Source organism: Sinorhizobium fredii USDA 257, assembly GCF_000265205.3.
GTDB lineage: Bacteria > Pseudomonadota > Alphaproteobacteria > Rhizobiales > Rhizobiaceae > Sinorhizobium > Sinorhizobium fredii_B.
Map to the genome: position 1 here is coordinate 2,110,116 of NC_018000.1, position 56,228 is coordinate 2,166,343.

Annotated in this window: 51 protein-coding genes and 8 pseudogenes (1 of these 59 only partly in view); 28 read left to right on the forward strand and 31 right to left on the reverse strand. The window is 61.1% G+C overall.

Translation table 11 applies throughout. The annotated features are described in order from the left end of the window. From USDA257_RS09735 to USDA257_RS09745, 3 genes are all read right to left on the reverse strand, one after another. On the reverse strand, positions 1-212 hold the 5' portion of the coding sequence (locus USDA257_RS09735) for an ATP-binding cassette domain-containing protein (protein WP_014762762.1). 559 nt of this gene lie to the left of the window's left edge; only the first 212 of its 771 coding nucleotides appear in the window; it begins with the start codon at positions 210-212; its stop codon lies off the left edge, out of view. A 17-nt stretch (positions 213-229) separates the two neighbouring features. After that, a complete protein-coding gene (locus USDA257_RS09740; protein ID WP_014762763.1) occupies positions 230-1,186 on the reverse strand; it encodes an ABC transporter permease in 957 nt (318 codons plus the stop codon). 102 nt (positions 1,187-1,288) lie between these two features. Beyond that, entirely contained in the window at positions 1,289-2,320 is a 1,032-nt protein-coding gene (locus tag USDA257_RS09745) for a sugar ABC transporter substrate-binding protein (protein ID WP_014762764.1), read from the reverse strand. Positions 2,321-2,519: 199 nt separating this feature from the next. Here USDA257_RS09745 and USDA257_RS09750 point away from each other — a divergent pair, with 199 nt between their 5' ends. Next, a complete protein-coding gene (locus tag USDA257_RS09750; protein ID WP_014762765.1) occupies positions 2,520-3,557 on the forward strand; it encodes a LacI family DNA-binding transcriptional regulator in 1,038 nt (345 codons plus the stop codon). Between the two features lie 458 nt (positions 3,558-4,015). On the opposite strand, the gene USDA257_RS09755 is transcribed toward USDA257_RS09750, so the two are convergent. From USDA257_RS09755 to USDA257_RS09765, 3 genes are all read right to left on the reverse strand, one after another. Next, positions 4,016-5,200 carry a thiolase family protein gene (locus USDA257_RS09755; protein WP_014762766.1) on the reverse strand — a complete coding sequence of 395 codons (1,185 nt, stop codon included), beginning with the start codon at positions 5,198-5,200 and terminating at the stop codon, positions 4,016-4,018. Positions 5,201-5,330: 130 nt separating this feature from the next. Beyond that, positions 5,331-6,425 carry an alkene reductase gene (locus USDA257_RS09760; protein WP_014762767.1) on the reverse strand — a complete coding sequence of 365 codons (1,095 nt, stop codon included), beginning with the start codon at positions 6,423-6,425 and terminating at the stop codon, positions 5,331-5,333. A gap of 91 nt (positions 6,426-6,516) precedes the next feature. Continuing rightward, entirely contained in the window at positions 6,517-7,305 is a 789-nt protein-coding gene (locus USDA257_RS09765) for an SDR family NAD(P)-dependent oxidoreductase (protein WP_014762768.1), read from the reverse strand. Between the two features lie 111 nt (positions 7,306-7,416). Between USDA257_RS09765 and USDA257_RS09770 the strand changes: the two genes are divergently transcribed. Then, positions 7,417-7,995: a TetR/AcrR family transcriptional regulator gene (locus USDA257_RS09770; protein ID WP_014762769.1), complete on the forward strand. Its 579-nt coding sequence runs from the start codon at positions 7,417-7,419 to the stop codon at positions 7,993-7,995. Between the two features lie 117 nt (positions 7,996-8,112). On the opposite strand, the gene USDA257_RS09775 is transcribed toward USDA257_RS09770, so the two are convergent. The 5 genes and pseudogenes from USDA257_RS09775 to USDA257_RS09795 form a co-directional block, all read right to left on the reverse strand. Next, positions 8,113-9,117, reverse strand: a complete 1,005-nt coding sequence (locus tag USDA257_RS09775) for an NADP-dependent oxidoreductase (protein WP_014762770.1) — start codon at positions 9,115-9,117, stop codon at positions 8,113-8,115. After that, positions 9,095-10,013: pseudogene (locus USDA257_RS09780) on the reverse strand (alpha/beta fold hydrolase). Before USDA257_RS09780 ends, USDA257_RS09775 begins: the two are co-directional and overlap by 23 nt. A gap of 267 nt (positions 10,014-10,280) precedes the next feature. Then, complete coding sequence (locus USDA257_RS09785; protein WP_223843412.1) at positions 10,281-11,762, reverse strand: adenylate/guanylate cyclase domain-containing protein; 1,482 nt, start codon at positions 11,760-11,762, stop codon at positions 10,281-10,283. Then, positions 11,755-13,059 (reverse strand): beta-ketoacyl-ACP synthase II, encoded by a 1,305-nt coding sequence (fabF, locus tag USDA257_RS09790; protein WP_014762772.1) that lies wholly within the window; start codon positions 13,057-13,059, stop codon positions 11,755-11,757. Before fabF ends, USDA257_RS09785 begins: the two co-directional genes overlap by 8 nt. Positions 13,060-13,284: 225 nt before the next feature. Next, positions 13,285-13,869, reverse strand: coding sequence for a TetR/AcrR family transcriptional regulator (locus tag USDA257_RS09795; protein ID WP_041414051.1), 585 nt, complete (start codon positions 13,867-13,869; stop codon positions 13,285-13,287). 99 nt (positions 13,870-13,968) lie between these two features. On the opposite strand from USDA257_RS09795, the gene USDA257_RS09800 reads away from it, so the two are divergent. The 4 genes from USDA257_RS09800 (at position 13,969) to USDA257_RS09815 (ending at position 19,727) form a co-directional block, all read left to right on the forward strand. Further along, positions 13,969-15,084: an efflux RND transporter periplasmic adaptor subunit gene (locus USDA257_RS09800; RefSeq protein ID WP_041414052.1), complete on the forward strand. Its 1,116-nt coding sequence runs from the start codon at positions 13,969-13,971 to the stop codon at positions 15,082-15,084. Next, complete coding sequence (locus USDA257_RS09805; protein WP_041414053.1) at positions 15,081-18,185, forward strand: efflux RND transporter permease subunit; 3,105 nt, start codon at positions 15,081-15,083, stop codon at positions 18,183-18,185. Before USDA257_RS09800 ends, USDA257_RS09805 begins: the two co-directional genes overlap by 4 nt. Positions 18,186-18,329: 144 nt before the next feature. Then, positions 18,330-18,983, forward strand: a complete 654-nt coding sequence (locus USDA257_RS09810; RefSeq protein WP_014762775.1) for a TetR/AcrR family transcriptional regulator — start codon at positions 18,330-18,332, stop codon at positions 18,981-18,983. Positions 18,984-19,079: 96 nt separating this feature from the next. Next, positions 19,080-19,727, forward strand: coding sequence for a glutathione S-transferase family protein (locus USDA257_RS09815; protein WP_014762776.1), 648 nt, complete (start codon positions 19,080-19,082; stop codon positions 19,725-19,727). A 354-nt stretch (positions 19,728-20,081) separates the two neighbouring features. Here the strand turns inward: USDA257_RS09815 and USDA257_RS33780 are convergent. Continuing rightward, a pseudogene (locus USDA257_RS33780) lies at positions 20,082-20,587 on the reverse strand (nucleoside kinase). A gap of 198 nt (positions 20,588-20,785) precedes the next feature. Next, positions 20,786-21,565, reverse strand: a complete 780-nt coding sequence (locus USDA257_RS09820) for a class I SAM-dependent methyltransferase (RefSeq protein ID WP_014762780.1) — start codon at positions 21,563-21,565, stop codon at positions 20,786-20,788. An 85-nt stretch (positions 21,566-21,650) separates the two neighbouring features. On the opposite strand from USDA257_RS09820, the gene USDA257_RS09825 reads away from it, so the two are divergent. Then, positions 21,651-22,106: an Rrf2 family transcriptional regulator gene (locus tag USDA257_RS09825; protein ID WP_014762781.1), complete on the forward strand. Its 456-nt coding sequence runs from the start codon at positions 21,651-21,653 to the stop codon at positions 22,104-22,106. Between the two features lie 95 nt (positions 22,107-22,201). Here USDA257_RS09825 and USDA257_RS37670 read toward each other — a convergent pair. The 4 genes and pseudogenes from USDA257_RS37670 to USDA257_RS09840 form a co-directional block, all read right to left on the reverse strand. Further along, positions 22,202-22,415: pseudogene (locus USDA257_RS37670) on the reverse strand (aldo/keto reductase); the annotation flags it as partial. 25 nt (positions 22,416-22,440) lie between these two features. Continuing rightward, a complete protein-coding gene (locus USDA257_RS09830; protein WP_014762782.1) occupies positions 22,441-23,436 on the reverse strand; it encodes an MBL fold metallo-hydrolase in 996 nt (331 codons plus the stop codon). 42 nt (positions 23,437-23,478) lie between these two features. Continuing rightward, positions 23,479-23,691, reverse strand: a complete 213-nt coding sequence (locus USDA257_RS09835; protein ID WP_014762783.1) for a tautomerase family protein — start codon at positions 23,689-23,691, stop codon at positions 23,479-23,481. Positions 23,692-23,720: 29 nt separating this feature from the next. Continuing rightward, positions 23,721-24,458: an SDR family oxidoreductase gene (locus tag USDA257_RS09840; protein WP_014762784.1), complete on the reverse strand. Its 738-nt coding sequence runs from the start codon at positions 24,456-24,458 to the stop codon at positions 23,721-23,723. 96 nt (positions 24,459-24,554) lie between these two features. Between USDA257_RS09840 and USDA257_RS09845 the strand changes: the two genes are divergently transcribed. Together USDA257_RS09845 and USDA257_RS33790 are read left to right on the forward strand one after the other, a co-directional pair. Continuing rightward, a complete protein-coding gene (locus USDA257_RS09845) occupies positions 24,555-25,448 on the forward strand; it encodes a LysR family transcriptional regulator (RefSeq protein WP_041414054.1) in 894 nt (297 codons plus the stop codon). 341 nt (positions 25,449-25,789) lie between these two features. Beyond that, positions 25,790-26,109: pseudogene (locus USDA257_RS33790) on the forward strand (transposase); the annotation flags it as partial. A 618-nt stretch (positions 26,110-26,727) separates the two neighbouring features. On the opposite strand, the gene USDA257_RS09850 reads toward USDA257_RS33790, so the two are convergent. The 6 genes and pseudogenes from USDA257_RS09850 to USDA257_RS38395 form a co-directional block, all read right to left on the reverse strand. Continuing rightward, positions 26,728-27,585 (reverse strand): DUF3313 domain-containing protein, encoded by an 858-nt coding sequence (locus USDA257_RS09850; RefSeq protein WP_014762788.1) that lies wholly within the window; start codon positions 27,583-27,585, stop codon positions 26,728-26,730. 119 nt (positions 27,586-27,704) lie between these two features. Further along, the gene (locus USDA257_RS09855) at positions 27,705-29,042 is read right to left on the reverse strand and encodes a sensor histidine kinase (protein WP_014762789.1); all 1,338 of its coding nucleotides are present in this window, start codon (positions 29,040-29,042) and stop codon (positions 27,705-27,707) included. Beyond that, positions 29,042-29,713, reverse strand: a complete 672-nt coding sequence (locus USDA257_RS09860; protein ID WP_014762790.1) for a response regulator transcription factor — start codon at positions 29,711-29,713, stop codon at positions 29,042-29,044. Before USDA257_RS09860 ends, USDA257_RS09855 begins: the two co-directional genes overlap by 1 nt. A 336-nt stretch (positions 29,714-30,049) precedes the next feature. Next, positions 30,050-30,481 carry a helix-turn-helix transcriptional regulator gene (locus tag USDA257_RS37440; protein ID WP_196777091.1) on the reverse strand — a complete coding sequence of 144 codons (432 nt, stop codon included), beginning with the start codon at positions 30,479-30,481 and terminating at the stop codon, positions 30,050-30,052. A gap of 3 nt (positions 30,482-30,484) precedes the next feature. Beyond that, positions 30,485-30,676: pseudogene (locus USDA257_RS38735) on the reverse strand (cupin domain-containing protein); the annotation flags it as partial. Next, entirely contained in the window at positions 30,673-30,888 is a 216-nt protein-coding gene (locus tag USDA257_RS38395) for a cupin domain-containing protein (protein WP_014762792.1), read from the reverse strand. The gene USDA257_RS38395 and the pseudogene USDA257_RS38735, both read right to left, overlap by 4 nt. A gap of 189 nt (positions 30,889-31,077) precedes the next feature. Here USDA257_RS38395 and USDA257_RS09870 point away from each other — a divergent pair, with 189 nt between their 5' ends. After that, positions 31,078-32,025: a quinone oxidoreductase family protein gene (locus USDA257_RS09870; protein ID WP_014762793.1), complete on the forward strand. Its 948-nt coding sequence runs from the start codon at positions 31,078-31,080 to the stop codon at positions 32,023-32,025. A 217-nt stretch (positions 32,026-32,242) separates the two neighbouring features. Here USDA257_RS09870 and USDA257_RS38510 read toward each other — a convergent pair. From USDA257_RS38510 to choX, 3 genes and pseudogenes are all read right to left on the reverse strand, one after another. Next, a pseudogene (locus USDA257_RS38510) lies at positions 32,243-32,633 on the reverse strand (hypothetical protein). Positions 32,634-32,929: 296 nt separating this feature from the next. Continuing rightward, a complete protein-coding gene (locus USDA257_RS09880) occupies positions 32,930-33,748 on the reverse strand; it encodes an alpha/beta fold hydrolase (RefSeq protein WP_014762795.1) in 819 nt (272 codons plus the stop codon). Then, entirely contained in the window at positions 33,748-34,683 is a 936-nt protein-coding gene (gene choX / locus USDA257_RS09885) for a choline ABC transporter substrate-binding protein (RefSeq protein WP_014762796.1), read from the reverse strand. The genes USDA257_RS09880 and choX overlap by 1 nt, the downstream gene beginning before the upstream one ends. A 102-nt stretch (positions 34,684-34,785) precedes the next feature. Here choX and betI point away from each other — a divergent pair, with 102 nt between their 5' ends. After that, positions 34,786-35,394 carry a choline-binding transcriptional repressor BetI gene (gene betI / locus USDA257_RS09890; RefSeq protein ID WP_014762797.1) on the forward strand — a complete coding sequence of 203 codons (609 nt, stop codon included), beginning with the start codon at positions 34,786-34,788 and terminating at the stop codon, positions 35,392-35,394. 275 nt (positions 35,395-35,669) lie between these two features. Here the strand turns inward: betI and USDA257_RS09895 are convergent, their stop codons facing one another. Further along, positions 35,670-36,374: an aspartate/glutamate racemase family protein gene (locus tag USDA257_RS09895; RefSeq protein ID WP_014762798.1), complete on the reverse strand. Its 705-nt coding sequence runs from the start codon at positions 36,372-36,374 to the stop codon at positions 35,670-35,672. A 406-nt stretch (positions 36,375-36,780) separates the two neighbouring features. Between USDA257_RS09895 and USDA257_RS09900 the strand changes: the two genes are divergently transcribed. From USDA257_RS09900 to USDA257_RS09925, 6 genes and pseudogenes are all read left to right on the forward strand, one after another. Further along, positions 36,781-38,103 carry an NAD(P)/FAD-dependent oxidoreductase gene (locus tag USDA257_RS09900; protein ID WP_014762799.1) on the forward strand — a complete coding sequence of 441 codons (1,323 nt, stop codon included), beginning with the start codon at positions 36,781-36,783 and terminating at the stop codon, positions 38,101-38,103. A 39-nt stretch (positions 38,104-38,142) separates the two neighbouring features. Continuing rightward, positions 38,143-39,270 (forward strand): NAD(P)/FAD-dependent oxidoreductase, encoded by a 1,128-nt coding sequence (locus tag USDA257_RS09905; RefSeq protein ID WP_014762800.1) that lies wholly within the window; start codon positions 38,143-38,145, stop codon positions 39,268-39,270. Next, positions 39,251-39,553, forward strand: a complete 303-nt coding sequence (locus tag USDA257_RS09910; RefSeq protein ID WP_041414055.1) for a (2Fe-2S)-binding protein — start codon at positions 39,251-39,253, stop codon at positions 39,551-39,553. The genes USDA257_RS09905 and USDA257_RS09910 overlap by 20 nt, the downstream gene beginning before the upstream one ends. Next, on the forward strand, positions 39,550-41,070 hold the full coding sequence (locus USDA257_RS09915) for an NAD(P)/FAD-dependent oxidoreductase (RefSeq protein WP_041414056.1): 1,521 nt from the start codon (positions 39,550-39,552) through the stop codon (positions 41,068-41,070). The genes USDA257_RS09910 and USDA257_RS09915 overlap by 4 nt, the downstream gene beginning before the upstream one ends. Continuing rightward, positions 41,067-42,494 carry an aldehyde dehydrogenase family protein gene (locus tag USDA257_RS09920; protein WP_014762802.1) on the forward strand — a complete coding sequence of 476 codons (1,428 nt, stop codon included), beginning with the start codon at positions 41,067-41,069 and terminating at the stop codon, positions 42,492-42,494. The genes USDA257_RS09915 and USDA257_RS09920 overlap by 4 nt, the downstream gene beginning before the upstream one ends. 204 nt (positions 42,495-42,698) lie before the next feature. Next, positions 42,699-44,163 (forward strand): annotated as a pseudogene (locus USDA257_RS09925) (IS1182 family transposase). Positions 44,164-44,352: 189 nt separating this feature from the next. Here USDA257_RS09925 and USDA257_RS09930 read toward each other — a convergent pair. Continuing rightward, positions 44,353-44,832 carry an Lrp/AsnC family transcriptional regulator gene (locus tag USDA257_RS09930; protein ID WP_048657470.1) on the reverse strand — a complete coding sequence of 160 codons (480 nt, stop codon included), beginning with the start codon at positions 44,830-44,832 and terminating at the stop codon, positions 44,353-44,355. A gap of 85 nt (positions 44,833-44,917) precedes the next feature. Between USDA257_RS09930 and USDA257_RS09935 the strand changes: the two genes are divergently transcribed. The 4 genes from USDA257_RS09935 to USDA257_RS09950 all read left to right on the forward strand — a co-directional run bounded on the left by USDA257_RS09935 (position 44,918) and on the right by USDA257_RS09950 (position 47,731). Further along, positions 44,918-45,862 (forward strand): DMT family transporter, encoded by a 945-nt coding sequence (locus USDA257_RS09935; RefSeq protein WP_014762806.1) that lies wholly within the window; start codon positions 44,918-44,920, stop codon positions 45,860-45,862. 202 nt (positions 45,863-46,064) lie between these two features. Further along, entirely contained in the window at positions 46,065-46,292 is a 228-nt protein-coding gene (locus USDA257_RS09940; RefSeq protein ID WP_086018045.1) for a CopG family transcriptional regulator, read from the forward strand. Continuing rightward, positions 46,289-46,732 (forward strand): TA system VapC family ribonuclease toxin, encoded by a 444-nt coding sequence (locus USDA257_RS09945; protein WP_014762808.1) that lies wholly within the window; start codon positions 46,289-46,291, stop codon positions 46,730-46,732. Before USDA257_RS09940 ends, USDA257_RS09945 begins: the two co-directional genes overlap by 4 nt. Positions 46,733-47,194: 462 nt before the next feature. Then, positions 47,195-47,731 (forward strand): PepSY domain-containing protein, encoded by a 537-nt coding sequence (locus USDA257_RS09950; RefSeq protein WP_014762809.1) that lies wholly within the window; start codon positions 47,195-47,197, stop codon positions 47,729-47,731. Positions 47,732-47,968: 237 nt separating this feature from the next. Here the strand turns inward: USDA257_RS09950 and USDA257_RS09955 are convergent, their stop codons facing one another. The 3 genes from USDA257_RS09955 to USDA257_RS09965 form a co-directional block, all read right to left on the reverse strand. Further along, positions 47,969-48,466: a methyltransferase family protein gene (locus USDA257_RS09955; protein WP_144051918.1), complete on the reverse strand. Its 498-nt coding sequence runs from the start codon at positions 48,464-48,466 to the stop codon at positions 47,969-47,971. Positions 48,467-48,720: 254 nt separating this feature from the next. Then, positions 48,721-49,506: a COG4705 family protein gene (locus tag USDA257_RS09960; RefSeq protein WP_014762811.1), complete on the reverse strand. Its 786-nt coding sequence runs from the start codon at positions 49,504-49,506 to the stop codon at positions 48,721-48,723. Between the two features lie 11 nt (positions 49,507-49,517). Continuing rightward, positions 49,518-49,787 (reverse strand): hypothetical protein, encoded by a 270-nt coding sequence (locus tag USDA257_RS09965; RefSeq protein WP_086018047.1) that lies wholly within the window; start codon positions 49,785-49,787, stop codon positions 49,518-49,520. A gap of 248 nt (positions 49,788-50,035) precedes the next feature. Here USDA257_RS09965 and USDA257_RS09970 point away from each other — a divergent pair, with 248 nt between their 5' ends. The 7 genes and pseudogenes from USDA257_RS09970 to USDA257_RS36585 all read left to right on the forward strand — a co-directional run bounded on the left by USDA257_RS09970 (position 50,036) and on the right by USDA257_RS36585 (position 55,816). Then, the gene (locus tag USDA257_RS09970; protein ID WP_014762814.1) at positions 50,036-50,713 is read left to right on the forward strand and encodes a winged helix-turn-helix domain-containing protein; all 678 of its coding nucleotides are present in this window, start codon (positions 50,036-50,038) and stop codon (positions 50,711-50,713) included. After that, a pseudogene (locus tag USDA257_RS38740) lies at positions 50,700-52,067 on the forward strand (ATP-binding protein). Before USDA257_RS09970 ends, USDA257_RS38740 begins: the two are co-directional and overlap by 14 nt. 2 nt (positions 52,068-52,069) lie before the next feature. Then, complete coding sequence (locus USDA257_RS09980; protein ID WP_014762815.1) at positions 52,070-52,633, forward strand: dual specificity protein phosphatase family protein; 564 nt, start codon at positions 52,070-52,072, stop codon at positions 52,631-52,633. Positions 52,634-53,175: 542 nt separating this feature from the next. Continuing rightward, positions 53,176-54,159: a TerC family protein gene (locus USDA257_RS09985; protein ID WP_014762816.1), complete on the forward strand. Its 984-nt coding sequence runs from the start codon at positions 53,176-53,178 to the stop codon at positions 54,157-54,159. 44 nt (positions 54,160-54,203) lie between these two features. Then, positions 54,204-54,506 carry a hypothetical protein gene (locus tag USDA257_RS09990; protein ID WP_014762817.1) on the forward strand — a complete coding sequence of 101 codons (303 nt, stop codon included), beginning with the start codon at positions 54,204-54,206 and terminating at the stop codon, positions 54,504-54,506. Positions 54,507-54,842: 336 nt separating this feature from the next. After that, positions 54,843-55,490, forward strand: a complete 648-nt coding sequence (locus tag USDA257_RS09995) for a carbonic anhydrase (protein WP_014762818.1) — start codon at positions 54,843-54,845, stop codon at positions 55,488-55,490. Between the two features lie 47 nt (positions 55,491-55,537). Next, entirely contained in the window at positions 55,538-55,816 is a 279-nt protein-coding gene (locus USDA257_RS36585) for a hypothetical protein (protein WP_014762819.1), read from the forward strand. Positions 55,817-56,228 lie beyond the last annotated feature (412 nt).

Genomic DNA, 56,228 nt, shown 5'->3' on the forward strand with positions numbered 1-56,228 from the left:
TTCTCCACCTTATTGCCATCGAAAAAGACCTCGCCCGAGGTCGGGGCGTAAATGCCGCAAAGGACGCGGATCAGCGTCGTCTTGCCCGCACCGTTGTCGCCGACCAGGCCAATCATCTCGCCGGCGTGGAAGTCCACCGAGACGTTCTTGAGGGCGTGGAAAGCTCCGAAGTGGAGATCAAGGTTCTTCACCTGAATGAGGGGGTTCGCCATTTTGATGTCCTCCCGCGTCAAACGCTGTGTCCGAGGAAACGGGCCAGTTTCTGATTGAAGATGACCGCCACGATGAGCACGACACCAACGAAGGTGATGTACCAGGACGAGGGCGCGCCAAGAGCGATTAGTTCGTAGCGGAAGCTAACGACGATCAGAGCTCCAAGTACGGCTCCAATGATCGAGCCGCGTCCGCCAGTCAGCAGGCAGCCGCCGATGACCGCGGCAGATATGGCCTCGAGCTCCATATTTTCGCCGAGCGTGACATGGGTTTGCGGCTGGTTGCATAGGGTCAGGATGCCGGCGAATCCGGCGAGCAGCGAGCAAAGGACGAAGGCCCAGATCTTCACTCGGTCGGTACGGACGCCGCGCGATTCCGCGCTTTCACGGCTTCCCCCGGTGGCCAGAAGGCGATTTCCGAAGGGTGTGGCCCAGAGGACGATACCGAGAACGGCCGCGACCACGACAAGCCAGAATATGGCCGCTTCGACACCGAACAGTTCGCCGCCGAAGAGACGGGTCACCGGATGGGTGCGTGCATCGGCTGAGAAATTGTGGACCGAGCCACCCGTCCAGACATAGATGATCCCGCGGACCGCAAAGAGGCCGCCGAGCGTCACGATCATCGACGGCAAGTGCCCCTTCACCACGGCAAACGCCTGAAGAAGGCCGACGAAGGCAGCCATGACCAGCGCTATGACGAGCGAGCCGGGCACGCCGAAACTCGGTTCCAGCGTGATGAAGGCAACGCCAGCCAGCCCGTAGACGGAGCCGACGGACAGGTCGATTTCCTTCGTCATGATGACAAGGGCCTGGCCCAAGGCGACGAAGGACAAGATGGCTGTGAACTGCGTGACATTGGTGATGGTCTGGGCGGTCCACCAGCCGGAAAAGTCGATGAGGGAAAACACGACAAGCATGACGACGACGCCGATGATCGCGCCGAAGCCCTGGCTTCGCACAAGCTGTTTCATGACACTCTGCTCGCTGGTTTCAATGCGCGATCTCAGGCGCACAAAGAAGTAAGGGCAGCCGGCGCTTCTCGTCGCAGCCGGCCGCCCCTCCGGGAGGAACCCTTACCAGGTGTTCTGCTCGTCGTAGGCCTTGTCGCCAAAGACGCCGCGGACCAGTTCGGCCCACTTGTCTGCATTGTCCTTGTTGATGATCACGGGACCGGTCAGGATATTCGACTGCGGCGCGTAGCCGAACTCCTTGTTCCAGTAGAGCCATTCCATCGGCGCGTAACCCTGCAGCCAGAAGCCCTGGCTGTTCGTCGCCAGCACATGCCCGGCGCGCACGCCCTCGATCGAGACCGGACCCTCGTCAACCGTCAGGACGGTCATGCCCTTGTCGTCGACATCCGGCTCGAGCTTCATCTCATTGGCGACACCCCATGCCCAGGGGGAAGACCAGCCAGCAACCGTGAAGATGTAGTTGGTATCCGGGTTGGCCTGCAGGAAGGACTGCAAGGTGTTGCGCGCCGTCGCCGGTTCGGCGCCGATGAAGAGTTCATCGACCTTGGTGCCGGCCTTCTCCATTGCGTCCTTCATGCCGGCGCAACGAGCCTTGAGACCCTGGTGGGCGGAGTCATGGCTTGCGCAGACGACATGGGTCGGTTTCGGAATTTCGCCGGCTTCGGCCTTTTCGAGCGCGTATTCGCCGAGCTTCTTGCCGGTCAGATATTCATCGCCGCCAACATAGGTCAGGTAGGGAATGCGCTCGCCCTCAGGCCGGCCGTCCGGAATATTGAAGGCGACGACCGGAATGCCGGCTTCGATGGCCTTGCGCAGCGGCCCTTCAAAGGCGTCGGAACTGACGATCGGGACGGCGATGCCATCAGGTTGAGTCGAGATAGCCTGCTCGAGAAGGCGAACGTGTTCCTGGACCGAATAGTTGTTGGTGGAGATGTATTCGGTTTTGACGTTCGGATATTTCTTTTCGAACTCCTCCATCGACTTCGTCAGCCAACCCATGTTCGGATCGTTCGACCCGATGTGAGAGACCATGACGAAGCGATATTGCTTTTCGCCGTCCTGCGCATTGGCTATGCCTCCGAGAGCGGTGGCGGCCATCAAGGCAGAAAGCAGGATTGAATTTCGGAATTTCATGGGGTTCCTCCTCCGTTGACGATGTGATTATCTGGATTAGAATCACATCAGACAAGGAAGATGTAGGCCGATTTCTGATGCGAAATACATCAGAAAGACGATGTGACGCAACATAGCGGCAAGCCGTTCAAGAATCTGGCGTTGCATCGAGCAGCAACATAGCGGATGATGTGATTGACATCACGTTGGGGAGGGGAAATTGGCGAAAGCTGTGGTCGATCACCTACAAAATCGGATATGGAAAGGCCCCACGGTCCAGGAGATCGCCCAGCTCGCAGGCGTCGGTCCTGCGACGGTCGACAGGGTCCTCAACAACCGCAGCGGCGTCCGAGAACGAACGAGAGCCCGCGTCCTGGGGGCGCTCGAAAAGCTGAAGAACGAAAGCGCGGACCGCGACATCGCTTTGCATATTCGTCTATTTTGTGACTCTGGCGAAACCTTCAATGCAGCAATGGCGGCCGCTGTAACCGAGGTCAATCGAACCGTTGCCGGCATCGAGATCGAGGGAGATTACGTAACCACGAGCGAAGTCGAGCCCTCATCGTTTGCGCGCCGGATCGAGCAGCAAGGCAGCGCCGCGGATGGCGTCGTGGTTATCGCTCGCGAGCATCCGGCGATCAACCGCGCGATACGAAAGCTGCGGACCATGGAAATTCCCGTCGTCTGCCTAACGACGGATCTGCCGAGTTCCCGTCGCAGCACCTACATAGGCAATGACCAGTATGCCGCCGGCAGTGTGGCCGCTCTGTTGATCGGCAATGCGCTTCCAAAGGAGCGCAGCAATATCCTGATCGTCATGAGCGTGGCATTCCGCTGCCAGCAGGAGCGTGAGATGGGCTTCCGGAGGGTGCTGCGCTCCGATTTTTCATATTTGAAGATCGAGGAACGTGTGATTTCGGACGACAGGCCGGAGAGCACTTGTGAGCAGTTAACCCGCTATTTCGAGGCACATGGTCACCCGGCCGCGATCTACAATGTCGCCGGCGCCAATCGGGGCGTGGCAAAGGCACTGGAGCACGCCGGAAGGGCCCGCGACACGGTCTTCGTCGGCCACGAGCTGACCAACCATTCGCGAAACCTGCTGGAATCCGGCGTCATGGACTATGTCATTTCGCACGACTCCAGCGGCGAGCTGGCGGCAGCCGCCAAATGGATCCGTGACAACGTCGGGGGCGTAACCGTGGAGCCGTCCTATTCGCAAATCCTGGTGCACACCCGATACAATTGCGGTCTGTGAGCAAAAAGACCCCCGGTAATGGCGGAAATCTGGACAGGGGTGGAATCGCCTCACCTGCGTATCGTTTGAGCGAACGTCTCCGAAGAGCTCCAATCGAGCCATTCATGGCATCTGCCTTCGCTGACCGTTTTGGCTCGCAGCATGCCGTCCACGCGGTGCCCTACCACCGTGGTATGGCGGAAACCGGCCATATCCCCTCGTGTGAACGTTGCCATGGCGCTTTAGGGTGTCATTTCGCCCCCTACCGGAATCGCCCCCCTCAACGCAACGATAGTTTGCGCCACAAGCGGGCCATCCACTGATTCATGCCGTGTTTGGCCTTAGCCGTGACGCCCTGAGACCGGAGCGACTTCGCCGATTGAGCTGACCGCGGATATCGCAGGACCCTCCACGCCGGCCGAGATCGCAAGACGGCAACGCGGCTGGTTTCAACCTCAAAAAATAGCTTTGCGAGGCGGCTATAGCGCCTCCAGCGCTAGTGCAATGCCTTGTCCTCCGCCGATGCAAAGTGTCACGATCGCGCGGCGCAATCCCTCACGCTTCATCGCATGCAGGAGCCGCGTGGTCAGGATGGCGCCGGTCGCGCCGATCGGGTGGCCATGCGCAATTGCGCCGCCGTCGACATTGACGATGTCTTCCGGCAGGCCGAGCTCGCGGGCGACCGCGATGGGCACGGCGGCGAAGGCCTCGTTGATCTCGATACGCTCGATATCGGAAAGGCTCCAGCCTGCCCTTGCCAGCGCCTTGCGCACGGCGGGAACAGGGCCGAGCCCGAACATGCCCGGTTCCACTCCGGCGAGACCATAACCCGCAAGCCGACCCATCGGCGCGATGCCCCTTGCCTCGGCAAGGCCGCGCTCGGCGACGATCATCGCCGCTGCCGCGCTGTTCAGCCCCGGCGCGTTGCCGGCCGTGATCGTACCTTCGGGCCGAAAGGCTGGGCGTAAACGGGCAAGCGACTCGACCGTCGTATCGGAGCGCGGCGCTTCGTCGGTGGCAAAGCTTTCCGTTCCCTTGCGGCCCTTTACCTCGACCGCGACGATTTCAACGTCAAAATGACCGGCATCTCGCGCGGCCGCAAAGCTCTGCTGTGAGCGCGCAGCGAAGGCGTCCTGATCGGCACGCGTGATCTGCATCTTTTCGACGAGATCTTCGGTGTGCCATCCCGAATGCTGGCCCGAGAAAGCGTCGTTAAGCCCGTCGCTCAGCATGCTGTCGAGGATCTGGGCTGGTCCCATGCGATAGCCCCAACGCCCGCCGTCCATGAGATAGGGTGCGCGGTCCATGTTCTCCATCCCACCGGCGATGGCCACATTATAGTCGCCCGCTGCGATCTCCTGCGCGGCGCTCAGGATCGCCTGCGCGCCCGAGCCGCAGACCCGATTGACGGTCATCGCCGGCACCTCGACCGGAAGCCCGCCACCAATTGCAGCCTGCCGCGCCGGGTTCATGCGGTTTCCCGCCTGGATGACATTGCCCATAACCACACTGCCGACCACGTCTGCCTCGATACCGGCGCGGCGCAGGGTCTCTCGCACTGCAATGGCTCCAAGTTCGGTTGCCGGAATGCCTTTCAGCGTGCCGTTGAAAGCGCCGATCGCAGTGCGGACGGGGTGGGCTAGGATGATGTCGCGTGTGCTCATGATAATCTCCCTTTCGATAAGCGGGCGACGACCCTCGGGCTTCCTCCATCGAAAGCCCTGGGCAAGGGCGTTCTCAGCTCTGTTTCCCATTCAATCGTTTGGGACCGCGCGATAAGCGCGCCCCGATGGGTCAGGCGCGGATCGAGGCGGCGATGGAGGGATAGTCGGTATATCCTTCGGCGCCGCCGCCATAAATGGTAGCCGGGTTCAACTCCGCCAGAGGGGCAGCGGCTTTCAGCCTCTCCACCAGATCAGGATTGGCAATAAATGGGCGGCCGAAGGCAAACAGGTCTGCCTTGCCCTCCGTCAATTGCGACGTCGCAAGTTCAAGGTTGTAGCCGTTATTTGCGATGTAAGTGTTCTTGAAGCGACGACGGAGTGAACTGAAGTCGAACGGTGCGATATCGCGCGGTCCGCCTGTCGCGCCCTCGACGACGTGAAGATAGACGATTCCCAATTGATCGAGTTGCTCGACGATGTAGTCGAACTGCGCCTGGGGATCGCTGGTCGAAACACCATTGGCCGGCGAGACCGGCGAGATCCGGATCCCTGTTCGCTCAGCGCCGATCTCATCCACCACCGCAGCCGTGACCTCCAGCATCAACCGAGCGCGGTTTTCGATCGATCCTCCATAGGCATCTGTGCGGACGTTGGATCCATCCTTGGCAAACTGGTCGAGCAGGTAGCCGTTGGCTCCATGAACCTCGACGCCGTCGAACCCCGCGGCGATGGCATTCGCGGCCGCTCGCCGGAAGTCAACGACGATGCCGGCAATCTCGTCCAGAGCGAGCGCTCGGGGTTCGGATACGTCAACAAAGGCATTGTTCACGAATGTTTTGGTCTCGGCTCGAATGGCTGAAGGGGCCACCGGCGCCTGTCCATTCGGCTGCAGGTCGACGTGGGAGACCCGGCCTACATGCCAGAGCTGCAGAAAGATGTGACCACCCTTGGCGTGAACAGCATCCGTAACCTTGCGCCAGCCATCAATCTGCGCCTGCGAATAGATGCCGGGCGTATCCTGATAGCCCTGGCCTTGCTGCGAAATCTGTGTGGCCTCGGAGACCAGCAGGCCGGCTGAGGCGCGCTGGCTGTAATACTCCGCCGCAAGATCGCCTGGGACGAACTCCCGACCAGCGCGATTTCGCGTGAGGGGCGCCATGACGACGCGATTGGCGAGAGTCATCGAGCCAAGTGAATAGGGCTCAAAGAGTGTTTTGCTGGTCATGTGTCACCTTTTCATCTGCGTTGCGGCGGAAGCGCCGGAAATGTCTTGCGCGCCATTATCTTGCGTCCGTGGAGGTAGGCTTCGAAGTCTTTCAGAGGGCTGCCAGGTAACGCTCGGCAGCGCGACTTTGTCCGAAGCCCGGAAGCATGGCTTGTCGCGCTGCCTGATAGGCGTCCCACTGGGCAGCATCGTGAAGTGGAGGGATGGTCACGGCTTCGCGACGGTCGAAACCAGCCAGCGCCGCATCCACCAGTTCGCCCACTTCCATCATTGCGGGAATGGAATTGATGTCGACGCCCGAGCGCTCCCAGATTTCGGTGCGTGTCGCAGCAGGGAGCACCGCCTGAACGTAGACGCCCTTGGGGATAAGCTCGAGGCTGAGGCCCTGGGACAGGAACAAGACGAACGCCTTTGTCGCGCCATAGACTGTCATGCCGAACTCCGGCGCAACTCCGACCACCGAGCCGATATTGATGATCGCCCCTTCGCCAGCGCCGGTGAGACGCGGAGCAACGGCGCTGGCAAGCCTGACGAGCGCGGTGGTGTTGAGAGAGACAATCCGCTCGACATCGTCGGTTGCCTGCTCGACAAAGCTTCCGCCAACGCTAGCTCCAGCGTTGTTCACCAAGATCCCGATACGGCGGTCGTCGCGCAGTCGCGCTTCCACCGTCGCGAGTTCGACGGGCTTGGTGAGGTCGGCTTGAAGCACATCGACGGCAACACCGGTCTCGTTGCGCAATCGTGCGGCAATCACTTCCAGCCGCTCCTTGTCGCGCGCGACCAGCACAAGGTTGTGTCCGCGTCGGGCGAAACGGTCGGCATACGTAGCGCCGATGCCAGAGGATGCTCCGGTGATGAGGACCGAGGGATTTTCAGCCATGATCTTGTTCTCTTTCGAAGTACTGTTATATTCATGATGACAATAATGATTGCTATCTTAACATGATGGACATCATGAAAAAGTCAACAGCCCCGATGGAGAATTTTTGAAATGAAAGTGAGCCGAGAACAGATGGCCGAGAACCGCCAAAGGATCCTGGAGGTCGCGAGTCGGCTGTTCCGCGAGAAGGGCTTCGAGGCCGTCAGTGTCGCAGAGGTCATGAAGGCTGCGGGACTGACGCACGGCGGATTTTACGGTCACTTCGATTCCAAAGATGACTTGATCGTGCATGCTCTCGGCCACGCAATCGATACTCGCAAGGGCGCCTCGCTCGATCTTCGCGCCTTCCTGGATGAGTATCTGTCGCCGCGCCACCGGGACAATGCCGCCGGTGGCTGCCCCATTGCCGGGCTTGCGGCGGACACGCTTCGCCAGGCATCAGAGGCCCGTTCGGCAGTAACGGATGGCGTGCGTGCCCAGATAGACTGGATATTCGAGAAGCTGGCTGGGTTGGACGAGACCGATCGGCGCCGCGAGGCCATCGGAAGCTGTGCTGCAATGGTCGGAGCGATGATTCTCGCTCGAACGACCACAGATCCCGCATTTTCGGACGAAATTCTGAAGGAGACCCGAGCATGGATCGATGACGGGCTGAACCGATCCACTGCCGCGATCCCGGAAACAGCATAGGGGCGTTCCTCTGAACCTTCCCCTATGCTCCGTCGATTCCTGCCCCGCCGCCAGCATCGCATCCGTAGGCTGCGATGCCGCGATATGGCATCGCTCGTCGGGTAAGGTTTATGAGATCTATTCCCCCACCGTGATAACAACCTTGCCCTTCGCACGCCCGGTCTCCACATAGGCCAAGGCGTCCCCGGTCTTCTCAAACGGGAAAATCCTGTCGACCACTGGACGGATTACGCCAGATTCGATCAGGGAGGTGATCTCGCTCAAGTGTTCACCCTGCGCTCGCATGAACAGGAACGAGTAACGGATGCCAAGGCTCTTGGCTCTTTTTCGGACCCTTCGGCTCAGCAGGCGCATCACAAGCTTCAGGAACAGATTCAATCTCAGTTCCTTGGCAAACTCCGCGTCTGGTGGACCTGATATCGAAATCAGGTGGCCACCCGGCTTCAAGACACGAAGGGATTTTTCGAGCGTCTTGGTGTCCTGGCTGTTCAGGACGAGATCATAGCCCGAGAGAACCTTCTCGAAATTCTGCGTCTTGTAGTCGATGACCAGGTCCGCGCCGAGGCTTTTGACCAGATCAACATTCTTCGCACTCGTCGTCGTCGCAACCGTCGCACCCAGATGCTTGGCGAGTTGAATCGCAAAAGTTCCCACTCCACCGGAGCCGGCCTGAATGAAGACCTTCTGGCCGGGCTTCACCTTGCCCATCTCGACCAGCGCCTGCCATGCGGTCAGACCGACCAGCGGAATGGAGGCGGCCTCTTCCATGCTGAGGTTTGTAGGCTTCAGCGCCACGTCGGCTTCATTCATCGCAATGAACTCTGCGAATGTCCCGACCCTGTGGTCGCGCGGCCGGGCATAGACCTCGTCGCCCGGCTTGTATCGCCGGACCTTCGAGCCGACTCGGACAACGCTTCCGGCCACGTCGTGACCCAGGACGAAGGGCGGCCGATAGGGCAGAATGAGCTTGAATTCTCCATCTCTGACCTTGGAGTCCAGCAGATTCACGCCGGTCGCATGAACGCGAACCAGAACGTCATTGTCGCGCAGCTCCGGCTCCGGCACGTCGGCCAGGCGCAAGGCGCCTTTCTTTTTGTATTTATCGACAACGAATGCCTTCATCGGTTCTCTCCAATGTGAAGTCTGTGGTGACGTCAGTGCCGAGGAACGACAGAACCTTCCGCACGAAATCGGCGTGGTTCTGGAAAATCCCGCCATGCCCGGCGTCTTCGTAGATCACCAACTGCGAGCCCGAGATACGCCTGGCGAGGTCGTAGGTATTGCTGCTCGGAACCATCTTGTCCTGATCACCATTCGCAATCAGCACCGGGATCCGAATGCTTCCGAGATCTTGAGGCGCCTGCCGTCCCCATGCAGTGATCGCCTTGAGCTGTCTCAGGAAAGCACGGGGGAGTCGGCCCCTTGTCTCTGCCCGTTTTGCGTTCCTTCAGCCGACTCAGGAAGGCTTCCGCGGCGCGGCGACCATTGGCCGTGGAAGTGAAAAACAGATAGGTTTTCGGATCGCGCAGTGTCAGCAGACCTTTGATAATAAGAGGCCAAGACACCGCCCCCACCTTCTCGATGCCTTTGCCGCCCGCCGGTCCGGTGCCGGTAAGGATGAGTTTTCGCACGAGGTCCGGTGCTTTGAGCGCAATATCCTGCGCCACAAAGCCCCCGAGGGAAAAGCCGAGCAGATCGACCTTCTCGAATCCCAGCGCCCGGATCAGGGCAATCGCGTCGCGCGCCATTTCGTCGATGGTCACAGGCGCCGTTCCGCCCGACGCACCAATACCGCGGTAGTTGGTCGCGATCACGCGATGCTTGGTGGCGAGGCCATCAACAATCCGGGGATCGAAATTGTCCAGCACTGCCCCCCAGTGGTTGAGGAGAATGAGCGGCACGCCACCCAGGGGGCCAAGGTCACGATAGGCAAAAACCGTTCCCCCCACCTTGATGGAGAAATTGGGCGCGTCGATATAGCGCGCAGCCGATCCGACGTTGCGCAGAGGACTTGTCATTGGTTGCTCCATCGTCCGGCTCGGACCCGATGTTGAGACAGAGAAGTGGACTTTAGTCGCTTCGGGTTTTTTGATGACAATCATCATGTAAATTGATACATGATAGCCGTCATAAAAAATGTCAAGTGTAATTTTGCTGGATCGAACAAGGCGCGATCACAAGACCAAAGATTGGTACCCGACCAATTCGCGTTATAACGCCCGAATAGCATCAGTCTATCGAGGATCACCACTCCGAGTCAGACAACATCTGCCACCGGCAGGAGATCAGACGGGCATCGCGATCGCGAGCGCCGGACTAGCCGGAACAAAAGCCGCACTGGGGCCACCATTTCCATGAAGGGAGGGTAAGCCGGGCTGTTCCTGGTCGGACCGAGGAACAATCCAGACTTGGACCGGCTCGTCGCGACCACGCACGGTCACCGCACCGCGGCCGACGATGCCGCGAAGCGCGCTTTCGTTTCCCGTGCCGCGCACCGCATCGATGAAGTCGCTGCCGAAGCAGATCTCCGCGTCGAGTTCCCGACAGAGCGCCTGCAGCCGGCTCGCCACGTTGCAGGTGTCGCCGACGACCGCGATCGACAGCTTGCGTTCGCTGCCGACGGCGCCGAGCACGACCGGTCCGTACTGGCAGCCGATTCGAACGTCGACTGGCTCGAGACCAACGACGGCGCGGCGCGCGTTCCATTGCCGGACCGAAGCACCCATCGCCTGCGTGCAGCGCAGCGCCCTCACGGCGTCGTCGTCAGCCGGCCGCGGTACACCGAACGTCGCCATGATGCAGTCACCGATGTAATTGTCGACAGTGCCGCCGTGGTCGAACACCACCTGCTCCATGCGCCGATGGAACTCCCTCAATAACTCAAAGACTTCCTCGGCTGGATGGTTCTCCGAATAGGCGGTGAAGCCAACAATGTCGGCAAACAGGACTGCAACGTGCTGGCGTCGGACCGGCCCGAACGGTTCGTCGGTCGACGCCAGCTCGTCGACGACGTTGGGCGAGAAATGCCGCGCTAGGTTGATCCGCGCGCGCTCGGCCGCGATGTAGTCGTCCGCCAACCGCCGCGAGCGCGCGACGACCGCGGCGACGATGCCGGTGATGACCAGGATGAGCACGACATTCGCACTCTGCTCGACGATGTCGACGAACCTCGGATCGAGATGGAGCCGGAGCCGCTCGGCGACCGGCATGTCGATCGCGCGCGCATTGCCGACAAGCGTTCCCGGCTGCGCGATCACCCAGGCGACCGCCGCACTCCACGAGACGGCCGCGGAAACGCCAACCCAGAGCGCGAGGCGCGGCGACAGCGTGAGCGCGGCGAGGCAAACGGAGATCAGGAGATAAGCGAAGGAGCCCTCGCGCAGTTGCATCGCCAGCGGCATCTCGGCTCCTTCAAACGGATTGGTGCCGACGATAAGGCAAATAAGCAGCACGATGTCGAGTGTCCCGACCACAAAGCTCAGCCAGGATGGATTGAACTCGAGCTTCACCAGCCTGTTGTGGCAGAAGCCGAGCAGGTAAAAGACGACTAGGCCTGAGAGCGTCAAAGCGAGGGCCGCGGTCCACTCGGCGAAGAGGGTGAAAAAGAGACCGACTGCAACCAGCGACGCCGAGCGCGCCCAGTATTGCAGCCTGGCGCCGTCGCGCTCGGCGCGGGCGAGCATGATGCCGAGCCGCTGCCGCCGCATCCGCTCGTCAGCCGGAGGTCCGAAGAGGTTGGGAGCGGGACGAGACATCGCTTCAATCACCGAATCCTCCGGCACTCGCGCCGGCCAGCTTGTCCTTCCAGCGTCGGAGTACCGCGCTCGCGTTGACGCCTCCGAAGCCAAAGCCGTTGGAGATCGCGTAGTCCATCTCCAATGGCCGGGCCTGTGTCGCCACGAAGTCGATTCCGTCGCCGGCCGGATCAGGAGCGCTCAAGTTGAGCGTCGGCGGGGCTATCTGATCCCTAAGCGCCAGGATCGTGAAGATGGCTTCAAGCCCGCCGGCAGCTCCGAGCAGGTGTCCGGTCGCCGACTTCGTTCCGCTGACGGCTACGGCGGAGTCTGTACCGAAGACCCTCTTGATCGCCGCGATTTCCCCCAGGTCGCCGACTGGCGTCGAGGTCGCGTGCGCATTGAGGTGGCGGATCTCGCGCGGCGAAATTCCGGCCTGGGCAATGGCGATCTCCATGGCGCGACGCGCACCGTCGCCGTCCTCGGGACCGGACGTGACATGGTGAGCGTCCCCAGTCGTGCCGTAGCCGACGAGCTCGGCGAGCGGTTTCGCGCCGCGCGCAAGCGCGTGGCTCAATGCCTCGATGACCAGGATGCCGGCGCCTTCGCCCATGACGAAGCCGTCGCGCAACATATCGAAGGGGCGCGAGGCCCGATCAGGCGTTTCATTGAAGCCGGTCGAAAGAGAGCGTGCCGCAGCAAAACCACCGAGGCTGACGACATTCATGCAGGCTTCCGTGCCGCCGCACACCGCGATGTCGGCTTCATTGGCGCGGATAAGACGGGCCGCATCGCCGATCGCCTGAATGCCGGCCGCACACGCCGTCACCGGTGCGCCGATCGGCCCTTTGAAGCAGTAACGGATGGAAATCTGTCCCGCTGCCAGGTTCACCAGGAAAGACGGCACAGTGAAGGGTGAAAGACGCCGGACACCGCGCTGATCGACCGTTCGCACCGCCTCGGTGATGGCGGGGAACCCGCCGATGCCCGAAGCGATGATCGTCGCGGTGCGGGCGCGGCCATCCTCCGAGACCGGCTTCCATCTCGCCTGGGCAAGCGCCTCTTCCGCCGCCGCCAGCGCGAAGAGAATGAAGCGATCCACTTTGCGCTGGTCCTTCGGAGCAAAAACCTTGTCAGGATCGAAGCCAGCCTCCGCATCTTCTTCCAGGGAGGGAACGACGCCGCCGATCTTCGCCGGAAGGTCTCCGACCACATCGTCCGAAAGCCGCCGGATTCCCGAGCGGCCAGACAAGAGCCTAGACCAGGAAGTCGCCACATTGGCCCCGAGCGGGCTAACTGCTCCCATGCCTGTAACAACGATACGACGCATGTGTGCTCCAGATGTTATCTTGATCGATCGGTGCGCGCGATCGCGCCGTGCGGACGCTCAACGTGCGATCGCCATTTATTCACTTCGGCAAGAGTCTCGTCTCAAACCCAATTCAGGCCGAACGGGCAACTTCGGTACTAACGCGTCGGTGGCGAGGTCACCGAAATCCGGCAAGGCAGTGTGCGAGCGGCTACTGCTATGACGCCGCTACGGATGGCGGGGATCTCATGCTTTCCCGGCGGAGGCCATCCGGCGAACTTCGTCGGCAGCCGCGTTGAGAAAACGGTGCGACATCTCTTCATCCTTCAAGATACGGGAGATGGTAACGGCACCCACCATCAGTGACAGCATCGCCATGGCTTTGTCATAGGTTTTTGGACTTTCCGCCGCCGGCATCGATTCGTCGAGAATTTGAAGATGAGCCTGAATGCCGTGCTGGAATGGGAGTCTCACCTCCTCACTTTGACGCGCCGCATCAGAGCCAAGCGCTGCCAGCGGACAACCGTCGCTCTTCTCTTCGCGATGTCCGATCGAAAGGTAGAGCTCAATCAAGGCCTCAAGCGGATCAGGGCTTGCGGCAGCAACAGCCGACCATCTGCGGGTCGCGTGCTCCATCGCTCGCCTCGATGCCTGTGCCGCAAGATCCTCCTTGGATTCGAACTGCTTATAGAATCCACCTTGGGTCAGGCCGGCCCCCTTCATCAGATCCTTCAGCCCGATGCCATCAAAGCCGTGCTCTCGAAACAGCCGGCTCGCTGCATTGATGACCGCTTCTCGATTTGCTTCCGCCTGTGCGCGACTGACTCTCATAATCGACCTCTTAATAGATTTCACTTGACATATATAGCATGGTTAGAGTTAGATCGCAATCTAATTAGAGGCAGCACCCGTCAACAAGGGTCATCTGAAATGAACCGCAAATTTCTTCTCACATCGATCGGCCTTGTGGCTGCAGCCGGGGGCGCGGCGTTTGCGTTCGTTTTCGAAACGCCTGGACGGGACGCGGAGGCCGCAGATCCCCGCGTCGCGGCGCCACTTGTGAAATTGGTGGAAGCCACAAAACCGGAAAGAGCTGAGCGCGCCTTCACCGGTACAATCGCCGCACGGGTGCAGAGCAACCTTGGCTTTCGCGTGCCTGGCAAGATCGTTGAGCGACTGGTCGACGTCGGTCAGCAGGTCAAGGCGGGGCAGGCCCTAATGCGCATCGATGAAACCGATTTGCGTCTCGCGCTGACTGCCAAGCGCAATGCGGCTGCCGCGGCCCGCGCGGTCCTCGTTCAGGCAAGCGCCGACGAGAGGCGCTATGCCGCTCTTGTCAAAGGCGGAGTCGCCGCTACTCCCCAACGTTACGAGCAGGCCAAGGCGGCGTTGGATACGGCCGAGGCGCAGCTTGCCGCCGCGGAAGCGGAAGCCAAAGTTGCAGAAAACGAAGCGACCTACTCGGTCCTGGTGGCCGATGCGGACGGAACGGTGGTCGCGACGCTCGGCGAACCCGGACAGGTCGTCGCGGCGGGACAGACGGTGGTTCAACTGGCGCATGCCGGCCCCCGCGAGGCCTTGGTCGCGCTTCCCGAAACCGTTCGTCCCGCAATCGGGTCGGAAGCCGAAGCAAGTGTCTATGGAAGTGACGGGCGGCGCGGAAAAGCGCGCCTGCGACAGATCTCGGATGCCGCTGATCCTCAGAGCCGCACCTACGAAGCGCGTTACGTGCTCGACGGCGACGCCGCCTCGGCGCCGCTCGGTTCGACGGTAACGATCAGAATCCTCAACGGAGAAAGGCAGTCGGAGGTCGCGGTGCCGGTCGGCGCCGTGTTGAATGACGGCAGCCGCACGGGGATTTGGGTTGTTGACCAAGCTTCTTCCACCGTACGCTTTGTTCCGATTGAGATCAAACGGCTCGGTGAAGAAACCGCGTCTGTCACCGGCATCAAGATTGGAGATCAGGTCGTCGCCCTCGGAGCCCATCTTCTCAAAGATGGCGCGCCCGTCAGGACCGAGCTTCAGGCAGAGGTAGCCAACCAATGAACTTCAACCTTTCCGCACTCGCGGTTCGCGAGCGAGCCGTCACCCTGTTCTTCATCGTTCTGCTGGCTGCCGCAGGCGTCTATGCCTTCGTCAAGCTGGGACGTGCAGAGGATCCCTCCTTCACCATCAAGACGCTGACGGTCACGGCGGTGTGGCCGGGCGCCACGGCGCGCGAAATGCAGGATCTTGTCGCCGAGCCGCTCGAGAAGCGCATCCAGGAACTGACCTGGTATGACCGTGTCGAGACAATGACCCGACCCGGCTACGCCTTTCTGACCGTCACGCTGAAAGACAGCACGCCGGCCACGGCTGTCGAAGAGGAGTTCTATCAGGCTCGAAAGAAGTTGGGGGACGAAGCCCGAAACCTGCCTTCTGGCGTCTTCGGTCCCTTCGTCAACGATGAATATTCGGACGTGAGCTTCGCCCTTTATGCGCTAAAGGCCAAGGGTATGCCCATGCGCGAGCTTGTGCGGCAGGCAGAGGTGATCCGCCAGGATCTTCTGCATGTGCCCGGCGTCAAGAAGATCAACATCCTCGGTGAACGGCCGGAACAGATCTTCGTCGAGTTCTCGTATGCCAAGCTCGCCACTCTCGGCGTATCGGCACAGGACATCGCTGCCGCTTTGCAGAGACAGAACACCGTCACACCGGCAGGCTCGATCGATACGCGCGGCCCGCAGGTCTTCATTCGGTTCGATGGCGCCTACAATAGTGTGCAGGCGATCGCCGACACACCGATCGTCGCTGCCGGCCGCACGTTGAGGCTCTCCGATTTCGCTAAGGTGCGGCGCGGTTACGAAGACCCCGCGACGTACATCATCCGCCATGAAGGCGAGCCCGCCATCATGCTGGGCGCGGTGATGCAGCAGGGCTGGAACGGTCTGGAACTCGGAAAGGCGCTGGAGGACAGGACTGCGGCCATCGCACAGACGCTGCCGCTCGGTATGACGCTCGCCAAGGTCAGCGACCAGGCCGTGAACATCGATGCTGCGGTCGGCGAGTTCATGATGAAATTCGCCATGGCGCTTGGCGTGGTGTTGCTCGTCAGCCTGCTCAGTCTCGGTTGGCGTGTCGGTATCGTCGTGGCGCTGGCCGTTCCGCTGACGCTTGCCGTCGTGTTCCTCATCATGCTGGAAACCGGCCGGTTCTTCGACCGCATCACCCTGGGCGCCCTCATCCTGGCGCTCGGTCTTCTCGTCGACGACGCCATCATCGCCATCGAGGTGATGGTGGTGAAGATGGAAGAGGGCATGGACCGCATCAAGGCGGCCGCCTATGCCTGGAGCCATACGGCAGCGCCCATGCTTTCCGGCACGCTCGTGACCATCATAGGGCTCATGCCGGTTGGCTTTGCCAGGTCGACCGCCGGCGAGTACGCCGGCAACATCTTCTGGGTCGTGGGTTTTGCGCTAATCGTTTCATGGGTCGTCGCAGTGATCTTCACGCCGTATCTCGGCGTCAAGATGCTCCCGGACATCAAGCCGGTCGAGGGGGGCCACCACGCCATCTACGACACGCCGAATTACCGGCGCCTGCGGGGTCTCATTAAGTTTGCCGTGCGCCACAAGTACATGACATGCGCTGTCGTCGGCATCGTCATGGCGCTTTCCGTCGTTGGGATGGGCGGGGTGAAACAGCAATTCTTCCCGACGTCGGATCGTCCCGAGGTGTTGGTCGAAGTCCGCATGCCCGAAGGCACCAGTATCGAGACGACGACCGCCACGGTCAAGAAACTCGAACGCTGGCTGCAGGAACAGCCCGAGGCAAACATCGTCACCAGCTATGTCGGACAGGGCGCTCCCCGCTTCTTTTTCGCGATGGCGCCGGAATTGCCTGATCCCGCCTTCGCCAAGATCGTCGTGCTCACTCCTGACTCGCACGCGCGCGAGGCTTTGAAGCAGCGCCTTCGGGGTGCCGTATCCGACGGACTGGTTCCCGAAGCCTACGTCCGTGTCACCCAGTTGGTGTTCGGTCCGTATACGCCGTTTCCGGTCGAGTTTCGCATCATGGGGCCGGATCCTGCGCAATTGTACCAGCTCTCCGAGAAGGCCCTCGACATCATGAAAGGCGTGCCGGACGTCCGTCAGGCAAACCGCGACTGGGGCAATCGTACGCCTGTGCTTCGTTTCATCCCGGACCAGGATCGGCTGAACCTCATCGGCCTTTCGCCGGCCGAGGCAGCCCAGCAGATGCAGTTGCTGCTGAGCGGCATTCCGGTGACGCAGGTTCGCGAGAACATCCGCAACGTGCCTGTCGTCGCACGCAGTGCTGGCGAGAGTCGCCTCGATCCGGCGAAGCTGGCCGATTTCTCGCTGATGAGCAGGGACGGCCGACAGGTTCCGCTCGATCAGATCGGCCATTCCGAAATCCGCTTTGAGGAACCGATTCTGAAACGTCGCGATCGCACTCCGGTCATCACGATCCGATCGGATATCAATGAGGCGACGCAGCCCCCGGAGGTCTCACAGCAGGTCATGACGGCGCTTCAGCCGCTGATTGCCTCGCTTCCGGTCGGATATCGTATCGAAATGGGCGGAAACATCGAGGAATCGCTCAAGGCCAATGTCGCGCTGGTCAAAATCTTCCCGGCCATGATTGCCGCCATGCTGATCGTCATCATCCTCCAGGTCCGCAGCCTGTCAACGATGACCATGGTCATGTTGACGGCGCCGCTCGGTCTTGCCGGGGCGGTTCCAGTGTTGCTCCTCTTCAATCAGCCCTTCGGCTTCAATGCCATTCTCGGACTGATAGGGCTGGCCGGCATCCTGATGCGCAACACGCTGATCCTGACGGAGCAGATCAAGGAGAACCAGGCAGCCGGTCTCGACGATTATCATGCGGTCATCGAGGCGACTGTGCAGCGGACACGCCCGGTTATCCTCACCGCGCTCGCAGCCGTGCTGGCGTTCATTCCGCTGACCCATTCGGTGTTCTGGGGATCGATGGCCTATACGCTGATCGGCGGAACGGCGGTGGGCACGGTGCTGGTCCTGCTCTTCCTGCCGGCGCTGTACGCCGCGTGGTTCCGGATCAACCCGACTGAGCTCCATGAGGAGCCGACGGAAAAACCGGAAGGGCGCATAGCAATGGCTGCCGAGTAGGGCTCGGTTGTCGGGCGGAGACGGTTCGAGTACTCGCCCGCTGGCCTAGCTGAACACGAGGCCGGGCCAGCCATGCGATCTTAGCGCTTGCGGATGATCGCCGGGCGAGCCCGGCCGATCGTTCCATCCAATCTGGAGGCATCCATGGATTATCCGGGCCGACCGGGGACATTTACCGACATGGTGCGCGCGCGCATCCTGGAGGTGGCGGAGGAGCATTTCCGCCGCATCGGTCATCATAAGACATCGGTGGCCGACATCGCCTCCGAGCTCGGCATGAGTCGAGCCAACATCTACCGCTTCTTCTCTTCCAAAGATGCGATCAGCGAGTCCGTCTGCGGCCGGGTTGTGAACCGGGCCACAGACGTGGCCGTTGCGAGCGCGAGCAGGAACGTGCCTGCCTTGGAGAAGCTCGAGCAGATCCTGAGCGCGGTTCACCACTACAACAAGATGCAGTTGGCCGAGGAAAAGCACATGCATGACCTTGTTGCCACGGCCGTGCGGGAAAACTGGGCGCATGACAAGCGAATGATGACGATCCTTGAGGCTATCATCCGCGAGGGCATGGAGGCGGACGAGTTCGAGGTCAAAGATCCCGCCGAGACAGCGCGTGCGGTCAACACCGCGTTCACGCCGTTCTTCCACCCGATTCTGATCGAGCACTCCGTTCGACGCGGCGAAGACACTGAAGCGGGCCTGCGCGAGCAGTTCCGCTTTGTCCAGAAGGCTCTCGGCAACAGGGCAGAATCCGGAAGTCGGACGACGAGAACTGACCGGGTACGATGCGGACAAAGCTGAGCTGTATTTGATCTGAGCGCGAGAATTACCTCGAGCATGGGTGTCGGAATCTCGTCTAGCCGGGCGTCTTCCCGTCGCAAAACATGGAGAGCAACATTGACCATTACCATTACCGCCTTCGAACGGTCGCCCGATCGCGGCAAGGGTCTGACGCGCGACATGCGCGTTCGCTGGGCGCTCGAAGAAGTGGGCCAGCCTTACGACGTTCGTCTTCTTTCGTTCAAGACGATGAAGGAACCCGCACATCTCGCCCTTCATCCTTTCGGGCAGATCCCGACCTATGAAGAAGGCGATCTCGCTTTGTTTGAGTCGGGGGCTATCGTGTTCCATATCGCCGAGCGTCATGCGGGCCTGCTGCCAGACGACGGGAATGCCCGAGCGCGCGCGATCGCATGGATGTTTGCCGCGCTTAACACGGTGGAGCCTCCGATCTTCGACCGCGACGTCGCCAGGATTCTGGAGCGCGACGAGCCTTGGTACCAGCACCGTCTGCGTGTCCTCGAGGACAACATCCGGAAACGGCTGAGCGGCCTTTCCAACCGCCTTGGCGATACCGACTGGCTCGAGGGCGCTTTCAGCGCCGGTGACTTGCTGATGGTTTCGGTGCTGCTCAGGTTGAAAGGATCGGCTCTACTGGACGAATATCCGAACCTCTCCGCCTATGTCGCCCGCGGCGAAGCGCGGCCCGCATACAAGCGGGCTTTCGGCGCTCAGTTGGCGGTTTTCGCCGCATCGGCCGGCTGACCAAGGTCCGCTCTGGCGGTTCGAAGCGGTTTTTGATCCGTCGCCTAGCGTATGCCGGCTTTGGGTCCGAACTCGTCCCTACCAGCCGCCAATCCGAACGTCTTGAAAGTCCGCATAATCGCCCATCGAGACGATAACGGCGGCCGGCTCGATTGAGCCCGGTTCAGCCGTTCCCGCCACGCCTCTCCAACGGCCGCTTTGCGCCCCCAAGACGGTCGTTGGACCACCCGGGTTGTCTTTCTCAAAGCTGCCGGTCGGCTACGATAGTGACAACGCCCAGTGGCCGGTTCAAGCGGCTTCGGTTTTCCCGCAATAATCGGGGTGTCCCTTTCCGATCACAATTGCTGCAAGGGTTCAAGTGAGGTTAGCGAGGATATCGTCGACAACACGTGCGACGGTATTCGCCGTGTCGATGGTGATGCCGGCAGGGAGATGTTCCCGAGTATGATGGTAGTGGAGTACCAGTGCCCGCTCAGCCGGTTCGAAGCCAGGCTCATTCGGCCGTCCATCTAATCTTCGGTTCAACGTCTCAGCGTCGATGTCGAGCACGAATACCTTGTCGAATAGGTGCAGGAATTTTTGGAAATTGCGCGAGCCGCCACAGAAGAATGTGGCAGGATGGGTGGTGTCGGCAGCAATGGTCCGGACCTTGTCGGCGGGCCAGATCCAGTGCGCGTATCCCCAAGCGATGCGGTCTGCGCCTTTGGGAGGGCCTGCGAGTGCCTGGCCTGTCTCGGGGTCACCGACATAAGCTAAGACCCGATCACCATGGATGACATGGTAGCCCCGCCGCTCCAGTTAGCGACAGACGTTTTTCCAGTGCCGGAACCGCCTTCGATCAGATAGTTCTTGATGCCCATAGGTCTATCATGGCTTCCAATCGGGTGAGAAGACAGCCTACCTCAGAGTGCTCAGGTCACAAGCTGAGCGATCAGGGTCAGCTGTCCGTCCGCTACGTTAGTGCAGCCACGCCCAGAACGCGCCCTCAAATACGTTATTCAGGACGACTTGCCACCATCTTGAAAGCAGTCATCCGTTCAGCCGCCGCCGCGCGATGTTCAGCGGCGCGCGACACCGATCAGTGCGGTAGATGGTATCGGCAGAACCGCTCGATCGGCAGCAATTCTGCGGACCTCGGCGACGACTGCCGCTTTCTCCTGATCGGAAAGGCTAGTCCAATCCGGAGACATGCCAAACAATGTGTCGGGCTCATTGAGTGTCGCGACCTCAAGTTCATATTCATACATGACTTGATCGATCTGCGGATCCCGATAGCCTGCATCGATCAGTTCCCGCGCGAAATCCTTCGGATCGTTTAGCGCCTGGACGGCTTCCGGCATCGCCATGCTCTGAAGGTCAGGAAACAGCGTCTGGCGGATCTGGCCCAGCAGCAGAAACGTCGCCGCGCCACGACTCTGCCAGGTTGCGACCACACCATATCCACCCGGACGCGTCACTCGCGCCATCTCGGCGAGGCCTTTGCGCCAGTCGGGGAACATGATCACGCCGAATATCGAGAAGACTGCGTCGAAACCGGCGTCAGGAAGGTCGAGCTTCTGCCCATCCATGACGCGCGCCTCCACATTGGGCAGTCGGGCAGCCGCGATGCGGGTGACCATGCCGGGCGAGAAGTCGGTCGCGAGCACCTGAGCGCCCGTGCGCGCCGCAGCCAGTGCCAATGCGCCAGTGCCGGCCGCGACATCCAGGACTCGAGCCTCCGGGGTCAGCGGCACGCGTGCCAACGCCGCTTCGGCATAGCGCGCAGTGAAGGGGTGCGCGGTCTTCTCGTAGTGCAGAGCGGCAGTATCCCAATGATCGGGGTTCTCAAATTCACGCATGTCACGCCTCTACGAATCATGTAACATTTAATGTAACGTGAATTGCCGATGCTGCCAATCCACTCCACCGTGCAAGGATGAAACCGTGCGCAACGACAGCCGCCTTTCCCGCATGCTCCATGTGTTGCTCCACATGGCACGCCACGATGGACCTATGACGTCCGAGGTGGTCGCGCGCATGCTTGGGACCAACCCGGTGGTTGTACGCCGTACGATGGCAGGCCTGCGTAAAGCGGGTTATGTGCGATCGGAGAAAGGGCATGGCGGCGGTTGGTCGATCGCCATGGACCTGACGAAAGTGTCGCTGCTCGATGTTCATCGGGCAGTGGGAGGTCCGCGCATCTTCGCCATCGGTAGCGAGCATCCCAACCCCGACTGCGCCGTCGAGAAGATCGTCAACGAGGCGGTCGAAGGCGCCATGCGTGAGGCTGAGGCATTGTTGATCAGCCGTCTCGGGGAGGTCAGCCTGGCGGAACTCGCCAAACGCTTCGACATGCGTTGTACTCGGGCGATTGAGGCGCGGGCGCCGAAGCAAACCTAAGCATACTAGCAGGCGGGATACACTTTACGCGTGTCCGCAATGCGCCTTCATTTCGGAAGTTCGAATGCTGGGTATCGCCGCCTGATAGCGGTCATTCATTCCGCAGGTGAGCCCGTATAGGTCCTTCGCCTAACCCACCTCCTGCTGAATCGCTTCACCGATCCGCGATAGCATTCCTGCGGCAGTGAAAGGTCGGCCGCGGCCAGGCTCTCGCGCAGCTGTACGGGGCTCGAGGTGCCCGGCATCGATAAGATGCTGGGCGAGCGGGGCGAGGAGCCATGCCAGCGCTATCTGCATCGGCGAGACGCCATTCCCTTGTTACAGCAGTTGCTGATTAGGCTCTCTGCTGAAAGTATCGGAGTGCTGGCGAAATGAACTCCGGATTCTCCCATGTTGCATAACGCGCGCGAAGGAGCGACGGAAGCTTGGCGGTCTGGGGACCGGCCTCGGCGGGCATTCCACGCACCGTTTGGAAATAGCCAAGCACGGCCTCAGGAAGCTCGGCGCCGCCGAGATTTCCGTGTCCCGGCACAATGAGGCGCGGCTGCAACCGCATCATATCGTTGAGAGCGGTTTCCCACTTTGCAACGTCAATGTCGCCGGCACCGATCATAGGCGGGAAGAACGGGACGATCGGAAACATCCGCTCTTCGAGAAGGTCTCCCGCGAACAGGATGCGCTCCTGGGGCAGGAAGAGGATCTGATCCCCCGGAGAATGGGCGGTGCCCCAAGTCCGAAACCGGACTTCACGACCACCGAGATCGATCACGGTCTCCGCGGTGTCGTATGTCTCATGCGGTGGCGTCAGTTTAATCCCGTCAAGCAGATGCTTCTGCCCTTCCGGCAGAATGCCCGCTCTGAAGCCGTCCAACAAGGTTTGACCTGAGCGCTGCAAATAGTCCCGTTGCGCGCTGTTGTAGTAGATGCGTGCGTCGTTCCTGAACACTTGGGCACCGAAGCCGTGTTCCGGATGGGCGTGGGTGACCGTCAGGATGATCCGGCGTCCCGGTGCGAGTTCTCGCGCCAAGCGCAGGACGTTCTCGGCGCTCTCGATACCAAGACCGCAATCAATCACCATCACGCTTTCCGTGCCGACGATGATCCCGATATTCGGAACGAGCGGGATGCGCTTGTCGGGCACAAGAAAGACACCTGGCGCCATCTCCGCCGGAAAACGTGTATCCACGGTTGGCAGGGGCCGCGCGGGCGGTTGCAAGATGTCCTGCCCTTGGGCGCTTGCGCGGATCGGAACCATTCCCGCCAGTCCAGCCAAGACCGTCAGCTTCAGCAAATCGCGTCTGTCTGTGTATCCTGTCTTTTCAGTCTCCATCACATGTCTCCCTGTGTTCAGCAGCTCTCTATCGATACGGCGTCAGTCCTTTGCCCGGTACTCGTCCGGCATGACGAAGACTTCGTCCGCACGTCCGTATCCGCCATCGGACACTTCCTCGATCAGGACCATCGTGGTCGGACGCACGACCTCCCCGAAATAGCCGACCATGAGTTCGGTCGTCTTGTGGATCAGGTCTTCCTTCTGCGCCGTCGAAAGCGAGGCCTGGGGCAGTTTGTAGTTCGCGAAAGGCATGGTGTGTTCCTTGGATTTGAGGGTTGCGATTAGACCGCGCCGCCATTGGCGCGGATGGTTTGACCGTTGATCCAGCCGCTTTCCGGCCCAGCCAGGAAAGCGACGGCGTTGGCGATGTCGTCGGGACGGCCGAGGCGGCCGAGCGGGATCATCCGCGTGATGCTGGCGACCAGTTCCTCAGACTTGCCGCGCATGAAGAAATCGGTCTCGACCGGGCCGGGCGCGATTGCGTTCACGGTGATCCCGCGTGGGCCCAACTCCTTGGCAAGCACGTGCGTCACCGCCTCGATCCCCGCTTTCGTCGCGGCATACAATCCGTAACCGGGCTGGTAGAAGCCCACCACGCTTGAGGACACGCTGATGATCCGCCCGCCATCGCGCAGCCGCTTGGCGCCTTCGCGCATGCCGCGGAACGTGCCGGCGAGATTGATGCTGCAGTGGTCTTCGATGTCCGCGTCCGTCGCGTCGGCTACAGGTGAGAGCCGCATCATGCCTGCATTGTTGACCAGTAGATCGACCGGGCCGAACGCGGCTTCAGCCGCATCGAACAGCGCGGGCATGCCGGCCGGATCGCCGACGTCAGCCTGTACCGCAACCGCCTTGCCGTCCGCCTGCTCGATGTCCTGCACGACCTGACGGGCAGCAGCCTCATCGCGCGCATAGTTCACCGCAACAGCACAACCCTCATGGGCAAACCGTCGTGCGATTGCCGCGCCGATGCCCTTGCCGGCGCCGGTCACGATTGCGGTTTTGTCTTTCAGCCTCATTTCTTGACCTCCGTTGCTAGGCAAGGAAGTAGCGAAACTTGGAGGCGGGATAATCCCCCTTTCGCGGGCAATAAAATTCGGCTATCCCGAACAAACATGGATCGCCTCGATGGAATGCGTCTTTTCGTGCGGGTCATCGACCGTCGCAGCTTCACGGCCGCGGCGGCCGATCTTGGCATTCCGCGTTCGACGGCCACCGAAGCGATCAGGCGGCTCGAGCGCCATCTCGGCAGCCGGCTGCTGGAACGCACCACCCGGCATGTGGCGCCCACGCCGGATGGCGAAGCCTATTACCGGCGGTGCCTGTCGATCCTCGCCGATATCGACGAAGCGGAGGGCGCCTTGCGGGGCGGTGAACCCTCGGGGGTGCTCCGCATCGACGCGCACGGCGCACTGACGCGGGCTTTCCTACTGCCGCGTCTGCCGGACTTCCTGGAAGCGTACCCACAGATCAGGTTGCAGATCGGCCAGGGCGACAGGCTGGTCGATCTGGTGCGCGAGGGGGTGGATTGCGTCATCCGGGCGGGCGAACCGGATGACAGCGGCCTGATCATGCGCAGGCTCCCCGATATTCCGGAGCAGACCTGCGCCAGCCCGCAATATCTCGAGCATTACGGGATGCCCGCTTCGGTCGATGATCTCGACCGACACAAGATGATCGGCTTCGTGTCGTCACGCACGGGCCGTGTGATGCCGATGGAGTTCCAGACCGCCGAGGGAATCAGGGAGGTGACACTTCCCTGCCGCGTGACCGCCAACGAGGCGGAGACAGCGCATCATCTCGCACGGATGGGCTACGGGCTGATTCAGGCGCCCCGCTATCGCTTCCGGGAGGATCTGGCGCGAGGCGACCTTGTAGAGGTCCTGCCGGCCCAGCCGCCGCCGCCACTGCCGCTCGCTGCCTATTATCCGCAGAACCGTCAGCTATCGCCACGTGTGCGGGTTTTCCTCGACTGGGTGGCGGCGGTTTTCGATGCGACAGATTTGTAGTTTGATGTACTTGCCTGCGCCCGAGGCTCGGGCGTCCGCCCCCGCTGCCAGTCGTGACGCTTTGCCCCAACCGAACGACGCCGTAGAGTAGGCACTTTCGCGACAGTCGCAACGTCTTGACGCAACCTGCTCCTTATAGGACGAACAACGGTCTTCCACTCTTCTGCGACCGCGGTGAATGCGGAGAAACGACCCTGTGCGGCCGTCTGATATGCAATGGGGCAAAGACTGCTTCGAGCCCAATCCGGTCCTTCGAGGTGTCGCCGTCAGCGGCACAGGCGGGTGATGGCGTGGACGCCCCCCGACGGCATCGCTGTGCCAGAATGGCGGTGTTGCAACCATTCAAGAACGGCCGCCAGTTCGCGGCCTGGCTTGGCCTGGTGCCGAAGAAGCGATCCAGTGGAGGGCGAGCCCGTTTGTTCGGCATCAGCAACCGCGGCGATCGCTATCTGCGCACACTGATGATTCACGGCGCTCGCGCCGCTTTAAGCCGGGCTAGCGGCAAGCAGGACCACGAAGCCTCTGGCTCGGCAAGATGCGGCAACGGCGGCATCCCAACGTCGCGGCCGTTGCGCTTGCCAACAAAAATGCGCGGATCGTGTGGGCCATGCTCTCGGACGACACCGCTTACGAGCCCGCGCTGTCGGTGAAGGCGGCCTGAGCCCAAGCCGCGAATAAGCAAAGGAGGTCTCACCCCGGCAATTGCAGCAAATGCCAGGAGATGGAAAAACGGTCACCCCGTCGCTTCCCGAACCTGATCTGTGGACCGGCATGGCGGTAGCCAATGTCACCGGGGCTTTGAGGTGGAAGCGGGCGAAAACCCATCGAGGCTCGCGGCGAAGACGTTGTCCAGCCGCATCACGAAGCCGGATATACGTCAGCAGTTGTGACCAATGATCCTGATCCAGCCGACTGTTGCAATCGGGCGGGTCCATATACGTCCACAGATGGAGAGCGGAAGCTGAAGAGCGAAGCGCTGAGTGAGGGCAATGCGCGCCAAAGCCGCCGTTCAGCCGATGAGCAGTCAAGTGATGTCGTGTGCCGAACGGAAACGCCCCACCCAGTCTTCCTTTGCCTTGTCGGCGGCTTCGCGACACCGGGCCACGCCGCTGAATTCAAGCCGGTAACGTACGCTTCGAATGGCGCGGGTGAACGGAGCACGGCTGGTGCCGGCCACCGCTACTGGCGGAACGGCTGGGAGGGTCCGCTCGTCGCCGTTCCTGCAGTCAGGCGTTTTGCATTGGCTCCGGAGAGACTCTGCGGCGTGCGCAAGGGCAATTCAATGCGTCGCGATCGACTTTAGCTGCCTATCAGTCCATTCCGGCGGTGCACCGACCTTACTTGCCACAACGCCGGCGAGGCCGGGCGCTCGGCCGAACGCGTCGCATGCCGCATATTTCGGTTTGCCTCCCAGCCAAGACTTCATCCTCTGCCCCGAAGGCAGCGATAAGTCTAATCCCTTTGGCTCCTTGCGGGCGATCAGTACTCGAGAAAAATCGCTCCCGAACTTGGAAGCCAGGCTGTACGCGTCCCCGACCGCGGAAACGCGCGGGCTGTTCTGGATGGAGTTGGCGCCCCGCGCCCACACCATGGCCGCACGTTGCACGCCGCTCCTGTCGAGAGCCTCCGCCTCGACGGCCAATCCCCCAAGGCCAACGGGGAGCCGTGGCACGCTGACAGGAAGCACAGCGCCGCTGCCCAGCGTTACCGCGGTCGAGACACCCGCCATCGCCTTGTTTGTCGGCACCACTTCGGTAACGACTGATCGGATCGTCAGGTCCGCCGGCTGGCCGGCTGAGACCATTTGGTACTTGTCGCTGAGTGCGACACAGAGCGCCCGGTCCAGTGCGTTCGAAACCAATGCCCGATCCGTGTCTGATTTAATGCGCGATGCGGCGCTGAACGCGAAGCTCGTCGGCACGATGCTTACCGTCTTCACCGCGGCCAAACCTTGGCCGTCCACATAAGTGCGAGATTTGGCGAGCTTTCCATTTACCGCGCCAAGATTGCCGTAGGAGGTCAGCGTGCCGCCTTCTTTGAGCGGGACTGAGGCGCAGGCCGTTATTGCTGCCAAAGGAAGAGGGAACACGGCGGCCCTAAGCAGGTGGATTGATTTGGATGTCGGATTGTTGCGCACGTCCCACGAGCCTCCGTTGCGGATGAATTTGCCGGACGTTGCGAAGGAAGGATTGCAGCAGCATTACACATGGCATTGGATAATGCGCAGATCGTGCGTTCCCGGCAAATCAGCCGGGCTTAGACCTTTAGCTTCACCTGCGTTCCGCCCGGTCCGCTGACGAGCGTGATCTGGCCGCGATGGTTTGCGGCAACCTGCTTCGCCAGGCTCAAACCAAGACCCGCGCCAGTGCTTCGCGGCGTGACACGATAGAAGGGTTCGAAAACAAGCTCTTGATGCTCGGGAGGAATACCCGGCCCTTCATCGGTCACCGACACTGCGCCGTCCGCCGAGACCGAAACCGAAATCATCCCCGTATTGCCGCCGTGATCGATCGCATTGCGAACCAAATTGCCGATCGCTCTTGGCAAAGCGGAAGGGCAGCCCCTGCGTTCGAGACTTTCCACCCCGCTTTGAAAGGAAATCTCGTAACCCGCCGCGATCGCTAGCGGTGCGAAGTTGGCAACGACCATGCGTGCGACATCGACGAGATCAAGCGTCTCATGCAGGTCGGTCACCTGATCGTTCCGCTCGAAATCGAGCAGCTGCTCGGCCGTTTCCCCGAGCCGCGCCACGTCGTCCAGCAGTCGCCGGCGATCCTGCCCTTCAGGCATTCCGTCGATCCGGGTCTGCATGATGGCGATCGGTGTTCTGAGCTCATGCGCCGCATCGATCAGGAAGCGCTGGCGTTTCTTAAACTCGTTCTCAAGCCGCTCAAGCGTTCCGTTGAAGGCAATCACCAGCGGAGCCACTTCTTTGGGAATGCCGTCCGCCGAAAGGCGCGCCCCGTGGTGGCGCGGTTCGATTTCCGATGCTTCGCGAGCGACCTCGCTCACCCTTGCAAGAGCGCGCCGCACAATTCGGGGAACGGTAAGGAAGATCGCAGGCAAGGCAAGGGCGATCAAAGGGATATAGATCGGGTAGGTGCCGGCCAGAAGAGCGAGAACGGGCCAGCCTTTGTCAGCGAAGCCACCGAACAGAATTCGGACTTCACCCACCGCAGTCTCGACGCGTTCGATCGTTGCAATCTCATTCGTGCCGGTCGATCCCCGTATGTCCGCGTCGTGGAACAGGTACGCCAGATGCGCAAGCTCGGCATAGGGCGCAGGTACGGTGCCATATGATACCGAGGCGCCGTCTGTCGTGGCCGCGACATACCAAAGCCCCTTGTTCAGCGCTTTAAGCGATTGCAGTTCCGGCGTATCGCGGAGTTGAAACTTTCCTTGCGCATCGCGTTCCACTGCCTTCGCCACCGCGGCGCTGATTTTGTCCTCCACGGCGACGTTCGGAGAGAGGATCATCACTCCGTAGACGCTAAGCCCGATGATCACCGCGGCAACCACAGCGACAATGACGAGACTGAGTTGCCAGCTCAGCTTCCACCAAAGCGACGGGGTCGGCTTGTTCGCCTCGGGCATCATTCTTCCTTCAGAAGATATCCGACACCTCGGATGTTGTGGATGGCGACGCCGGCGGCGGCGTCCAGCAGTCGTTTGCGCAGCCTGGAGATATGCGCATCGAGGGCATTGGATTGGATCTCATCCTCGTAGTTGTAAACCGCCGTCTCAAGCGTCGATCGAAGCACCGTTTTGCCTTTCCGCTTGGCAAGCGCCACAAGGACAAGAAGCTCTCGTCTGGGAAGATCGAGGGGAGCGGCATCGATAGCAACATTGAGATGCAGCGGATCGATCACCATACGACCCGCAACAATCCGCTGTTCAGTCAGGTTGGACGGCCGTCGAAGCACCGCGCGAACGCGCGCCATCAGCTCTTCGACGAGGAAAGGCTTGCCCAGATAATCGTCAGCGCCGATATCCAGGCCCTCGACCCGCTCCAATGGCTCATTGCGCGCCGTCAGCACGATAATGGGGGTGTCGTTCCCGGCCCGCCTCAACGTCGGAATGAACGTCAATCCTTCACCGTCAGGCAAACGTCGGTCCAGAAGGATCGCGTCATAGGCATTCTGGCGCGTCAGCTCGAAGGCGTCTGCGAGATGCATCGTGTGGTCGGTGACGATGCCGAGTTTGCTCAGCGCCACCGATAGCGCGGTCGCCAGCTCCCTCTCATCTTCAATCAACAACAGTCTCATCGACCCTTCGCTCCCTCGCCCGTCCTTTGTCTGCCGCAAAACATTGCGGCAGCATTACGGGAATGGAAGGGCCGACCCGTCATCCTGCTGCAATTCTAAGACGCTGACCCTGAGAACATCCGGTCGCGAAAACAGCGTGATGAACTATCTCAGACCCATACTGCGCAGGTACCTCTTATCCGCCATCGTCCTCGGATCACTGGTGGGAGGACCACTCGTTATCCTGCTGGTCAGATAGAACTGCGGAAACGCCGAGAACCAGCGGTACGCCGATCGCGCAAACAACGATCACGACGACCGATAGCCGACCGCTTTGGGGCAGTCATCGCACGATGTCTAAGCTTCGGCACCCTGCTTTTGACGGCGGGCATATAGACGGGGCGATTGCCCCGTAACACGTTTGAATGCCGTGTTGAAAGCCTGATCAGACGAGTATCCGAGCGACATCGAAATTTGGGTGATCGTATCCTGCTCCCGCACGAGCTTCGCGGCTGCTGACATCATCCGCCAGCGGGTTAGATAGGAAATGGGCGTCTCGCCGACGCGGTCCCGGAAGTGCTGCGCGAAGCTGGTCCGGGACATTCCCGCAATCCGGGCGAGTTCTTCCACCGTCCATGAATGGGCGGGGGCGGAGTGCATCGCCTTTAGGCACGGTCCAAGTTTGGGATCAGCCAGTGCGGCGAGCCAGCCAACCTCACCTTCCGGCAAGCCCTCGATATACAAGCGCAGCGTCTGTGCAAGCATCATGTGGGAGAGGTTCTGCGCCATCTGAAAAGCGCCGGGCCTGCCTCCGCGAAGCTCATCCATCATGAGGTCTATGTAAAGTCGCAGCTTGGCTCTGTCATTCGATGCTTCGACGCGTATGAGAGGGGGTAGTGTCTGCAGCATCACCTCCGCATGCCGGCCCTCTACCTCAAACCGACTCCCGACAAGGAAGACGTCTCCGCCGCCATTGTAGGTCACCCCTCACCGCTGCGGTTCGGATCAAGCGTTTCGCTTGCCAGCTTCGGCTCTGCTCCCAAGTCGCTGGCAATCAGAGCCCGGCACCCTGTCGGGAGGACGAAGCAGTCGCCGGCCTTGAGCCGGATTGGAGCCGCTATCTTCTCTATCGAAAGCCAGCACTCTCCCTTCATCACCGCATAGCATTTGATGCGCCCGGCGAGGTCATCCAGCACGCGCCCAGGATCCGCCCGCGTCAAAGCCGGCAGTAATGTAGCTCCGAGGCTGAAGAAGAGCGAGCAACTCAGAAAGCGGGTCCATCAGTCACTTTGAACGATCACGAACAAATATCGTACACTCAAGGATAGATCGTGCAGACGCAGCTGTCTATCTAACGTCCGATCCGCAGAATTGGAGTTGATGACATGAAGGCTGCAGTTGTGAATTCGTTTGACGCACCTCCGTCCTTCCAGGACTTCCGAGAGCCGGAAGCCGGGGAAGGCGATACCGTGGTGAAGGTGGAGGCGGCGGCTCTAAGCCCTATCGTCAAGGCGCTGGCTTCAGGACGGCATTATGCAAGCGGTGCCACCGCAGGATTTGTTCCTGGGGTCGACGGAGTGGGCATCGATGCCAATGGACACCGAGTTTATTTTCTCTTTCCGAAGGCGCCGTTCGGCTCCATGGCCGAGAAGTCCCTCGCAGCGAGCCGCATGACGGTGCCCGTCCCGGATGCCCTTGCCAGTGATCGTGCAGCGGCGATAGTCACGGCCGCGCTTGCTTCGTGGGTTGCGTTCACGCGAAGGGCAAAGCTTCAGAAGGACGAGAAGGTCCTCATCGTCGGAGCGACGGGGTCTTCCGGGAGCATGGCCATTCAGACCGCTAGGCACTTCGGCGCGAGCAAGATCGTCGCGGTCGGCCGAAACAAGGAGAAGCTGGATCGCCTCGACGCCGATGTGAGCATCGCTCTGGGCAATGAAGCGGATGCGGCGCTGCGTGGTCAGTTCGATGAAGGCATCGATGTCGTCCTCGACTTCGTTTGGGGTGATGCCGCTGCCCGCGTGCTCAGGGCGGCGACCCGGAATCGGGGATCAAGGACCGGAGAGCCGCGTCTGCGTTACGTCCAGCTCGGGACGATGGCCGGCGACGAAATCGCATTGCGTGGAGATATGCTCCGCAGCTCGGGCCTCGAACTGATGGGAAGCGGTATTGGAAGCGTTGCTGTTGCCGATCTTGTCGCTGGAGCAGGTGAGCTGTTGGCAGCGGCGCCAGAGGCGGGCTTCGACACGAACTTCAAGAGCGTGCGGCTGCAAGCGATTGCAGAGGCTTGGAACGGCGACACTGATACCCGGTATGTATTGATGCCCGGTTTGTGATTTACTTGATCATCATCGGCCCACTGCATGACCGCAATGGGCTCGAAGCAGTCTTAGCCCCATTGCGTATCAGACGGGCGCACAGGGGCGATCTTTGTCGCAGTTATGAGACCGACCGCAAATTGTGGTGAGCAGTCGCCCGCTGCGGCCAGCACGAATGACGGCCATGCGGACAAAGCCGTCGTTTAATCGTGGCGCCGACGGCGTGCCCAGAGGACTATGCTGGCGGTAAGTCGAGCCCGTTCGGTAGTGAAATCCAGATAACAGTCTGCGCCTCTGGGGAATGGCGTGACAGATGGCCCTTACCGTGGGTGTCCTCCACTAACACGAAGCTACCCGCCTGAACGTGGCGCACCTCTCCGTCGCTCGTCTCGTGTTCTACCGAACCATCCAGCCTGACCGTAAGCACCGGCTCTGGGACCTTATGCCACGCCACCTCGCGCATGCCAGCTGGGATGTGGGTTGATGCGGACGCGGGACGCCGGATAGCTGCCCGTAACGTCGAACGTCACGGCATCGGGGTGCACCGACCTCTTCGTTGTCGGCAATTCGATTTCGTCGAAATGCGACTCGCCATCCGGGGTGGCATAGATGCGAAGGCACTTCATGCGGCTAGCTCCTTTTAGTTCGCCATACCGGAACCGATCCCTGCCTACCATGAAGAAGAGAGGTAACACCACGGGTCTGGTGTGAGCGGTTTGGGCTCAAGCGGGATGTTGCGGGCGACAGTCCTTTGACCATCTCCCGGACTTTTGAGACGTTCGTTCAACCGACACTTCCGACCCGTGCAGACATCGGGCTTCACATACGGAATGACAAAAAAGAGTACGCTCTGCAGACGTCCGACGATAGCACCTGAGCATTGCACCCCTTGCGCTTTGTGCCGGAGCTCTGATGGCCGCGGCTAGACTATTCTGCCTCCGCAAAAAAACGACAGCACAAGCGCTGAAACCCTCTGCGGGTCTTCCCAATGCGGATTATGTCCATACCCGTCGAGTGTGATGGATCGGACCGAGGGGAATGCCTCGGCAAGCGCCTTGGGGTGCGAGCTATCAAAGAGCGTATCCGCCGAACCACCGATACAGAGCACCGGCGCGGTGACCTGCCTGGCGCTATGCCGGAGATCGGTTTCGGCAAAGCCCTCCAGGATGCCATGCCAGACGGCGGCCGGCATTGCCGCTGCGTCCACCCTCATCTTCGCCAGGAATTCGGGGTCGACGGGTCGGCTGCAGCAATACCAGTCACGGAGAAATTGCCCCGCGGGGTCGATCGGGTCGCGGAGCGCGCGGATCCCGCGCGAAAACGGGCTCCTGCTGCCGAAATCTGGCCTCAGGCTTGCAGACAGAAGTACGAGCGCGCTCACGTCTTCGCGACGCCGAGCGGCAAGCTCGATCGCGGTCATGGCACCCATGGAATGGCCGATGACAGCAATCGGCGAAATACCGAGAAACGCCAGCAACCGGTCAATGGTGGCGGCAAAGTCACTGATGCGCATGCCGTCGCCCATAGCGGATGCACCATGTCCGGGAAGATCGGGAATGATCAGACGGTAGCCGACAAGAAAGGGCTCAAGCGCAGAAAAGCTGCGGCTGGTGTCAGAATAGCCATGCAGTAGCAGAAGCGGCGGCCCGCTTCCGCCGCTGTCGACGAAAGCGATCGGCCTCCCCCCCGGTAATTCGACGCGCCGCTTGCGACGATGCCATTCGTCCTCGATGCTGCACATCACAGGCCGAGCGCCGCCTTTACCGCGCTGAGACCCGATTGACCGTCGAAAGTCGACACCCCGGCCAGCCAGGTTTCCAGCCGCTTCGGCTCGTCCTTTATGGATTTCAGAGCGGCTTCTTCCGGTTCCATTCCATCGTTCATGATGTAGGACATGCCGCGATTCTCGTAGTCGATATCGAAAACGAGATTGTTCAAGAGCTTCGCGACATTGGGGCACTCCTGCAGGTAGCCCTTGCGCACTTGGGTGGAGACCGTTGCCGCACCGAAGTTCGGGCCATAGAACTTGTCGCCGCCAGTCAGATACTTCATGTCGAAGACGGTGTTCATCGGATGGGGCGCCCAACCCTGGAAAACGATGAACGACTTGTCGCGTGTCCGGCGGGTCACTTCCGAGAGCATGCCTTGCTCGCTCGACTCCACCACCTCCCATTCCTCGAGGCCGAGGGCCGGGTCCTTGATCGCATCGAGCATCAATTGGTTCGAACCCGGCTCGATGGAGAGCTTCCGTTCGAATTTGTCGGCAAATTTCTGCAGGTCGGAAAAGTCCCTGACGCCAGCCTCCCAGGCGTAAGTGGGAACGGCGAAGGTGTATTTGGCTCCCTCGAGATTGGTCCGAACCGTCTCGACCGAGTCATCCTCTTTGTACGGCTTGTAGTAGGCCACCATGGCAGGGTCCCAGTAGCCAAGGAAGACGTCGAGGTCCTTGCTCTTCAAGCTCGTGTAGATGACGTCGATACCGAGAAGCTGGCTCTTCGCCTCGTATCCCAGCGCCTTCAGCAAGGTCAGACCGACCCCGGTGGTGAAGGCAAGATCATTCCACCCCGGCTCAGCCAACCGCACAGTTTTGCAGCTTTCCGGCTCTCCCGCGAACGCGGGACCAGCAATGGCAATGAGGGCAAGCGCCGAAGCCCCGGCTTTCAGAGATCGCTTCATTCGTATTCCCCTTTATCCGCTTGGTCATTTTATTGTCCCGTGGGTCAATTATTGATCTTTCCGGAAAGTTTGTCAAATGTGGGTGAAACCGAGGGCGTGCAAATGAGACTGACCAGGATCAGCGATATCCGGAAACGGGAACTCAGGCGGGCGGCATTCGAGGTCCTTCAGCGCGAAGGCATGGTGGGGGCAACGCTGGAGAAAGTCGCCGCTCAAGCAGGCGCATCGAAGGGCATCGTCCTGCACTACTTCGCCAACAAGCAGGAGTTGTTCGAGCATGCGATGCGCGAGGCGAATGCGGCGCTGAAGGATGCCGTGGTGGCGCGCTTGAACCGGGCCACCACCCCGTTACAGCGACTGGAAGCGATCATTGAAGGCAACTTCGAGGACCGCTTCTTCCAGCCGTCCATCTGCCATGCTTGGCTATCGCTCTGCGCCGAGGTGCCGCGGGAACCGCAGCTAGCGCGCATCCAAAAAGTAATTCATGCGCGGATGCGATCAAATCTCATGTCGGCACTGGTCCACCTTCTGCCAGAGGACCAATGCGAGGCTGCCGTTCTAGGCATCACCGCACTGATTGACGGGCTGTGGCTGCGCCTCGGTCTGCAGTCGGAGGGTCTGACGCGTGAAGATGCGCTTCGCCAGATGCGCGACTACCTCTCTCATCGACTGCCCTCCGCCCGCGTACAAGCATCGGTCGCCGACCTCTAAGCCTGTACGAGAAGGCGGAAGGTTCAGGGTCGTCTGCGACTCTTGTGCAGCGCCGCTCACGTGAAAAATCGACCCTGCGCGGCCATTCACCGATACCGACGGGAATGTGCAGTGCTGGTCCAAAAAGCGGACAATGAGGCAATGAGGCAGCGGGTGGATGCACGCTTCCCGGAGAGTGCCACCGTCGATGAAGCTCCGCTGCTGGCGTTGTTGATCAGGAAGTTAATTGGCCCGAAGGCCTGCTCTGGACCGCTGAAAACGGGCAAACCGCTGGCCTACCTTTGCGCATTTTCCTGAACGCGGGAGCGCACATCCAGTGCGGAGGACATGTGCAGCACGCCGAGTTCAGGGCTAGTAAGTACTGGCACCGATATCTCGCCTATTTCGTTCAGGGCATTTGCCATTGATGCTTGAGCAAGAACAACCACGTCGACGCTGTCCACGAGCGAAGCAAGGCCTTCACGTACCATCGCATCATGCGCCGCCCTGTCCCCGTTTCGCAATTTATCGAAGGCTCCCTCACAAAGACGGGTGGTGACGGAAACGCTACGATCCATTCTTTGCGCATGGCGTTCAATCAACCGGGTTGTAGGCTCCATTGTTGTAGCCAGGGTCGCAAGGACGCCAATTCGGTTCCCGCGGTTGATCGCCTCGATCGCCATCCCGTCATCGATACGGAAGAGGGGGACGGGGCAGAGTGGCATTGCCGCATCCACTGCAGGGCCGAGCGAGGAACAGGTGACGAGGACCGCCGAAGCCCCCGCATCCACCGCCGACCAGATGTGAGTCGCAAGCCGCCGCATGGTCTGACGTGACAGCGTGCCTTCGCGGATCGTGTTCCCCAGCAGGCTCTCATCCAACATGTTGAACGGCCGCCAACCGGGCAGATGGCGGCCGACGAGATCGTTGAACGCGGGGATGATCCCGGGGACCGTATGGATCATGGCAAGCGCGGGGGACTCGTGAGTGCCTGTAGTCATGGCTTAAATCTCTGTTTTCGATTGTGCACGCTCTTCAATTCGAACCTGTGGCAGCAGCGGTGCCGTGAACCCGATCGCGGCATCTGTCGTGCTCGACCGGAAGCCGATTCAACAACCATTACTGTCGTCAGACGATGCTCTGTAGCTTACCCGTGCGAAGGCCGCAGATTTGGCCGTCGCGCCGCCGGAAACGGAACTTTCGGCCGTCCCTCTGTCTCCAGTCGATGCATGCTGCTCGCTTTCCTCCGGTAGCCTCCTATGAGCTCAATTCGAGGACGCGCGACGACAAGCTTTGAGAGAGTCTTCCCCTGCCCGGCGGGAATTTCATCGGCGAGGGAGTGCGCTGTCAGAGGGGCGGAAAATAGCGCCGTACAGATCAGCCGCCAATAATGCCAGGTCAGCCCCCATGTCTCCAAATGTCAAACGCATACACAGCGATCAAGAGCTTCCTGCCAAGGCGGATGTCGTCGTCATCGGCGGCGGCATTATTGGTGCAACGGCAGCTTTCTTTCTCGCGGAGCGGGGACTGTCCGTCGCCCTGGTCGAAAAAGGCCATGTCGGCTGCGAGCAGTCGAGCCGCAACTGGGGTTGGTGCCGCCAACAGAACCGGGATGAGCGCGAGCTGCCGCTTTCGGGTGTCGCCCTACGGCTATGGGGTGAGTTTGAATCCAAAATCGGAGAGGACGTCGGCTTCCGTCGCTGCGGTCTGCTTTACGCTACCGATAATCCCCGACAGCTTGCGGAGTGGGAAGCATGGCGTGATACGGCCCGGCAGTTCAACGTCAATACGAAGATGCTGAGCGCCAAGGAAGCGGCTGCCACGATTCCGGCGAACGGCCGCCGATGGCTGGGCGGAGTGCATTCGATCGATGACGGCAAGGCCGAACCCGCCATTGCCGCGCCGACGATCGCGAACGGCGCTCGCAAATTTGGGGCGACAATCCACCAGGAGTGCGCTGCCCGAGGCCTCGACCTGGTCAATGAAGCGGTGGCCGGGGTGATCACCGAAAAGGGGGCCATCCGGACACAAGCCGTTCTCTGCGCCGGCGGTGCCTGGACGTCGATGTTTTGTCGCCAGCACGGAGTTCTGTTTCCGCAGGCGAGCGTGCGCCAGACGGCGCTGCGTACGCGGCCCACAGCGAATCTGGGCGAGGCGATCTATACGCCGGAGTGCGCGTTGACCCGCCGGTTAGATGGCAGCTACACCCTTGCGATCAGCGGCAGGGCGATGCTCGATATCACCCCACAAGGCATTCGCTACGCCCGCTGGTTCATGCCGATGTTCATGAAGCGTCTGAAAGCAGTGCAGTTCGGCATCGGCAAATCCTTCCTCCAAGGTCCGGAGGCATTCGGAAGCTTGAACAAGAGCAAACGGACGGCCTTCGAGCGGATGCGCGTTCTCGACCCGCCGCCGAGCCGCCGCACCATCGCGGCTATCTTGAAACGGGTCACGGAGCAGTTTCCTACGTTGGCGGGGGTCGAAGTCGCCGACAGCTGGGGGGCCTACGTGGATTTCACGCCGGACGCGGTGCCGGTCATCTCGCCGGCCGACGGTGTGAAGGGGCTTTACCTGGCCGCGGGCGCCTCCGGCCACGGCTTCGGCCTAGGCCCCGGCATCGGCCGCCTGGCGTCCGACCTGGTTGCCAATGACACACCCTGTGTCGACCCCACCCCCTTCCGGCTGTCGCGCCTCCTTGATGGTTCGAAGGTCAAGGTCGGCGCAATCTGATCGTGTGGCCCGATCCGGAGAAGGCCGTGGGGATACGGAATGGATTACGACGTAATCGTCATCGGCGGCGGGCTGGTAGGGGTATCGATAGCCTGGGGGCTGGCGAGATGCGGACAAAAGGTTGCGATCCTCGACGAAGGCGATCTGGCAAACAGGGCCGCCCGGGCGAATTTCGGTCTCGTATGGAGCTCAAGCAAGGGCCTCGGCAACGCCGCCTATTCGCGGTGGTCGCGAACCTCGACGGCGAACTGGCACCGGCTGGCAGCCGAACTCAAGGCCGAAACCGGTATCGACACCGGCTTTGTCCAGTCGGGCGGCTTCTCAATCCGGCTCACGCCAATGGAGCTCCAACGCGGGATCGCATCGATGGCGAGGCTCGCCGGCCAACCAGGAATGGGCGCGGAAGGAACGCCGCCGCTCGAATATGAGGTACTCGATCAGGCGGAGACGCGCCGCCGCTTGCCCCTCGTCGGCGAGACAGTGGCAGGCGCGATTTTCAGCCCGCTCGATGGACATGCAAACCCGCTGCGGCTGTTCGCTGCCTTTCATAAGGCGCTGCCGCAGCGTGGCGTTCATTATTTTCCGCATCGGAAGACGACTGCGATCCGCCATCGCGCCGGCGGCTTCGAAGTGGCTGGAGAAGGCTGGAGGCTCGACGCCGGCAAGATCGTGCTTGCCGCCGGCATTGGCAATACAGCGCTCGCCCCGATGGTTGGGCTGAGCGTTCCGCTCACCCCGAGCCGCGGCCAGATCATCGTCACCGAGCGGCTGAAACCGTTCCTCAGCCATGCCACCGGCTATCTGCGGCAGACGGACGAGGGCTCTGTGCTGATCGGCGAGAGCAAGGAGGCGACGATCGATCATCAGCGGCCGCGAGGGCCGATCACCGCAGTTCTGGCCGAACGCGCGCTACGCACCTTCCCGCTGCTCAGGGACGCCAGGGCGGTGCGGATCTGGGCGGCGTTCCGTGTGGTGACGCCCGACGGCTACCCCATTTACGAGCAATCGGAGCGGTTTCCAGGCGCCTTCGCAGTCGCCTGCCATTCCGGCGTGACGCTGGCGGCGAACCATGCGCTGGTCCTGCCGCGGCAAATTTCGGCCGGGGCGCTTTCTGCGGATCTTTCCGTATTTCATTCCCGGAGGTTCCATGTTCCGGCGGCTGTCTGACCGAAAAGAGAGTTCGGTCTCATTCACATTCAACGGCGTGCCGACCATGGCCCGCCAGGGCGACAGCGTCGCCGCTGCCCTGTTGGCCGCGGGACATTGCAGCACGCGGCGCACCCCGGTGTCCGGCGCCGCCCGCGGTCCTTACTGCATGATGGGTGTGTGCTTCGAATGCCTGGTCAAGATCGATGGCCAGCCGAACCGGCAGGCTTGCATGACCACCGTCGTGGAGGGCATGCGGGTCGAAACACAGGATGGCGCCGCCATGCCGGGGCAGGAAGAATGATAAAAAACCTTCAATCTGCCGCTGATGTCGCGCCTGCCTATGACCTCGTCGTCGTTGGCGCCGGGCCCGCCGGCCTCTCGGCAGCGATCGAAGCCTCGACCCATGGCCTCGCCGTGTTGCTGGCCGACGAAAACGAAGCGCCTGGCGGCCAGATCTATCGCGCGGTCGAGCGCGCTTCGGACGCCGATCTCGCGCGCATGGGGCCGGACTACGCTGTCGGTCGGATGCTCATCGAGCGCTTCCGGCGCGCGGACCTGAGCTATGCCCGCCGGGCGACGGTGTGGAGCGTCGGACCCGCTGACGAGGAAACCGGCGATGGCGCCCATGCGCTCGAGGTCGGGATCTCGCTCGGCGGCATCGCTCGGCCGGTCGCCGCCCATCGCGTCATTCTCGCAACCGGCGCGCTCGAGCGTCCGTTCCCGTTCCCGGGGTGGACCATGCCCGGCGTCATGGCGGCAGGCGCGGCGCAGATCTTGATGAAGTCGTCGGGCCTGGTGCCCTCCAGACGGACCATCCTCGCCGGGACCGGGCCGCTTTTGTACTTGCTGGCGAGCCAACTCCTGCGGGCAGGCGTGTCCGTGACAGCGGTCGTCGATACCACGCCGGTCGGGAACTGGCGCTCGGCCCTGCCTTATCTGCTTGGTTTTGCCGCGTCGCCCTATGCCCTTAAGGGCTTGAAGCTCCTCTTGGACGTTCACCGTCGAACCCGCGTCATTCGCGGGGTGACCGCGCTCGAGGCGGTCGGTTCCGGACAATTCAGCGCCTTGCGGGTCCATCGCGGCAACAAGTCCCTGCACATCGAAGGCGACCTGCTCCTTCTGCACCAGGGGATCGCGCCGAACCTCAATCTCACGCTCGCAGCCGGGTGCGACTACATCTGGGACGAGCGCCTGGCGGCCTTCCGCCCGGCCGTCGACGGTCGCGGCGCGAGTTCCGTCCCGGGGGTCTCGATCGCCGGTGATGCGGCGGGAATTGTCGGGGCGGTCGCCTCCGCTCACCAAGGAGAGCTCGCGGGCCTGTCTGCGGCGCTCGACCTAAATCGCCTTGGCCAGGCTGCCTACGAACAGCGCCGGGACCAATATGCGCAAAAGCTCGCGCGAGCCCTGAGGGGCAGGACTTTCATCGAACATCGGTTCCGACCCGGCAAAAGGTTTCGGGTACCCGAGGACGACGGCACCATCGTCTGCCGCTGCGAGGAAATTACAGCCGGCAAGCTGCGTGAAGTCGCGGCGCTCGGCGTGCCGGGCCCTAACCAGATGAAGGCGTTCACCCGATGCGGAATGGGACCCTGTCAGGGCCGGCTGTGCGGTCCGACCGCGGTTGAACTGCTGTCGCAATGCCGTGGCGTTGCGCCCGGCGACGTCGGTTACTATCGGCTACGCCCACCCATCAAACCGCTGACGCTGGGCGAGCTCGCCGCTTTGCCGCACACGGAGGCAGCCATCATCGCTGTCGCCGGATTCGTGGAACGCGCCCCAGATGGGGCGCAGGACGCCATAGAGGGGAGCCAGCAATGAGACAGGCCCGCAAGTTCTATATCGACGGTGAATGGGTCGAGCCGTCCGTGTCGAGGACGCTTGAGATCATCGATCCCTCGACGGAGCAGCCGATGGGTACGATCGCACTCGGCAGTGCCGCCGACGCGGAAAAGGCGGTCGCGGCGGCGCGGCGGGCCTTTGCCTCCTATTCGCAGACGTCCAGGCAAGAGCGCGTCGAACTGCTGAAGCGCATTGTAACGATCCTGAACCGCCGCAATGACGAGCTCGGCGACACCATCTCGCGGGAAATGGGCGCGCCGCTCGCCATGGCCCGGGCCGAGCAGGCCGGCATCGGCGCTATCCATTTCGAGCAGGCGATCAAGGCCGTCGAGACCTTTGCCCTCGACTACATGCAGGGGACCACGCGCATCGTGCACGAGCCGGTCGGGGTCGTCGCGATGATCACGCCGTGGAACTGGCCGATCAACCAGATCGCCTGCAAGGTCGCCCCGGCGCTCGCCACGGGATGCACCATGGTGCTGAAGCCTTCGGAGATCGCTCCCTTCAACGCCGTGATCTTCGCCGAGATCATGGATGAAGCTGGTGTACCGAAGGGAGTCTTCAACCTCGTCCAGGGCGACGGCCCGACGGTTGGCACGATGCTCGCCAGCCATCCGGATGTCGACATGGTGTCCTTCACCGGGTCGACCCGTGCCGGCATTGCCGTGGCGCAGGCCGCGGCACCGACGGTCAAGCGGGTGCATCAGGAGCTCGGCGGCAAGTCGCCGAACATCATCCTGCGTAGCGCCGACTTCCCAGCCGCGGTCGCCGCCGGCGTACGCCGTTGCTTCGGCAATTCCGGGCAGACCTGTACTGCGCCAACACGGATGCTCGTGCCTGCGGAGCGAGTGGACGAGGCAAGCTCGATCGCCGCGAGGGAAGCGGCTGCGCTCGTTGTCGGTCCCCCCTCGGATCCGCGCACCGACCTCGGACCGGTCGCAAGCGCCGCCCAGTTCGACAAGATCCAGGCGCTGATCGAACGCGGCATCGCGGAAGGAGCGGAGCTCGTGGCCGGCGGTCCTGGCCGCCCGTCGCATCTCAATGCAGGCTATTACGCACGCCCGACCGTGTTTGCCCGCGTCACCAATCAGATGACGATTGCGCGGGAGGAAATCTTCGGCCCGGTGCTGTCGATCATCGGCTATGACAGCGAAGAGGAAGCAATCACGATCGCCAACGATACGCCCTACGGTCTGGCAGCCTACATTCAGGGCGATCCGAAAGAAGCGCGGGCGCTCGCAGGCAGGCTGCGCACCGGCACTGTTCGCCTCAACAACTCCGCGTGGGATGGCGCCGCTCCATTCGGCGGCTACAAGCAATCCGGCAACGGTCGGGAATACGGGAAGTTCGGACTGCACGAGTTTACCGAGATCAAGGGCATCGTCGGCTTCTCGAGCGAGTGAAATGTGCAAGATAGGTGTGCCCGGCCGGATGGGCGCACGTCGCGCCTGCTATTGGCCCCGGTTTCAGAGTCGCCTCATCCAGAAGTGTTCCTGTCTGCGAACGCCGCCATTCAGCGCTTTGGCCACCTAATTCCGCTCTCCACCGAGGCTGTGTGAAAACTCCCGCTCATGATAGTCTACCTCCAGTTGAGCGGGGGATTCGGCATGGCGGGTTTCATCGAGGGTAAGGATCGGCGAGAGCAGCTGTTCTTGCCGGAATGCCTCGATGATTATGTCACCGAAGACAACCCGGCCCGCGTTGTCGATGTCTTCATCGATGAGCTGGATTTGCGTGCAATGGGCTTTGCCGCCGCGGCGGCGACTGGGCGGCCGGGATATAGCCCGGCAACCATGCTGAAGCTCTACCTCTATGGCTACCTCAACCAAGTGCAGTCGAGCCGGCGGCTGGAGCGGGAGGCGGGCCGCAACGTCGAACTGATGTGGCTGATGGGTAAGCTCGCGCCCGACTTCAAAACGATCGCCGATTTCCGGCGTGACAACGGCGAAGCGATCCGTGCGGTCTGCCGCCAATTCGTGCTTCTGTGCCGCAAGATCGGCCTCATCGCGGGTGGCACGGTTGCGGTCGACGGCAGCCGATTCAAGGCGGTGAACACACGCGACAAAAACTTCACGCCTGGCGCGATCCGCCGACGTATGGAGCAGGTGGATGCCAGCATTGAGCGGTATCTGGGCATGCTCGACACGGCCGACCGGCAGGAGGATGACGTCGCACAGATGCGGGTCAGCCGGCTGAAGGAACGGCTGGACTCGCTGCGGCGGCAGATGCGCGAGTTGCAGGCGATGGAGCAAGCGGTCCAAGACGCGCCGGACCGCCAGATCTCACTGACCGATTCCGATGCGCGGGCCATGGCAACGAGCGGCAAAGGCACCGGCATGGTCGGCTACAACGTGCAAGCGGCGGTCGACGCCGAGCACCATCTGATCGTCGCGCATGAGGTCACCAATGTCGGCCACGACCGGTCCCAACTTGCCAACATGGCTCAGCAGGCCAAGGAAGCGACCGGCGTCGAGGAACTGACAGTCCTGGCCGATCGCGGCTACTTTCTCCGGTGAGGAAATCGTTGCCTGCGAGGCAGTTGGAGCGACGCCGATCGTGCCCCGACCGTTAACATCCGGGGCGAAGGCGGACGGTCGTTTCGACAAGCAGGACTTCATCTATCAGCCAGAGACCGACAGCTATCGCTGCCCGGCAGGCGAACAACTGATCTGGCGCTTCACCGCGGTGGAGAAGGGTCTGATCCTCAGCCGTTACTGGTCGAGCAACTGCGGCAGCTGCGCCATCAAGGCAAAATGCACGCCGAGCAAACAGCGGCGCATCACCCGCTGGGAGCATGAGGCAGTCCTGGAGAAGATGCAGCGCAGGCTGGACGAGATGCCGGACGCGATGCGGATCAGGCGCAGCACCGTCGAGCACGTATTTGGCAGCCTCAAAGACTGGATGGGAAGAGACCACTTCCGGATGCGAAGGCTACGAAATGTCGGAACGGAAATGAGCCTCCACGTCCTCGCCTACAACATCAAGCGAGCCATCGCCGTCCTCGGCGCTCCCGCGTTGATGGGGTGCAATGAGAGGGTGAGACCGTCTCGACCTCGCACGCCGCAACCTTGAAGATTCATGTCCCGCCCAAAAACGCGTTTTCACACGGCCTCCACCCGTTCCAGACGCCCGCCGGACTGGTCGCCGTGTCTGACCGCCCGGAGAGGATTAGAACTGCGGACCCGCACCCTGGAACCACTGGCGCGAGCAATCGGGAGCGGAAACGATCGCCCGCTTATGCGATTGCCGCCTGGACAAGCGCTACAGAGGTGGAAGCCGCTTCTTGACTGACGTCCCCTTAATAACGGCGGTGCTGGTGACCGCATGCTCGGAAAGGGCTTCGAGCACGTCGTCCATCTGCTCGATCGACCGAACGACGAGGCGTGCCAGAAACGGATCGTCGCCAGTGATCTTGTCGCACTCGATAAATTCGGGGCGATCCTGAATCAGTTTCTCGACGAGGTGCAACTTGCCGGGAAGCGGTCTGATCCGCACCATGGCACGTATCTGGTAGCCGATCGCGCGCGTATCGACGTCGAGCGTGAAGCCGCGAATGATGCCGGCACCCTCAAGCCGGCGCACCCGCTCCGAGACGCTCGGCGCCGACATGCCGACGACGCTGGCGAGCTCGCGCATAGACAGCCGCGAATCGGCATCCAGCGCCGTCAGTATTCGCGCATCGGTCTCGTCCAAGGACGATTTTCCGAATTGAAGGTCATTGCGGCCATTTGCTTTCGACATGACATGAAAACTATCCGATCCGGCCACATCCATCCATGGAAATCGACGATCTTGCCTCGCATGATTGCTGAAAAAGGAGCAATTCATGCCAATCGGTATCATCGCCGGCCTCACGACCTGTGCATTGTGGGGCCTGACTTTCGTCGCGCCGCGCGCCGTTGAACCCTTCTCGGCCTGGGATCTGACGATTGCGCGCTATTGCGTTTTCGGGATTGCCTGCCTGCTGCTGATGCTGCATCCGCGCTTTCGCCCAACCGGCATCGCGTTGCCCCGCAGCGCAATCGGCCTTCTCCTTGGAGGCGTGGGCTATGTCGGCTATTTCGTCAGCGCAGCTTTTGCGGTTCGGCTCGCCGGCGCCGCGATCCCGCCGCTGATCATCGGCACCATGCCGGTGTTTCTCGCCGTCATCGCGAACCTGCGCGAACGCTCAGTCTCTTGGCGTGCGCTTGCGCTTCCGCTCGTCCTGATCGCTGTCGGCGTGGCGATCGTGAACATCGCGGCCATCCGAACGGTCCAGTCGGTGGATACCGGCGCGATCCTGCTCGGCATGCTTTCGGCCTGCGCCGCCCTTTGCATCTGGATTGTCTATGGCATGGTGAATGCGGCGGTCATGAGTGCGCCCGACGCGCCGGATGGCTTGCGCTGGACCGGGCTCCAAGGCATCGGCGCTGCACTTGGAAGTCTCGTGCTGTTGCCCCTGAGCTCGTTCGGAGCATCAGACGCCCTTCCGGCTTTCGACACGTTTCGGTTTATTGCATGGGCACTCCTCATGGGCCTTGCTGGATCATGGTTCGCGACATGGTGCTGGGTCGTCGCCTCGCGCCGCCTTCCGTTGGCGCTCTCGGCTCAGCTGATCGTCGCCGAAACAGTGTTCGGTCTTGCCTACGGCTTCGTTTTGGAAGGGCGGTGGCCCACCGCAGCGGAGGCGATCGGGGCCGTCCTACAGTTCATCGGTGTGATCTCTGCGATCACCGTGTTCAGCAAGCCAGAATCTGTCGGCGTGCCGCAAGCATCGTCCGTGGAGATTTGAACCTTGGGCGCCTTGAACAGATTCGAGCCTGCGACCCATCGGTTCGCGCACAGACTGGAGAATCTGATTTCGACAATTTCAACCGTTTTCGGCGGTGAACAGATTGGCCTAAAATGACTGCGTCTTCCTTCGGCATCAACCTTGAGAAGGCCGACCTCTTGCTCTATATGATGCGTGATGATTGATGCGCGATGAGGCGAATATGAGAACGACCCTGGCAATCGACGACGATGTCCTGATCGCCGCAAAGGCGATGGCATCCCAGCAGCACCGGAGCGTCGGCGAGGTCATTTCCGAGCTGGCGAGACGTTCTCTGCGCCGACCGAGCAGCAGCGGCGAGCGCAATGGAATTCCTCTCCTGTCATCTCGGCCGGATGCGCCGCCAGTGACGCTCGAAATCGTCAACGCCTTGCGTGACGAACTGCCGTGACTTTCCTGCTCGACGTCAATGTGCTGATTGCCTTAATCGATCCGGGCCATGTGGCCCATGATGATGCGCACGAATGGTTCGCGGCGGTAGGTCAGACCGCGTGGGCCACCTGCCCTATAACCGAAAATGGTGTCATCCGGATCGTCGGCAATCCCAAATATCCCAATTCTCCCGGTTCACCGTCACTCGTGATGGAGATCGTCGGCAAATTGCGGTCGCTCCCCGGTCATAGTTTTTGGCCGGACAATGTGAGTCTTGTCGGGTCAAGCGATATCGCTCCCACGAAAATCCTAACTTCGGGGCAGGTAACTGACACCTATCTGCTTGCGCTTGCCAAGGCGCGTGGCGGGCAGCTGGCGACATTCGATCGCAAGCTATCAGCAGCGGCGGTCACAAGGGGCAATTCTGCCTTGCACCTGATCACTGCAAATAGGTCGTGAGACACGCTGTCCGACGATCCGTCGTCTCCGTCAATGAGCTCGCTTGTCACGTGCCTGGCTGCCCGCCAAAGGCGACGGTGGTGCTTGTGATGCAGGGCGCACGAAGGAGGTAGGTCTCGATTCACAAAGCAATGCAGCATCTCACAAAGGCCGACATTGCGCTTGCGTTCGCGACCGTAGCAGAAAGACCTGATTGACGATTTTCAAAACCAAACTAAGAGAACACCGCGACCGGAAAGACGCGTCGGCCCGATCGGCAGGGCGTTGCCAGTAAATGGAGCCGGCGGATGACATCCGCCTTTCCTTGGAGGCTTGCGCTTTTTAGCTTTTTTGCTTACCGGTACATCGGCTGACCACACAGCTGGTGGACTCGCCGGTGCGGCCGGGGCCGCGTTCGGAAGTCGGCCGTTTGTCCCTTAGGGCCACGGCCGTCCAAAACCTCAATGACACTCCGTCAAATGAATGCTTCGTCCTCCCCAATACAATACCTCGGCACCCAGCATCGCCGGGGCCGACGGTGACCGCCGCATACAAAATCGTAAGACACTGGCAAAGCACAGTACAGGCGCCACGCTCATTATCTTCTGCGGTTCGATCCTGAACCGCAACATGGAGTTCAAGATGAGTAACATGAGCCTTTTGAGCGTTGCGTTCGCCGCCAGTGTCGCAACCGCATCGGTCGCCTGCGGCATCGCGTCCGTGAATCCCGCAGCTGCTGCCGAACACCTGCCTGGCACCGACGATGCCACAGAATATGCGAGGCTAAGCAGCAGCAAGCTCCGCCTCGCCGATGCGATCGCGGCGGCGGAGAAAAAATTCGGCGGCAAAGCCGTCGATGCCGCGCTGGACGATGAGCAACAGATTGCCACATTCGAGGTCGAGCTCATGACTGCAACTGGCTCGAAAGAAGTGTCGGTTGACGGTCAGACGGGCGAGGTGAAGGAGGTCACAGACGCCGGAGGCCGCGAGGCGGGTAACGGATCGTCAGACGACGAATAGTCGCTTCTTTGTTTTAGCTGTCCTGGATGCGGCCCTGACGATCTTCGGGGCCGTATTGGCTTGCGCATGGGACGGCACCGGCCTGATTATGCGTCAAGCGAGACCGGCGAGAAGAAGCCATAGAGAACGCGCGTAGGCGGGTAGACCAACTCCTGCCCCTGAGTTTCGGTTCGGGTGAGCTCGGGCGGGTTTGATCCCGACCAGGAGGATGCCCCCCGAGCTTGCTCCAGCCAAAGATCAATACATCCTGAGGACGGTTGGAACGTATCCCTGGGCATGAAGGTACGCGGATATTTCGGCCAGCGGGAGGACCATGAAAAAGAAGCATGCGTCGCTGAAGGTCCGCCAGATAGCATTGGGCGAAAAACTGGTTTCGCGTGGTTCCCGGTATGAAGACAGCCTGGGCCAAAACAAGGGTGTCCTGCCGGCGTACGACTCATATTCGGCGCCAAATCGGGCATGCAAGTAGCGCTCCTCTTGTCGCGCCGTCGCGAAAAATACGAGGTACGTCGTCACACCCAACAAAGTCGCGGCGGTGATCGAGCCGAACAGCAGACCACTCCCGAAAGATCCCAATGTCGAGAAGAGATAAAGCGGATTCCTGCTGACCGAGTAGGGACCGCTGATGACCAATTCCGTATTTTTGCGGCCACCGACGTAGAGAGTGCTCCAGAGCCGACCGAAGACGCAAAGGAGCACGAGGGCAAGGCCGAGGAGTTCTGTCACCTCATGCATGGGAGACGCCTCGTTCCAGGCGGGTCGCGTCAGCAACAGCCCGATCAGTCCGAAGGCACCAAGATAACGAAGAAATCGCAGCCTTTTACTTTGATCCACCGGGGGCTGCGTAACAGAATGGATAGCGGGTCTTCTCACGTAGCAACTCCGACCAGATGTTGCGCCACGCGGAGAGTCATTCTCGACCAACAAGGTGGCGAATGGTGAACCGCAAATTCAGGCCCTCGGCCTGCCCCAAGGGCCCGGACAGAGTGTCAGGCCAGACCTTTTTCGGGATCGGCCGCCCTCTCGGGCGCGCGGCTAACAGTCATGTAGACGACGATCGCGGCGATGATCAGCAGGAACATGAGGCTGGTATAGATCGTACCGAATCCAAGGCCGCCGTAGTCCGACGGTTGCGCCAAGTAGTCGCCGAGCGAGGCTCCGAGCGGCCGGGTGAAGATATAGCAAAGCCAAAATGTCAGGACAGCGCCCGTCTTCCCCACGGAGTATGCGACCACGATCATGCCGATCACAACCGCGAAGACGAACCCGGTCGTGAGATACCCGAAGCCGAAGTTCTCGGAGATCAGATCGCCGAGCGCCGTTCCGAGAGCGAATGTAAAGAGAATGCACAGCCAGTAGAACACCTCGCGTCGCGCCGTCGTGATTGAATGGATGGACAGCGTTCGTTCGCAGGCTTTCCAAACCATGAACGTCATGATGAGGGCGATGCTGAAGACAACTGTCGAAACCTCCAGCGGCAAATTGAGGTTGTCAGTCAGGTTGTCGGTGACAAGCGTACCGACAATGCTGATAAGCACCACAGCCACCCAGTAAAAGAACGGCACATAGCGCTTCTGAGCAAATTGGAGCGCAATCGCTGCGACGAGCAAAGCGCTCATGATCATGGATGTGGCGGTCAGGCCGAGTCCCATGTTCACTGCAAGGTAGTCGGCGGCCGTTTCACCCATGGTGACGGCCATGAGCTTGATCAGCCAGAAATCGACGGTTACGGGTGGAACACGATTGGGGCGCCCGAGAGCTCTTGCCTGCGTCATCACTGTTCTCCTCACAGGCTCGATCCAGCTTTTCCCAAAATCTTCATGGCGTCGGAGAGAAACATGTCCGAACGGGTGTCATCGTCCGCATTGCAACGCTCCACGGCCTTGGCCTCCAGGTCATTGACCCTCGCCATATCGGCGGCGCCAAGCTTCGCCGCGGCCTTCGAGGCCCTCATGTCCTTCAGCATAGTCTCACATGGAACAGGGCCACCGGCATGAGCAGGAATGGCGATGAGCGCTGAGGCGACGGTCAGGATTGCGGCAACTGTTGCTTTCATTGGAACCTCCATGGGAGCGGCTCTCAGGCCGTTGTTTGGGACGCCGGCGGCGGCGCTGGCACCACCGGTGCAACAGTTGTAGAGAGGCGGCCATACGAGCGTCTTGCCGCGAGAATACGGTTTCGTAAGGAACTTCTCGGGAAAAGCGCGGCCAAGCCGTGTCTTACGGATTTGTAAGTATTCGAACAGGTTCAGGACACAATACTGCGCCATTCATGGAGCCGAAGGCTTTGAGAGGCGGACCGGCAATGCGCATCCTCGTCGTTGAGGACGACCAAAAGACATCGGGGTACATTTCCAGGGGGCTTTCCGAAGCGGGCCATGTTTGCGACCTCATCGAGGACGGTCGTGACGCCCTTTTTCAGGCTAGCCGTGAGCCGTACGACGTGATGATCGTGGACCGCATGCTTCCGGGTCTGGACGGGCTTTCCCTCGTAAAAGTGGTCCGCGCCGCGAAAGTGAAAACTCCCGTGTTGTTTCTGACAGCGGTCGGTGGCGTCGACGACCGGGTCGAGGGACTTGAGGCGGGCGGCGACGATTACCTGACAAAGCCATTCGCCTTTTCGGAACTGCTCGCCCGTGTCAACGCTCTTTCCCGGCGCCCTCCTGCGCAGGACCAGAAAACGGTACTTCGCTTTGCCGATCTCGAGATGGACATCGTCAAGCGTCAGGTTACTCGCCGAGGACAGCTAATCGACCTGCAGCCGCGGGAATTCACGTTGCTCGAAGTCCTGATGCGCGCGGAAGGGAGGGTGCTGACGCGAACGATGCTTCTCGAACGCGTGTGGGATTTCCACTTCGACCCTAAGACCAGCGTCGTCGAAACTCATATCAGCCGGCTAAGAGCCAAGATCGACAAACCATTTGACGCGCCGCTGCTCCACACCGTGCGCAATACCGGGTATCGCCTTGATGCACGCCGCTAGACTGCTGCGAAGCACTCCCTTCCGTTTGGCGCTCACGTTTGGCTTCCTCTTCGTGCTGGCGTTCCTCGTCACCGGAGCCATCATTTACGCATTGCTGAAGCGGGAATTGGTCGAGGCGCTCGATACCTCCGTGCGCGAGACCTATTCGGTAATGGCATCAACTTACTCAGGTGGCGATCCGCAGGACCTCATCGCAGCGATCGAAAGCTTCGCCAAGCTCAAGCGGTCGGAGGGTCAGGTGTATCTGCTGATCGATGAACAGGGCGAGCGACTGGCCGGCAATCTTGCATCCGCCTCAAGTGATACTGGCCTGGCGACGGTTAGCGCCTCGGACCTGGGGCTGAAAGGCGTCGAGCGTTTTCGGATAGTCGCTGGCGATGTGGGCAAGTATCGGCTCGTCGTTGGTCATAGTTTCGCCGAAACCGACGAACTCGAGGAAATCGCTTTGGCGAGTTTCGCATGGGCCTCAGGGGTGATCGTCGCCTTGGCTTTCGCGGGTGGCGCCTTTCTCGCCAACCGCGCTCAGCATCGACTGGAGGGCATTGCGCGCACAATGAGCGAGGTCTCGAACGGCAATCTCGCTGTGCGCATCCCCGCTGCGCGGGAACGATGACGACATCGACATCGTCTCCAAACATATGAACGAGGCGCTGGATCGCCTCTCGGGGCTGGTCGAGGGCATGCGTCAGGTCAGCTCCGATATCGGCATGACCTGAAGACGCCGCTCAATCGGTTGCGAGTGACGATCGAGCAGGCAATGCAACGAGCCGAACGAAACGAGGACGTCCAGGATTGCCTCGTCGAGGCCTGCGAGGAGAGCGACCGGATCAACTCGACCTTCCAAGCCTTGCTGCGGATATCGCAGATCGAAGCGGGCGCGCGGAAGACGCGATTCAAGCCCGTCGACCTGTTCGACGTCATGAAGTCGGTTGCGGAGATCTATCGCAGCGTCGCTGAAGATAGCGAACAGGAGCTCGAGTTCACATCAGAAGTGAAGCCTCCCTGTTTGATCGAGGGTGACCGCGAGTTGCTTACTCAACTTTTCGTCAATCTGGTCGAAAATGCCATCACCCATTGCCCACCGAAAACACTGATCAGGATGACGCTGACGCAGGATGATGGAAGCTTGCGGGCCACCGTCGCCGACGACGGCCCTGGGATCCCGGCAGGGGAGCGCGAGCTCGTGTTCCGGCGCCTGTACCGGCTCGACAAGAGTCGAACGACACCCGGCAGCGGCCTCGGTCTTACTCTCGTGAAGGCAATCGCCGATCTGCACTCGGCCAGCGTCGTGCTCGAGGGGCGACAGCCAGGTCTGCAAGCGGCTATCCATTTTCCTCCGCAACAACTGAGTTAGATATGAAGAGATTTTTGAAGGTGATCGCAGGCTCGGCCGGCGCAACTGCGCTCATGTTCGGCGGCTATCTGGGCGTCCTCCAACTCACCGGCAATTTCCACGAGGTGCTGCCGGGGGAGCTTTACCGATCGGCACAGCCCTCTGCCTCGGACATCGCGAGCTATGCACGGCAATATGGCATCAAAACCATCGTGAATCTGCGGGGCGAGAGCAGGGAAGCCTGGTATTTGCAGGAGGTGGAGGCGTCCAACCGAGCCGGCATTGCTCATGTCGATTTCCGTCTGTCAGCCTCCCGGCGCGTGTCGCCGCAGCAGGCGCGACAACTGATCGCGCTGCTGCAGAAGGCACAAAAACCGATACTCGTCCATTGCCAGGCCGGCGCTGACAGAACGGGCCTGGCCTCAATGCTCTACCTTCAGCAGATCGCGCGGATCGACGAAGAGACCTCGGAACGGCAGCTATCGGCCCGCTACGGCCACATCGGTATCCCATACATTTCCGCCGCCTTTGCCATGGATGAGACCTGGGAGAACCTGGAAAAGCTCGTCTTTCATCTGACGAGTTGAAATGCTCTGCGTTTGATCCGCTTCGTGCCCGGCTTCGGCTGCGCGACATGCCACTGCCGATCGGCTTCAATAAAACCGTGTCGCAGCCCTTCATGGGAGAGCACCGTGCGGTACCTCGGGATCGAGGTCGACGACGCTTTAGCCATATCTGAGCAAATCGAGCTGCAGCAATGAAAAGCGACGCTTCTCACCCGGGAAATCAAGCTGCGAAGATTGGTGAACGAGGTAGCCAGACTGCCGCTTCCCCAAAGCAGTTGGATCAGATCAACTTCCCCTTTGAGGTCGCCTCGCGACCTTGGGTGCGCGCAGCACACACGTCCGGTGTTGGCGTTCCCGCCCCTTCAGGGGGCATCAACGCGAACGTTCCGCCGTCCGAGGCGCTCTGAACTCGCGGCCCCAGAGTGCGGGTCGGCCCTTGACGCCAGGCGATGAAATTACAATCTATGCGGCAACCCGTTGGTCCGGGCCCCTCTGGCGAGAGCCTCGGCACTCTTGCGATGTCGGACCTTTTTTCCGACAAGCAGTGCCGATAGGGATCTTCAATGGACCTCTCTCTTTTGTTCGTCGAGTGGCTGGGAACGCCGCTCTGGATGTGGTCGAGCTTTTTCGTCCTCGTTATCGCCATCCTGTCGTTCGACCTCGGTATTCTCCACAAGCAGAACAAGGAAATCGGCGTCCGCGAAAGCGTCAAGCTTTCCGCTCTCTATATTGCGCTCGGCCTCGTCTTTGGTGGCTGGGTGTGGTGGTATCTCGGCTCCGAGGCCGGCCTTGCCTATCTGACAGGCTTCGTCGTCGAAAAAACGCTGGCGCTCGACAATGTCTTCGTCATCGCCCTGATCTTCTCCTTCTTCGCCGTGCCGCGCATCTACCAGCACCGGGTGCTCTTCTGGGGCATCCTCGGCGTGATCGTGCTGCGCGCGATCATGATTGGCGTCGGCGCGACGCTGGTCGGCGAATTCGCCTGGGTGCTTTATATCTTCGCCGCGTTCCTGATCGTCACCGGCATCAAGATGCTGGTGATCAAGGAAGCGGCGCCCGACGTCGCGAAGAACGCGCTCGTCCGCTTCATGCGCCAGCGCTTCAACGTCACCGACGAGCACCACGACGAGCGGTTTTTCGTCAAGCAGGCACACCCGAGGACCGGCAAGATGAGCTGGTTCATCACGCCGCTCTTCATGGCGCTCGTGCTGGTCGAGGTGGCCGACGTCGTCTTTGCGGTGGACTCGGTTCCCGCTATTTTCGCGATCACCACGGATCCGTTCATCGTCTACACCTCGAACATCTTCGCGATCCTTGGCCTTCGCGCCCTCTATTTCGCGCTCGCGGCGATGATTCATCGCTTCCGTTATCTGAAGCCTGCGCTCGCCATCGTCCTGATCTTCATCGGCTCGAAGATCTTCGTCGCCGATCTGATGGGACTTGAGAAATTCCCGGCCGCGCTTTCGCTCGGCATCACCTTCGCGATCATCGCTGCCGGCGTGGTCTGGAGCCTGATGAAAACGCGGGGTCAGCAGCAGCCTGCATGACGGGCTCTGCTCCCAGAAACACCGTTAACTAGAAGGAAACAGATATGATCTCGGATTTCATCGGCTGGATTTTTGCCCTACTCGTCGTCGATCCGCTGCAAGCCCAGGTTCAGGAGCAAGTCGAGCGCGCGAGGCTGCCCGTGGAGATCATTCGGCAATCCCAGGCCTGCCTGACCTCCCAGGGGCCGCAACTGATCGAGCGCGCCGCCGGCGACTACGGCTGGGCGGCGGCCACGGTCGTCAACGTAGCGATCGGCCGCACCGCGCCGGCGGAGCTTCTCGATAACCGGGATCCGCAATGCGCGGCCCTGGTGAGCGTTCTGAGCGGAGCCGACGAGGACGCGTAACGGCTCGTCGGGGTGAAATGGAGGGTGACATGAGCCTTCAACACCATCCTATCTCTGTCGCCGCATGCGCCGCCTCATGCATCCGAGCCAGGCGGGCAACAAATAGCGGCGGACGTATAAGATATGGCTCACAAACGCTCTTCGCCCTTTCGGAGGAAGCAAGATCGCTGTAACACTTCGACGGTTTACGGTCCTACGGCGCCGCACGCGTCCAGACGCGAGAAGCTTGCTTTAGTACTTTGAATCGCTGATGTTTTATCCTCAAGTCGAGCAGAACTTAAGGAATGAATGGAATAGGAGCGATGCAGCATGGATGAGCGTGGTGCGGGATTACCCATGGGCGTACAGGGTTTTCCGGAACATCTTCTGTCCGGCTACCGCAACTTCATGAGCGGTCGTTTCAGCGAGCAGCAGCAACGCTACAAGACGCTTGCCGAGAGCGGACAGAAACCGAAGACAATGGTCATTGCCTGTTGCGATTCGCGTGCCGCACCCGAAACGATCTTCGATGCCGGTCCGGGCGAACTCTTCGTCGTCCGCAACGTCGCCAACATGATGCCGCCATACGAACCGGACGGGCACTATCACTCGACCTCGGCCGCGCTCGAATTCGCGGTCCAGTCCTTGCGCGTCAGCGACATTGTCGTCATGGGGCACGGACGCTGCGGCGGCATCAAGGCCGCGCTCGATCCAGACGCCGAACCCCTCTCCCCCGGCGATTTCATCGGCCGCTGGATGAACCTGCTGAAGCCCGCCGCCGAGCAAATCCAGAGCAACGAGCTCATGACCCAGGCGGAGCGCCAGCGGGCGCTCGAGCGCGTGTCGATCCGCAATTCGATCGCCAATCTCCGGACATTCCCTTGCGTGCAGATCCTGGAATCGAACGGGAAGCTGAAACTGCACGGCGCTTGGTTCGACATCTCCACCGGCGAACTCTGGGTGATGGACGCGAAGTCCGGCGATTTCGTTCGGCCGGGAATCTGAAGCCCGATCGCTTCGAACTGCGCTATCTGGGCAAGTGATCAGATGAAATGGATGAAGAGCTTCGCCGGCCTCGACCAACTCGCGGGGAGAAAACCGGCCTGCCGTTAGGCGGGGCCGAGACGATCTCACAGCACGTAGTCGACGGCGATCTGGCAGGCTTCTCGATCGCTTCGCGCGGCTTCGACGGCGCGTCCCCCCTCATCGAGCACGAGGTCACCAACCTCCAACTCGACGCTCCTATGTCACCAGAAACAGCGAATGACACCGTGCATCGCAACTTATTGCCAGCGGAAATCAAACCGGCAGAGCCGTTTTTGGCACCGTGATGTCGTAGCCGCGCTGCATCTGTGAACGGCCTCTTGACGCCGAGCGGGACGTCTCTAACGGGCGCCCCGCTCTCGGACATCGTGCTGACGACCCGCTGCACTTGGCCTGCTGAAGCGCCTGTCCACTGGGCCCTTGGATAGTTTCGCCGGACGAAACACAGCCTGAAAGCGCCGCTGACGCCAGCAGCAACACGAAACCCTTAGCCTTCATGAATCACCCCCATCGATAGGGCATAGATTCACACCTTCCCATTGAAGTGGACCACGCAGTTTGTTGCGCAGGTGAGCGAGTATTGCGGGGTCATTCATCTTGCGATCCTGCCCGATTGCCAGTTTGCGCCATCGCCCACCTTTTAAGGTCGCGAAGCAAACGCCGGCAACAGTCCGGGGCTTCCCCGTCCAGCCTTGAAGT

Coding starts and splice junctions, on each gene's coding strand:
- USDA257_RS09765 (WP_014762768.1), bottom strand. CDS start 7,305: ATGGCTGAAAATCCCTCGGTCCTCATCACCGGAGCATCCTCTGGCATC.
- USDA257_RS36585 (WP_014762819.1), top strand. CDS start 55,538: ATGGATGAAGAGCTTCGCCGGCCTCGACCAACTCGCGGGGAGAAAACC.
- USDA257_RS09755 (WP_014762766.1), bottom strand. CDS start 5,200: ATGAGCACACGCGACATCATCCTAGCCCACCCCGTCCGCACTGCGATC.
- USDA257_RS09760 (WP_014762767.1), bottom strand. CDS start 6,425: ATGACCAGCAAAACACTCTTTGAGCCCTATTCACTTGGCTCGATGACT.
- USDA257_RS09740 (WP_014762763.1), bottom strand. CDS start 1,186: ATGAAACAGCTTGTGCGAAGCCAGGGCTTCGGCGCGATCATCGGCGTC.
- USDA257_RS09795 (WP_041414051.1), bottom strand. CDS start 13,869: ATGAGAGTCAGTCGCGCACAGGCGGAAGCAAATCGAGAAGCGGTCATC.
- USDA257_RS09820 (WP_014762780.1), bottom strand. CDS start 21,565: ATGCGTGAATTTGAGAACCCCGATCATTGGGATACTGCCGCTCTGCAC.
- USDA257_RS09745 (WP_014762764.1), bottom strand. CDS start 2,320: ATGAAATTCCGAAATTCAATCCTGCTTTCTGCCTTGATGGCCGCCACC.
- USDA257_RS09965 (WP_086018047.1), bottom strand. CDS start 49,787: ATGAAAGCAACAGTTGCCGCAATCCTGACCGTCGCCTCAGCGCTCATC.
- USDA257_RS09950 (WP_014762809.1), top strand. CDS start 47,195: ATGCTTCGTCCTCCCCAATACAATACCTCGGCACCCAGCATCGCCGGG.
- USDA257_RS09915 (WP_041414056.1), top strand. CDS start 39,550: ATGATAAAAAACCTTCAATCTGCCGCTGATGTCGCGCCTGCCTATGAC.
- USDA257_RS09980 (WP_014762815.1), top strand. CDS start 52,070: ATGAAGAGATTTTTGAAGGTGATCGCAGGCTCGGCCGGCGCAACTGCG.
- USDA257_RS09985 (WP_014762816.1), top strand. CDS start 53,176: ATGGACCTCTCTCTTTTGTTCGTCGAGTGGCTGGGAACGCCGCTCTGG.
- USDA257_RS09995 (WP_014762818.1), top strand. CDS start 54,843: ATGGGCGTACAGGGTTTTCCGGAACATCTTCTGTCCGGCTACCGCAAC.
- USDA257_RS09900 (WP_014762799.1), top strand. CDS start 36,781: ATGTCTCCAAATGTCAAACGCATACACAGCGATCAAGAGCTTCCTGCC.
- USDA257_RS09810 (WP_014762775.1), top strand. CDS start 18,330: ATGGATTATCCGGGCCGACCGGGGACATTTACCGACATGGTGCGCGCG.
- USDA257_RS09840 (WP_014762784.1), bottom strand. CDS start 24,458: ATGAGGCTGAAAGACAAAACCGCAATCGTGACCGGCGCCGGCAAGGGC.
- USDA257_RS09805 (WP_041414053.1), top strand. CDS start 15,081: ATGAACTTCAACCTTTCCGCACTCGCGGTTCGCGAGCGAGCCGTCACC.
- USDA257_RS09905 (WP_014762800.1), top strand. CDS start 38,143: ATGGATTACGACGTAATCGTCATCGGCGGCGGGCTGGTAGGGGTATCG.
- USDA257_RS09775 (WP_014762770.1), bottom strand. CDS start 9,117: ATGAAGGCATTCGTTGTCGATAAATACAAAAAGAAAGGCGCCTTGCGC.
- USDA257_RS09830 (WP_014762782.1), bottom strand. CDS start 23,436: ATGGAGACTGAAAAGACAGGATACACAGACAGACGCGATTTGCTGAAG.
- USDA257_RS09770 (WP_014762769.1), top strand. CDS start 7,417: ATGAAAGTGAGCCGAGAACAGATGGCCGAGAACCGCCAAAGGATCCTG.
- USDA257_RS09960 (WP_014762811.1), bottom strand. CDS start 49,506: ATGACGCAGGCAAGAGCTCTCGGGCGCCCCAATCGTGTTCCACCCGTA.
- USDA257_RS37440 (WP_196777091.1), bottom strand. CDS start 30,481: ATGGCGCAGAACCTCTCCCACATGATGCTTGCACAGACGCTGCGCTTG.
- USDA257_RS09910 (WP_041414055.1), top strand. CDS start 39,251: ATGTTCCGGCGGCTGTCTGACCGAAAAGAGAGTTCGGTCTCATTCACA.
- USDA257_RS09870 (WP_014762793.1), top strand. CDS start 31,078: ATGAAGGCTGCAGTTGTGAATTCGTTTGACGCACCTCCGTCCTTCCAG.
- USDA257_RS09845 (WP_041414054.1), top strand. CDS start 24,555: ATGGATCGCCTCGATGGAATGCGTCTTTTCGTGCGGGTCATCGACCGT.
- USDA257_RS09835 (WP_014762783.1), bottom strand. CDS start 23,691: ATGCCTTTCGCGAACTACAAACTGCCCCAGGCCTCGCTTTCGACGGCG.
- USDA257_RS09930 (WP_048657470.1), bottom strand. CDS start 44,832: ATGTCGAAAGCAAATGGCCGCAATGACCTTCAATTCGGAAAATCGTCC.
- USDA257_RS09860 (WP_014762790.1), bottom strand. CDS start 29,713: ATGAGACTGTTGTTGATTGAAGATGAGAGGGAGCTGGCGACCGCGCTA.
- fabF (WP_014762772.1), bottom strand. CDS start 13,059: ATGCGTCGTATCGTTGTTACAGGCATGGGAGCAGTTAGCCCGCTCGGG.
- USDA257_RS09880 (WP_014762795.1), bottom strand. CDS start 33,748: ATGTGCAGCATCGAGGACGAATGGCATCGTCGCAAGCGGCGCGTCGAA.
- USDA257_RS09895 (WP_014762798.1), bottom strand. CDS start 36,374: ATGACTACAGGCACTCACGAGTCCCCCGCGCTTGCCATGATCCATACG.
- USDA257_RS09955 (WP_144051918.1), bottom strand. CDS start 48,466: ATGCATGAGGTGACAGAACTCCTCGGCCTTGCCCTCGTGCTCCTTTGC.
- USDA257_RS09920 (WP_014762802.1), top strand. CDS start 41,067: ATGAGACAGGCCCGCAAGTTCTATATCGACGGTGAATGGGTCGAGCCG.
- betI (WP_014762797.1), top strand. CDS start 34,786: ATGAGACTGACCAGGATCAGCGATATCCGGAAACGGGAACTCAGGCGG.
- USDA257_RS09935 (WP_014762806.1), top strand. CDS start 44,918: ATGCCAATCGGTATCATCGCCGGCCTCACGACCTGTGCATTGTGGGGC.
- choX (WP_014762796.1), bottom strand. CDS start 34,683: ATGAAGCGATCTCTGAAAGCCGGGGCTTCGGCGCTTGCCCTCATTGCC.
- USDA257_RS09800 (WP_041414052.1), top strand. CDS start 13,969: ATGAACCGCAAATTTCTTCTCACATCGATCGGCCTTGTGGCTGCAGCC.
- USDA257_RS09970 (WP_014762814.1), top strand. CDS start 50,036: ATGCGCATCCTCGTCGTTGAGGACGACCAAAAGACATCGGGGTACATT.
- USDA257_RS09855 (WP_014762789.1), bottom strand. CDS start 29,042: ATGCCCGAGGCGAACAAGCCGACCCCGTCGCTTTGGTGGAAGCTGAGC.
- USDA257_RS09940 (WP_086018045.1), top strand. CDS start 46,065: ATGAGAACGACCCTGGCAATCGACGACGATGTCCTGATCGCCGCAAAG.
- USDA257_RS09990 (WP_014762817.1), top strand. CDS start 54,204: ATGATCTCGGATTTCATCGGCTGGATTTTTGCCCTACTCGTCGTCGAT.